The organism is Sphingobium cyanobacteriorum (assembly GCF_030580935.1).
GTDB lineage: Bacteria > Pseudomonadota > Alphaproteobacteria > Sphingomonadales > Sphingomonadaceae > Sphingobium > Sphingobium cyanobacteriorum.
This window is the reverse complement of sequence record NZ_JAUQOM010000013.1, coordinates 1-56,113: the sequence shown is the minus strand read 5'-3', so window position 1 is coordinate 56,113 and position 56,113 is coordinate 1. Positions and strand designations below refer to the sequence as shown.

Here is a 56,113-nt window from a genome sequence, read left to right as displayed (position 1 = left end):
GGCTGACTGAACCGTCCGCGAACATGGTCGTCAGCGACGGTTCAGGCTGTCACCGCCCGCGCAGCGCCGCTTCGGTTTCCAGCATATAGTCTCGGGTGATGGGCAGGCTGCGACGATTGCGGACATATTGGACCTGATAATTGACCATGCCGCCATGTTCGAACACCGTCGCCGCGCCGGCCAGGTAGAAGGTCCAGAGGCGGAAGAAGCGCTCGTCATACAGCGCGACGATATCCGCCTTGTGTGCCATGGTGCGCTTGTACCATTCGCGGATGGTCAGGCCGTAATGCATGCGCAGCACCTCGACATCCGTGACCATCAGGCGCGTGCCCTCGCTGCCCTGGATCATTTCCGACAGCGCCGGGATGTAACCGCCGGGGAAAATATATTTCTGGGTAAAGGCATCGGTCGTGCCCGGCCCCTCGACCCGGCCGATCGTGTGGATCAGCATTACCCCGTCGGGCGTCAGCAGGTCGCGGCACTTGGTGTAGAAGGTGCGATAATGGGCGGTGCCGACATGTTCGAACATGCCGACCGACACGATCCGGTCGAACGGCCCGGCCATGTCGCGATAATCGATCAGTTCGAAGCGGACATGGTCGGCGACGCCAGCGTCCGCCGCCCGCTGGCGCGCGACCTTGAGCTGTTCTTCCGACAAAGTGATGCCGGTCACGTCCACGCCGCAGGTGCGGTGCAGATACAGCGCCATGCCCCCCCAGCCGCAGCCGATGTCCAGCACCTTCATGCCCGGCTTCAGGTGCAGCTTGGCGGCGATATGCGCCTTCTTGTCCTCCTGCGCCTGCTCCAGGCCGATCCCGGCCGCATTGTCGGCATCGGGATAATAAGCGCAGCTATATTGGCGGTCGCGATCGAGGAACAGGGCGTAGAGCGCGCCCGACAGGTCGTAATGATGGGCGACATTGGCCTTCGACCGCGCCTTGTGGTTGATCCGCCAGAGCTTTTGCCGGGCCGATTTGAAGCTGCGACTAAGGATGCCCTTGGCATCGATCGACTTGCCGCTTTCCCATGGATTGTTGGCGCGGATCATCGACAGGAATTCGATGATGCCGCCGCCTTCTATGCCGACGCGGCCATCGATCCACGCTTCCGCCATGCCCAGGCGCGGGTCGCGGATGATGTCGAAGGGCACGCGCCCGTCCTTGAACCGCAACGCCAGGTCGGGGAAGGCGGGGTCGGGCTGGCCGACGGTGAAGCTGCCGCCATTATGATAGTGGATCGTCAGTTGGCCGCGCGTGACCAACCGCTTGATAACACGTTCAAACAGTTTCATGCCGCTACCTTGTCATGTCGGCGTGCGGGCGTCAAATACCTGCATACCAGTCATAATTGGCATGGTCTTCCCAATAGCCGCCCTTGCCCCCGGCGATGTGAGCCAGACTGTCCACCGCCTCGATCCGCATCAGATATTTGGCCTGTTTATAGCCCAGTTGCCGTTCGACCCGCAGCCGCAGCGGCGCGCCATTGGCGACGCCGAGCGGCCGGTCGTTGAGCGCGAAGGCAAGGATGGTCTGGGGATGGAAGGCGTCGAGAAGGTCGATGCTCTCATAATAGGGTTTGCCGCTGCCCATCATATCGGCGCAGTGGAACACGAGATAGCGGGCGGTGCCGCGCAGCCCCGCGCCCTCCAGGATGGTCCGCAGCGGCACGCCGCGCCATTTGCCGATCGCGCTCCAGCCCTCGACACAGTCATGGCGGGTGATCTGTTCGCGATGGGGCAAGGCGCGCAACTGTGACAGCGATAGTGACAGCTCGCGCGTGACCAGTCCGTCGACCCGCAGCCGCCAGTCGGCAAAGCCCCCGCGCCACAGCGCCTTGTAGGCTGGCGTATTGGGATTGGACGTGCCGTTGGCGCGGAAGATCGGGGAAATCTGATCCGGTCGAAATTCCCGCGCCAGCGCGTCGCGCGCCATCAGGCTGCGCTGCGCCCATTGATGAAAATTTTCGGCGGAAAACAGCGCCTCGCGCACGCTGTCGGTGCGCGCCAGCCGGTCGCAGCCCGCCAGCGTCGCGCCCGCGCCCAGCAACAGGTGGCGGCGGGTCAGGATCATGGCCGGTCCTCCGGCACGCGATAGCGGCCGCTGATCATCGAGCGTACCTCGTTCACCGGCCCGGCCAGGATCACCATGATGATGTGGACCAGGAAGAAGGCGGCCAGCGCGAAGGCGGCGATGAAGTGGATCGACCGCGCCGACTGCCGCCCGCCGAACAGGTCGACCAGCCAGGGCCAGGCCGCGTTCATGCCGGGCGACATGGTGAGGCCGGTCAGGATGAGAAGCGGCAACACTATGAAGATGACGCCGATATAGCTCGCTTTCTGGAGCACATTATAGCGCAGCGCGGCTTCGCCGGTGGGAAAGCGCAGCCGGGCATGGTCCTTGATGTCCTGCCAGACATGGCGCGGGGCCAGGTCGCCGCGGCGGAAGGCCAGGTCGCGGGCGACATGGCGGTTGGCCAGGCTCCAGACCATATAGGCCAGCAGCGCGAAGGCGAAGACCGGCGCGGCGGCGAGGTGCCAGTGGCGCGACATCGACAGATTATAGCGGGCGGGCAGCGTGATCCAGCCGGAAAACCGTTCCAGCGTCAGCCAGGCAGGGTCCAGGTTCGCGCCATAATGCCCCCAATAGAGCCGGGGATGGGCGTTGAAAATGCCCAGCCCGCTGGTGAACAGGATGTAGAGCAGCAGGGCGTTCAGCCAATGCCACAGCCGGGTAGAGAGGCGATGGCGCACCACCACGCCTGCATTGTCGCGCCGGCTGTCCATGGCGACGATCCTATCCTATTTTTGTCGCCCGTCCATAGGGGCCATGTCGTTGGCCGCATGGGCGGGGCGCGGGACGATCGGGCACTGGCCCATGTCATGGCAGGCTGTGCCGATGCGCGGGCCGGACAGGGGGATGGTGCCTATTTGCAACACAAGCCCCGAAATTGATTGGAATAACGGCTAAGCCTCTTTGCAAATCAATCTGACGATCCTAGATGGCGGCTGCGTGATCTTGATGCAGATCACGCTCTTCATCTCCTGACAATGGAGGGAAGATTGCAGGAGCCTTTGTGAGAATAAGTTCATAATTGCTTTGCATCGTACATGAACGCCGGATGAATGTCTAAGTTACGGCGTCAAGATAAAAAATGAGGACTATATGAAAACTGTGATTTTCGCAGCCATTGCTGCTGCAACCGCTGTTTCCGCTCCTGCTTTCGCTCAGGACGCTGCGCCCTTCACCGGGCCGCGCGCGGGCGTGACGCTGGGCTATGACAAGATCGGCGGCGAAGAAGGCTTCTCCTACGGCGTCAGCGCCGGTTATGACCTCGCGCTCGCGCCGCAGATCGTTGCTGGCGTGGAAGTCAGCCTGGGCGACAGCACCGTCGACGACAGCGGCCTGGATGTCAGCCGTGACATCGCCGCTTCGCTGCGCGCCGGTTATGTCGTGACCCCGCGCGTTCTGGCCTTCGGCAAGGTCGGCTATGCGTCGACCCGTTTCGAAGTCGCCGGCGACGGCGCGGGCCTGGAAGGCGTGCGTTATGGCGGCGGTCTGGAATTCGCCGCGACCCCGACCACTTATATCTCGGCCGAATATCAGCGCACCGAATATGAGCAGAATATCGGTGGCCGCGATGCCGCTGTGGTCGGCATCGGCTTCCGTTTCTGATCCCTCTCAAAAGATCAGTTCAGGGAAGGGCGGTCCTGCAAAGGGCCGCCCTTTTCTATGCGGGCAATGGCGTCAGGTCGGGTGCGACCCATGTTCGCCGGGCCAGCGGCGCCATCACTGTGGCGCGGGACCAGTAAGTGAACAGCCAGTCCTTGTCGCCCAATGGCGATGCCATCAGCGCGGCATAGGCTGCGGCCGGCGTCACGTCGGCGGGCAATCCCGCGATCAGGTGGCGCGCCATGTGCAGTGACGCCTGGGTGATCGTTTCATGATAGCCGTTCGTGTCGTTGTTCACGCCGCCGACGCTTTCATTATAACGGCGGATCATGCCGGGCATGTCGCGTTCGGGTGTCAGGTCCGGGCGCCTGATTATCAGCCACAATGCCGTCGCGAAATGCGCGCCATGGGTCCAGCATGGCTTGGGCAGCGTGCAGGCGCAAAAGTCCTGTGCCAGCCTGTCGATATCGTCATCGGTCATGCGTCTTTACCCCCTGAAAAGAAAAGCCCCGCCGTTACGGGCGGGGCTTGTCGTCTTGGCGCCATGCGCCGCCTGTCGTCCCGCCATTATCCGAGCGCGGCTTGCTTTTCCTCGGCCAGGCGCTTCATTTCCGCCTTGCTCTTCTTCTCGCTCGCCGACTTGAGCTGCCCGCAGGCCGCCATGATGTCGCGCCCGCGCGGGGTGCGCACCGGCGCGCTGATGCCGCCTTCGAACACGATGGAACTGAACGCACGAATCCGCTCCGGCGTCGAACATTCATAGTCGGTGCCCGGCCAGGGGTTGAACGGGATCAGGTTGACCTTGGCCGGCAGCTTGTATTTGCGGATCAGGCGGACCAGTTCGCGTGCATCCTCGTCGCTGTCATTCTTGTCGCGGATCATCACATATTCAAATGTGATGCGCCGGGCATTGTTCGCCTTGGGATAATCGGCGCAGGCCTGGAGCAGTTCCTCGATCCCATATTTGCGGTTCAAGGGCACCAGTTCGTCGCGCACTTCCTTGGTCACGCCATGGAGCGAGACGGCCAGGTTCACGCCGATCTCCTCGGCCGCGCGGGCCATCATCGGCACCACGCCGGAGGTCGACAGGGTGATGCGCCGCTTCGACAGGGCGAGGCCGTCGCCGTCCATGACCAGCTTCAGCGCGTCGCGGACATGATCGAAATTATAGAGCGGCTCGCCCATGCCCATCATCACGATGTTGGTCAGCATCCGTCCGTCGGCCGTGTAATGCGACGAATCCTCGTCCTCATCGTCATGGGCCGACGCCATGCTCCCCTTGGGCCATTCGCCCAGCGCATCGCGCGCCAGCATCACCTGCCCCACGATCTCGCCCGGTGTCAGGTTGCGCACCAGCCGCATCGTGCCGGTGTGGCAGAAGCTGCAATTGAGCGTGCAGCCGACCTGGCTCGACACGCATAGCGTGCCGCGGTCCGCATCGGGGATGAACACCATCTCATAATCCTGGCCATCGTCCGACCGCAGCAGCCATTTGCGCGTGCCGTCGTTCGATACCTGCGCCTCCACCACCTGCGGCCGACCGACGACGAAGCGGTCCGCCATCCAGCCGCGCATCGGCTTGGCGAGATCGGTCATCGCCTCGAAATCGGTGACGCCGCGATGATAGAGCCAGTGGAATAGCTGCTTGGCGCGCAGCTTTGCCGCCTTCACGTCCAGCCCGGCTTCCTCCAGCACGGCTTTGATCTGCGGACGCGACAGGCCCATCAGGTCGGTGCGCCCGTCTTCACGGGGCGTCACCGCGCGCGGCACGGGCACAGGGTCGATAGGGCCGGGAATCGGCATGAGCGGGCTGGCGGCTGATTGCATGGCCGCGCCCCTAGCCGATTTTTGCGGATTTTTAAAGGCGTGTCGCGTCACCGCAACCGCGCGCATCCCAAGGCTGCCGCGTCGATTGCCGTCGCCGCCCCGCGCAGGGCGTAATTGTCGGCGAAGCCGCGCCCGTCCGCGCCGATGCTGGCGACGCTCATGCTGCTGGCGGATCGCATCGCCGCGATGATCTGCGCGTCGCCACGCGCGTCCGCCGCCCATCCGTCCATCTGCCCCGCGACCAGGGCAAAGCGGCGCTCGCCCACGACCAGCGTGACCGGCGCCTGGGCCGCGCGCGCACGGCTCAGGCGGACATGCACTTGCCCGCGCACCCGCTGGCGCGGCCAGGTGCCGACCGATGCGAAGCCCCTGGGCGCCTGCCCGCGCCGCACCACTGGCTGGGCGATGGCGTAGCAGCGTGGCCCCTTCTGCCCTGCGCCATCCCGGAACGCGCCCCAGCTTTCGAAAATGCCCAGCGAATCGCGGGCCTGCGCGGGCGTCGCGACGACGATCGACAGGATCAGCAGGGCAAAGGTGCGGCGCATCCTGCGGGCAAAGCCCATGCCGTCCCCATTTGCAACCCCGCCCCGTTACGAAAGCGCGACGCGACGCTTGCCCAAGCCGTAACAGCGGTTATGAAGAAGTATCCATCATTGTCGCCGGGATTCGACCGAACCTCCGGCTATCGGCTTAAAAAGAAACGGACAGAACAGGGACATGAAGGCCACCATCGAACGCGCGACGCTGTTGAAGAGCCTGAGCCACGTCCAGTCGGTGGTCGAGCGCAGAAACACGATTCCCATTCTGTCCAATGTGCTGATCGAGGCGTCGGCCGATGGCGCGATCAAGCTGATGGCGACCGACCTTGACCTTCAGGTGGTCGAAAGCGTGGCGGCCCAGGTCGAACAGCCCGGCGCGACCACCATTTCCGCCCACACCCTGTTCGACATCGCCCGCAAGCTGCCGGAAGGCAGTCAGGTGTCTTTGCAGGCGGCCGAAGGCAAGATGCTGATCCAGGCGGGCCGCGCCCGCTTCAACCTGTCGACCCTGCCGCGCGACGATTTCCCGGTGATCGCCGAAGGCGACCTGCCGACCCGGTTCGAACTGCCGGCCGAAACCTTGAAGCAGATCATCGACAAGACCCGCTTCGCCATCTCGACCGAAGAGACGCGCTATTATCTGAACGGCATCTATTTTCACGTCACCGATGACGGCCAGCCGGTGCTCAAGGCGGCGGCGACCGATGGCCACCGCCTCGCCCGCGTCACCGTGCCCCGCCCCGACGGTGCGGAAGGGATGCCCGGCATCATCATTCCGCGCAAATGTATCGGTGAACTGCGCAAGCTGCTCGACGAAGTGGACGGCTCGGTCCAGATCAGCCTGTCCGCCAGCAAGATCCGTTTCGGGCTGGGCAGCGCGATCCTGACCAGCAAGCTGATCGACGGCACTTTCCCCGATTATAGCCGCGTCATCCCGACCGCCAACGACAAGTTGCTCAAGATCGATCCGCGCAGTTTCGAGGATGGCGTGGATCGTGTCGCCACCATCGCCACGGAAAAGACCCGTGCGGTCAAGATGAGCCTGGACAAGGACAAGATCACCCTGTCCGTCACCAGCCCCGAAAACGGCACGGCGGCGGAGGAAGTGTCTGGCGCTTTTCAGGGCGAAGGCTTCGATATCGGCTTCAATGCCCGCTATCTGCTGGACATATTGGGCCAGATCGACAGCGACCTGGTCGAGCTGCATCTGGCCGACGCGGCCGCACCGACTCTGATTCGGGAAAATGACGACAGCCCGGCGCTCTATGTATTGATGCCGATGCGCGTCTGACTGTTGATGGCGCGCGATAGTCGCGCCGTTGCGGACAGGAAGTAATTCTTCGGCAAGGACTATGCATTATGTACGCGGCATGTCCCTGCTGCGCGCATCCCTGTCCGATAATCCTTCCCGTTCGATGACCCTGATGGTCGCACTTGGCTTGTCGGAAAGCGGGACCGAGGTGTCCGCTTCCTGGATTTCGGGCGCTTTCGTCCATATCGCACGCCTCTGGCCACTCATCCTGCTGGCCAAGATCTGCGTCCTGCTGCTCCTGAACCTGCCCATCTTTTCCGGCGACAGTGACAAGGCCGGCCTGCTGGCGGTGATGCTGCTGATTGACGGCATGTTGATGCTGGTTCCGCGCTGGCAACTGTTTCAGCGGCGGTTGCCGCATATACAGAACTGGCTGATGCTGCCGATGGTGTTCCTGTCGGCCCTGACCTTCAGCCTGTGGCTCAGTCATGAACCCAGGGCGGCGACCGATTCGCTGTTTCTGGCCGCCGTGCCGGAACTGGCGGTGGCGTTGCTGGCGGTGTGCATCTTCGGTGATCGGCGCTTGCTGGGGATCAGCTATTTTCTGGGCGCTTTGCTGGTGTCGGTGGCCGAAAAGGCCGGCCTGATGCAGATCGGCCTGATGGTCAGTTGCGTCATCGTCATGTTGATCGCGACATTGCGCCAGGCGACGGCCGATCGCGACCAGGCGATTGCCCGGCACAGCCAGGACCTGCGCGCCCAGCGATCCGACCGGCTGTTGCAGGAACATGAGCGCACCGGCCGCGGCTGGTTCTGGGAAACCGACCGGCAGGGTTGCCTGACCTATATTTCCGATACGCTGGCGCAGTCGCTGAACCTGTCCGCCGACGCGCTGATTGGCCGCATGATAACCGAAATCGTGCGGCAGGGTGACAAGAAGCAGGGCGATGGCGAGCGGACACTGGGTTTTCACCTGTCGGCGCGCACCGGCTTTTCCGACATCGCGGTGTGTGCCGCCCTGGTCAGGGAAGAACGCTGGTGGTCGATTTCCGGCCAGCCGGTGTTCAATGAATATGGCCAGTTTCACGGCTTTCGCGGGTCGGGCACCGACCTGACCGAAATGCGCCGCAGCCAGGCGGAAGTCACCCGCCTGGCCCAGTTCGATTCGCTCACCGGCCTGGCCAACCGCATCCAGATGCTGCGCTCGCTGGAGCAGGCGGTCGCAGACCGTCATGGCAAGCCGGGCGAATGCACGCTGATGATGCTGGATCTGGACCGCTTCAAGACCGTCAACGACACGCTGGGCCATCCCGCCGGAGACGCGCTGCTGCGGCAGGTCAGCCAGCGATTGCAGCGCGTGGTCGGCGAAAAGGGGCTGGTCGGGCGACAAGGCGGCGACGAGTTCAAGATATTGTTGCCCGGCCGGCATGATCAGACCGCGCTCGCCCATCTGGCGCAGGCGATCATCAGCGCGGTGTCGCAGCCCTATACGATCGAGGGTACAGGGGTCGTCATCGGCGTGTCGATCGGCCTGTCCATCTGTCCGCAGGACGGCGTCACCGCCGACGCGCTGATCCGCAACGCCGACCTTGCCCTCTACGCGGCCAAGGGCAATGGCCGGGGCGTCCATCGCTTCTATTCGTCCGACATGCACGCCGATGCGGAGGATCGCCGCCAGTTGGAGGAGGATTTGCGCCGGGCGCTGGCCGCCGATGGGCTGCACCTCGTCTATCAGCCGGTGGTGTCGTCCAACACCGAGCAGATCACAGGCTATGAAGCGCTGCTGCGCTGGAAGCATCCGGTGCGCGGTCCGATTTCGCCGGCGCTGTTCATCCCGATCGCGGAAGATACCGGGCTGATCGGGCAGATCGGCGAATGGGTGTTGCGCACCGCCTGTCGCGATGCGGCGCAATGGCCGGAAGCGATCCGGGTCGCGGTCAATGTCTCGCCGACCCAGTTTGCCAATCCGGGCTTTCCCTCCACCGTCATGAACGCACTGGCCGCCGCCCAGCTCACGCCTGAACGGCTGGAACTGGAGATCACCGAAAGCGTGTTCCTCAACGACAGCGACGGCACGGACATGATGTTCTCGCGGCTCAAGGCGATCGGCGTCCGGCTGGCGCTCGATGATTTCGGCACCGGCTACAGTTCGCTTGGCTATCTGAAGAAAGCGCCGTTCGACAAGATCAAGATCGACCAGAGCTTCGTGCGCGGCGCATCGATCAAGGGCAGCCGCAACAGCGCCATCATCAAGGCGATCGTCAGCCTGGCCGAGGCACTGGGCATGGACACCACTGCGGAAGGGGCGGAGACGCAGGACGAACTGGAACTGATCCGCCAACTGGGGTGCAGCCATATCCAGGGCTATATCTATGGCCGGCCGATGCCGTTCGAGGATGTGATCGTCCGCCACCGCAGCACCGGAACGGCGGCGTCCGCCAATGGCTTCAAGTCCAGCCGGCCGGAACGCAAGACGATGCTGCGCACGATCACCGTCCATCATGACGGCCATGTCTATACCGGGCGTATCCGCAATATTTCGGCGACCGGCGCTCTGGTCGAGGGGTTGTGGAACGTGCCCGAAGGGACATTGTTCGCGATCGAACTGGGCGAGAGCCAGTTCGTCAACGCCACCGCCCGCTGGTCAAAGGACGATCGCATGGGCGTGGAATTCGCCAGTGCGATCGACATGGCCACATTGCGCAGCCCGCCCCGGTCGCTGACGGGCTAAAGGGCGCACGCGGTCGCGCTGCGCCTCCACCGCCTTTGCAAGGGGCTGGGAAGGGGGCCGTCGCTTCTCTGCCGCGGGATGCGTCGATTGACCCACGCCGTCCTTGCGCGCGCAGCGCGGCAAAACTGCGTCATCAAACTCTGGCCCAATATGGGGTGTGGCCGTTTGCCGTCATTATCCCTGCCTTGCAGGCATGAAAAAAGGGAGGCAGTTGCCTGCCTCCCTCTTCTCCCGTCCCCACGGATCACAATCAGGCCGCGATCGCGACCTGTTCCTGCTCAGCCGGCGCCAGACCGCGCCCGACTTCCCGGATCAGCGCGACGAAGCGTTTCGCCTCGCGCACGATCATCGCCTTGTTGAAACAGGCGGCCGCACCCCGGTCCATCGCGTCGGCTGTGATCTGTGCGCCTTCGCGCACCAGGCTGGACAGCATGATGACGGGGCATGGCTCCATGTCCATGATCTCGTCCAGGATCGTCATGCCGTCCTTGCCGGGCATGGCGATGTCCAGCGTCACGACATCGGGCCGTTCCAGCCGGATCATGTCCAGCGCTTCCTCGCCATTGCGGGCGATGCCGACCACCTCGATCCGGCGGTCGCGTTCCAGCAGCGTTTCGATCATCGCGCGGATGGTCAGTGAATCATCGACCACCACGATTCTGACAGGTTTCATCTTCATCTTCCCCAACCGTTACGCAGCTTCATAACGGCCGGGGAACGACAGGCTTTAATGTAGCTAATGCGAATTTAACTACGCGCCCGATTGCCGGGTGTCGGGGGCGTGAAGAGCAGCTTGCGGAAACTGATCGACACGGTGCGGCCCTGTGGGTCGAGATAGCCCGGCTGATAGCGCAACGGCGTCGCGCCGGTGGCGTCGCTCACGTCGCGGCGCTGGTTGAAGATATTGTCGATGCCGACCGAAATCCGCGACCCGCGCAGGAAGGGCATATTCTTCACCAGCCGGGGCATCTGCCCCAGATTGGCGAACAGGCGCAGGTTCGCGGTGGCAAGGCTGCCAAAGTCGAGCCGCGAATTGCCGCCTAGCGCGCCATCGACACGGGTGCCGCTTTCCCAGTCGACGCCCAGCCGCGCACCGATGCCGTTGTTCATATAGCCGACCCGCGCCTCCACCTCATGCCGGGGCTGGCCGCCCGATGATCCGGTGGCGTCGCCATTGAGCAGGTCGAGCGGGGCCACGCCCGGCGCGATCAGGATATTTTCGGTGAAATGCCAGGTGTGATAGAGGCTGAAACTCAGCCGCCCGCCGCCCTGACCGCCGGGACCACCCCCGAAACCGCCGCCCGGACCGCCAAAGCCGCCACCCGGACGGCCGCGGCCGGGACCGGCATGGTCGCCACCGGGGCCGCCTGCCGGTGGAGGACCGCCCGGCGGCGGACCCCCGCCCGGTCGCTGCGGCCGGTTGCGCTGGAAAGCGGCGCGGATATCGTCCAGCTCCCTGGGCCGGTCCTCCGGTTTGGCGCCGGCCGCGCGCCATGCCTCGATCACCTTCTGGATGTGGGATTTGAGGCTGAAGGACAGGTCGAAGCCCCAGCGCAACTGTTCGCTTTGCGATGACAGGAAATTGACCGGCCGGGCGTCGATCTGAATCAGATTGCCGTCCTCGTCACGCAGGAAGCGTTGCGGGAAGGCCGCTTCCAGCGCCGGAGTGGGCGATGGGAAGGCGGCGATCGGGTTGCGCGTCCGGCTGTTGAGATAGGTGGCGGTCAGGGTCAGGTTCTGCTTTTCGAACGGCCTGACCGTCGCGCTCAAACGGAACTGGTCGCGCACGCTTTCCTTGAGGCGTGCATTGCCGCCCGTCAATTGGGTGACGAACACGCTCTGGCCGGCGGCATAGTCGAATATGGACAGGTTGGGCGTGGAAATGAGCGGATCGGTGATCTGCGTGCCGGTCGGGGCGGCACGGTCCTGATTGGCGGAAACGAGGATCTGCACCGCGCTTGCCGGCTGCCAGCGCAGGCCATAGCCCAGGGTCGACAGCGTGCCGAAGTCCGAATAATGCTGTGCGGCGGCGTTCAGGTTGACGCCGATGTCGCCGACCCCGCCCAGCACGCCTCTGGACCGGCTGGTGAGCGGCAGGTCGAGGCTGACCTGGCCGCTGCCGATCTCCCGGCTATAATTTGCGCCGCTTGCCATGCCGGCCCGCAGCGACCGGCTTTCAAAGCCGTTCGCCGATGCGCCCAGCCGGATCGATGTCATCACCTTGCCCGCCGGCAGGTCGAACAGCGCGCCGCTCAGCAACAGGTCGCCCTGCACCGCCCGGCTTTCCGCGCGCGCCCGGTCGATAAAGCGGCTGGACAGCAGGGCGGCGGAAAAATCGCCATAGGGATTGACGCTGCTGTCCCCCGCATCGATCGCGCTCTGGATCGCGCCGCTGTCCACCCCGCGATCGGTGCGGGTGCGGGTGATCGACAGGTCGCCATTGCCGGTGAAGGACCAGAGCCAGCCTTCACCCAGCCGTCCGTTCAGCGTGACGCCGACATGGCCGGTGGTGCCGCGAATGCGCTGCCCCAGCGCGCCGCCCTGCGCCAGATAGCGGTAGAGCGTCACGTCATTGGCGAAGGGCGAGAAGGGGCTGCCGCCGGGCAGGCCCAGCGCCGCCTGCGACAGACCTTGCAGCGAATCGCTGTCGGACAGTTCCAGCCGGCCGTTGATCGTCGCCGACACCCCGCCCAGCGCGCGCGCCAGCGTGGCGTTGACGGCAAAATTCTCGGTCGCCGGGCTGAGCGTGCGATAACGGCTGATGTCGCTGATATCGGCGATGTTCGCACCGGCGGCGAAATCGGCCAGCGTCGGTGCGGTCGTGCGCGCGCTGCCGGGGACGCTGGCGACCGTCACGCTCTGGCCGGCGAGCGCCGACAGCGCCGGGTCGATCTCGCCACCCTGGGTCGCGGCGGTGACGTTGCCGGCGAGCGAATAGGGGCGACTGGCGGCGGTCGAGGTGATGCCGCGCTGGCTTTCGAGCAGGTGCGCGGCGCGGCTATATTCCAGGTTCAGGGTGAAGCGATTATCCCCCCGGATGCGCAGCAGGCTGGCTTCGATCTCGCCATTGTCGCGTCCGCCCTGGGTCGTCGTGCCCAGCTTCGCCTGTCCCGTCTCGGCGCGGAACCGCTCGCGCAGGACGATGTTCATCACCTTCTGCGTCGGCGCATAGCCATAGGAGAGCGCGACCTGTTCGGGCAAAATGTCGACCCGCTGGATCGCCTCGGTCGGGAGGTCCTGAATTTCCGAAAAGCTGGAAATGCGCTTGCCGTTGAGCAGGATGACCGGCGTGCCGTTCGTCTGCGGCGACAATTCACTGACCAGTTCGGCGATGGAGGCGACACCCAGCGCGCGCACATCGGCGGGCGACAATATCTGTTCGGGCTGGATATTGCCCATGACCGATCCGCGCTGCGGCTGGCCGGTGACGATGATTTCCTCGCCCTCGTCCACCTGCTGCGCGCCGGTGGCGGGCTGGGGCTGCACTTGCGCCATCAGCGCGCCGGGCGCTGCGGTCAGGAAAAAAGGCAACAGACAGACGGATGCGGATCGACGCACGAAAATACCCCCACAAATCGGAACCTTGATGGCCGGATTAGCCGCCATATGTCGCAAATATCTGGCAATGACCGGACAATCTTGTCGCAAAATGTAATGGGGCGCCTGAACGCAGGCTGGCCGTGCCTATGTCGCGTCGTGAAATATGATGCCCAGCGTGTAGCGCTCGCCCGACAACAGCCGGCTGACGCCGTGGCGCATCTGTACCCGGTGGACGCCGCGCGCGCCCGTCACCGGCCGGTCGCGCACCGGGAAGATCACGGCGTCGCCCTGGGCCAGCGGCACCACCTCCGCCCGCGACTGCATCCGGGGGCGCTGCTCGGTCAGGACGAAGGCGCCGCCGGTAAAATCGTGCTCCGGCCGCGACAGCAGGATCGCCGCCTGTAACGGGAAGATATGCGGGCCATAGACATCCTGATGCAGGGCATTCCAGTCCCCGGCTTCGTAGCGCAGCAGCAGCGGGGTCGGCTTGTCCTGCCCGCCCAGCGCGCAGCGCGCGAGGAAATCGGCATGGCGGGCCGGGTATATGTCACCCGTCCCCAGCATCTCCATCCAGCGATTGGCGATATCCGCCAGTGCGGGCCAAAGCGTGTCGCGCAGCGCCGCGACGGCATCGGGCAACGGATAGGCGAAATAGCGATAGCGCCCGCTGCCATAGCCATGGCGCGCCATCACCACCTCCTTGCGGAAGGCGGCGGGATCGTCCCACAGCGCGATGATCGCGGCGCACTGGTCGGGGGACAGCAGGGCGGGGAGGCGCGCCGCGCCATGGCGGTCGATGTCGGTCAGGTCCATGGCGGTGAAGATGGCGATCAAGCGCCCCGTCGTCATCCCGTGGCTTGCGGTCAAATCCGTCTCGCTGGCCGCAGGGCGCGGCATGATCGGGCGCGGCATGATCAGGCGCGGCAGGGCATGGGAAAAACGCACATGATGCAGCCCCTCCGGTAGGCGGTGATCCTGCGCCGCCGGACGATGATCGCCTCTTCAAGGCGCTGGTCGAACGCGGCGAGGCTGCTAAAAGAATGGCATGCGCACGCTTTATCCCCCGATCGCCCCCCATGCCTCCGGCCATCTCGATGTTGGCGACGGCCACCATGTCTATTGGGAACGGTCCGGCACGCCCGGCGCCAAGCCGGCGGTGTTCCTGCATGGCGGGCCGGGCGGGGGCATATCGCCCGATCATCGCCGGCTGTTCGATCCGGCGCGCTACGATGTGCTGCTGTTCGACCAGCGCGGCTGCGGCCGGTCGACGCCGCATGCGAATCTGGACGCCAACACGACCTGGGATCTCGTCGCCGATATCGAACGGTTGCGGATGATGATGGGGGTCGACCGATGGCTGGTGTTTGGCGGGAGCTGGGGATCGACGCTGGCGCTGGCCTATGCCCAGACCCATGTGGATCGTGTCAGCGAACTGGTGCTGCGCGGCATCTTCACCATCCGGCAGAGCGAGATCGACTGGTATTATCAGGAGGGTGCCAGCCGCATCTATCCCGACAAATGGGAACGGTTCGTCGCGCCGATCGCGGAGGCCGAGCGGGACGACATGGTCGCTGCCTATCGCCGCATCCTGACTGGCGAGGATCGTGCCGCCAGACAAGCCGCCGCCCGCGCCTGGAGCCTGTGGGAAGGCGAGACGATCCGCCTGCTGCCCGATCCGGCGCTGTCGGCGACCCATGATGCCGATGATTTCGCGCTGGCCTTCGCGCGCATCGAAAATCATTATTTCGTGCATCGTGGCTGGCTGGAGGATGGGCAGTTGATCCGCGACGCCGGCAAGCTCGCGGCCATCCCCGGCGTCATCGTCCAGGGCCGCTACGACATGGCCTGCCCGGCGGAAACCGCCTGGGCGCTGCACCGCGCCTGGCCGCAGGCGCACTTCGAAATGATCGAGGGCGCGGGCCACGCCTATAACGAACCGGGCATATTGGACGCGCTGATCCGCGCGACCGATGGTTTTGCCTAGCGCGTGCCCGGCCCCAGCGCCGGGTCCAGGTCGCGCGGGCGGGTGAAGCTGGCCAGCGTCGCGACATTCTCGCGCGCTTCATCCCAGCGGTCGATCGCCAGGTCGAGCACGGCAAGGCTCGCCGTCGGGAATTTCACTTCCACATCCTCGCGCAGCGGATTGACGCCATCGTCGGGAACAAGGTCCAGGATCAGTTCCTCAAACCCCGGATTATGCCCGGCCATCAGCACATGGTCGGCGCTGTCGGGGAAATCGCGCACCACGTCGAACAGCGTGGGGGAGGAAGCGAGATAGATGCGCCGGTCCCAGCGCGCGTCGAGCGTGTCGCCATAGCCTGTAAAGAAGGTTTCCAGCGTCTGCACGACACGCACGGCGGGGGAGGCGACCAGCAGGTCGAAACGCATCGCGCGCTTGGCGGCATATTCGCCCATCAACAGCGCGGCCTTTTCGCCGCGACGGTTCAGCGGCCGGTCGAAATCGCGCGCGACCGGATCGTCCCAGTCCGACTTGGCGTGGCGCAACAGGGTCAGCCGCTTCATTGTGTCTCCCGGTGGGGCAGGCCCGATTCGATCCCCTGATGCCCCAAAGCGGTCCCTGCGCCAAGACTTTGCTCGCGCGCCTGCACGCTGACCGCGATGATCGCCTCGTCCAGCGTCAGGCGGCGGATCGGGGTTCCGGGCGGAAAGGCGCTCAGCAACCGGCTGGGCATGGCGGCGGACAGGATGACGAATTGCCCCCTGTCCTCCGCCCGCCGGATCAGCCGGCCGAATGCCTGCGCCAGCCGCGCGCGGATCAGCCGGTCGTCATAGGCATTGCCGCCGCCTGCCAGCCGGCGCGCGGCGTGCAGCACGGTGGGCTTGGACCAGGGCACCCCTTCCATCACCACCAGCCGCAGCGAATGGCCGGGCACGTCCACGCCATCCCGTAATGCATCGGTGCCCAGCAGCGATGCGCGTGGATCGTCGCGGAAGATGTCGACCAGCGTGCCGGTATCCATCGGGTCGACATGCTGGGCGTAAAGCGGCAGCCCGCCGCGCGCCAGCCGGTCGGCGATGCGGGCATGGACGGCGCGCAGCCGCCGGATCGCGGTGAACAGCCCCAGCGTCCCGCCGCCCGCCGCCTCGATCAGCCGGGCATAGGCACCCGACAGCGCGGCAATGTCACCGCGCTTGATGTCGGTGACGATCAGCACCTCTGCGCGGCCCGGATAGTCGAACGGGCTGGTCGCTTCGAACCGCTCGGCGCCATGGGGCAGATGGGTCGCGCCGCTGCGCTGTTCCGCATTGTCCCATTCGCCGCCGCCCTTCAGCGTCGCCGACGTGATGAGCACGCCCTGCGCGGGCTTCAGCACGGTTTCGGCCAGTGGCCGTGTCGGGTCGAGCCAGTGGCGATGCAGCCCGATGTCATATTCGCGCCCCTCGACCCGGTCGACCGTCATCCAGTCGACATAGTCGGGGTCCGCCGGTCCGCCGATCCGCGCCAGCAGCGCCAGCCAGGCCGCGATCAGGTCGCGTCGCCAGCCAAGCGAGGCCACCGCGCCCTCGATCCGCGCCCGTGCCGCGCCGTCCAGCCAGTCGGGCGCATCCTCGATCACCGCCTCCAGCCGGCGGGCAAGGCGCACCAGCGGCTTGATGAGGGCGTCGAGCGCGATCGCGGCCTCCTGCGCCGCCTCCACCAGCGCGCCATCGGGTTCGGCCAGTTCGGTTTCCAGGCCATAGCCGGCGTCGGCCTCGCCCGCCGCTTCGGCGCGGGTATAGACGGTGCCGCGCACCGCCGCGAGCAAGGCTTCCAGCGGCCCGAACGGCTCGCCCGCGACCACGCGCTTGAGCCATTCGTCTGCGGGAAGCGCCTGCGCCGCGTCGACCGCCGCCCGGATCGCCTGACCGCCTTCCTCGTCATAGCTGGCAAGGTCGGAGAGCCGCGCCGCCAGCCCCCGTCTGCGCCCGCGCGATCCGCCCTCCGGTCCGATGATCCAGCGGCGCAGCTCGATCGCCTCCTGCCCCGACAGCGCGACGGAAAAGGTCGAATCGGCCGCATCGAACAGGTGATGCCCTTCGTCGAACACGATCCGCTGGGGCCGCTGGCCGGTTTCCCGCCCGCGCGCGGCGTTGATCATCACCAGCGCATGGTTGGCGATGACGATGTCGGCGTCGGCGCTGGCGCGGGCAGACCGCTCGATGAAGCATTTGCGATAATGCGGGCAGCCCGCATAAATGCATTCGCCGCGCCGGTCGGTCAGCGCGGTGGAGCCGTTGCGGCGGAACAGGGTCGGCAGCCAGCCGGGCAGGTCGCCGCCCACCATGTCGCCATCCTTGCTGAACGCCGCCCAGCGCGCGACCAGTTGCGCCAGGATCGCCGCGCGCCCGGCAAAGCCACCTTGTAGCGCATCCTCCAGATTGAGCAGGCAGAGATAATTTTCCCGCCCCTTGCGCACCACCACCCGCTTCGCCGCCACCGCCGGATCGGGGAAGAGGCGCAGCGATTCGCGGTCGAGTTGCCGTTGCAGCGCCTTGGTGTAGGTCGATACCCAGACCGTGCCCTGCGCTTCCCCGGCCCAGAGCGATGCCGGGGCCAGATAGCCCAATGTCTTGCCGATGCCGGTGCCGGCTTCCGCCAGCAGCATGTTGGGCTGGTCGCGATAGCGGCGCGGGGTGAAGGCGGCGGTGGCGGCCGCGGCATAGGCGCGCTGGCCGGGCCGCGCTTCGGCGCCTGCGCCGGTCAGCGCGTCGAGCCGGGCGAGCACCTGATCGTCCTTCAGGCTGATGGTGCGCGGGGCGGGACGGGGCTGCGCCTCCTCCCATTCGGGCAATTTGGTGAAAAGCCAGCGTTCCGCCTCACGCGGGCGGGCGATGCGCGGCGCAACCAGCGGCGACCAGGGCCAGCGCAGCCGGTGCAGCGACTGCGCCGCTGTCCAGCCGCCCTCGCGCTCGGTCCAGTCGGGCGCTTCCAGCCGCGCCAGCAGCAGCGCAGCGCCCTGTTGCAGCAAGGCGGGGATGTCGCCCTCATTGCCCGGCGCGGGCAGGCCCAGCGCCTCCGCCAGCCCCTTGGGCGTGGGCACCAGGAAGCGGGCGGGGTGGAGAAAGGCCCAGAGTTCGAGCAGGTCGAGGCCGTTCAGTTCGGGGTAGCCCAGCCTTTGCCCGGTCAGCGGCGCGTTGAGCAGCAGCACCGGCGTTTCGGCGGCGCGGGCGATCGCCTGTCCCTTGGCCAAAGCCTGGGTGCGGTCGCCTTCGCGCAGCCAGATGCCGCCATGGCTGGCGTGGAGCGCGGGCAGGGTGGCGGGATCGATCACCTGTCCGGCTTAGGCGAACAGGAACAAAAGGAAAACCTGTTTCAGACCTGTTCAGTCGATGCGGCGTCCAAAACCGCCGCCTGCCACCGCCGCGCCAAAGCGTGGATGAAAAGCGGCCGGTGCGCGTTTGGCGGCGCGCGCCAGGTCGAGCCGTTCATAGAGCGGACCATCATTCAGTTCATAGGGGAAGCGAATGCCCATGCGGTCCTCTTCCGACCATTGCACCGTGCCGAAGGTGATATGACCGTCCAGGTCGATCTGGCATTGCGAACGGGCGGGCAGCGAACAGCCCACGACCTGCGCGCCACCTTCGCTCAGGTCGACGATCGTGCCTTCCAGGCTGTCCAGCACCGTCGTCACCACGATGGGAATGTCCACGACAATGCGTTCGCGGCTGCGCTTTATCTGCATATATCGCCTCCAATCCCTGATATTATCGGCGGTCAGGGTTAATCAAATCTTAAATTGAGAACCATTCTTAACGCGCTTTCGCGTCCAAATATCGTTTTCTTTCGGGTCATGCCGGTTTAGGGGCTTGGCCATGACCGTAGCTGACAGCCTCCGCACCGCCGCGACCGCCTCCAAGGCATGGCCCTATGAAGAAGCGCGCAAGCTTCTCAAGCGTTACGCCCATGGTGCGCCAGACAAAGGCCATATCCTGTTCGAAACCGGCTATGGTCCTTCGGGCCTGCCGCATATCGGTACGTTCAACGAAGTGCTGCGCACCACCATGGTCCGCAATGCCTTTCACGCGCTGTCGGACATTCCGACCCGGCTGGTCGCGTTCAGCGACGACATGGACGGGCTGCGCAAGGTGCCGGACAATGTGCCCAATCAGGCGCTGCTGAGCGCGCATCTGGGCAAGCCGTTGACGCAGGTGCCCGACCCGTTCGAAAAGTTCGAAAGCTTCGCGCATCACAACAACGCGATGCTGCGGGATTTCCTCGACCGTTTCGGGTTCGACTATGAATTTGTGTCGGCGACCGAACAATATCGGGCCGGCGCCTTCGATGACGCGCTGCGTCAGGTGCTGCGCTGCTATCAGGCGATCATGGACATCATGCTGCCGACCCTGCGCAAGGAACGGCAGGCGACCTATTCGCCGGTGCTGCCGATTTCCCCGAAAAGCGGCATCGTCTTGCAGGTGCCGGTCGAGGTGATCGATGCGCAAGCGGGCATCGTCCGGTTCGAGGATGACGGCGACATCATCGAACAGTCGATCCTGGGTGGCGGCGCGAAGCTGCAATGGAAGGTCGACTGGGCGATGCGCTGGTATGCGCTGGGCGTCGATTATGAAATGGCGGGCAAGGATCTGATCGATTCGGTGACGCAATCGTCCAAGATCTGCCGCGCGCTGGGCGGTCGCCCGCCCGAAGGCTTCAATTACGAGATGTTCCTCGACGAAAAGGGCGAGAAAATCTCCAAGTCCAAGGGCAATGGCCTCAGCCTCGACCAGTGGTTGACCTATGGCCCGCAGGAAAGCCTGGCCTTCTACGCCTATCGCGAACCGAAGAAGGCGAAGCAGTTGCACATGGGCGTCATCCCGCGCGCCGTCGATGAATATTGGCAGTTCCGCGGCAATTATCCCAGGCAGGCGATCGAGCAGCAACTGGGCAACCCGGTGCATCATATTCATGACGGCAAGCTGCCGCAGGGCGAACTGCCCGTCACGTTCGGCCTGCTGCTCAATCTGGTGGGGGTGATGGGCGATGCCAGCCCCGGACAGGTCTGGGGCTATCTGCAAAATTACGTGCCCGGTGCCAGCGCCGAAACCTATCCCGAACTCGATGCCCTGATCGGCCATGCGCTGGCCTATCATCGCGATTTCGTTGCGCCCACGCTCCAGCGTCGCGCGCCCGACGCCCATGAAGCCGCCGCGCTGCGCCGGCTGGACGCAGAACTGGCGGCGCTGCCAGCGGATGCCAGTGCCGAGGACATTCAGAATATCGTCTATGCCATCGGCAAGGATGAGGCGTTCGGCTTCGCGGAATTGCGCGACTGGTTCAAGGCGCTCTACCAGACGTTGCTGGGCGCCGATCAGGGGCCGCGCATGGGCAGCTTCATCGCGCTGTACGGCATCGCCAACAGTCGCAAGCTGATCGCCGAGGCGCTCGAAAATTGATCTGAATCAAGCGTTGTGCGGGAACAATAGCGCGTGTTGCCCGTTATCGGCAGCGGTCCACCCCCCTTTCGGACTGATGGCGCGCCTTGCGCGCGCCATCGGCCGCGCCCGCCCGGAAACGGGCGGCGCGGCCAAGGGGGAGGGAGACAGGAAAACGGTCCCGCGCTTTGGGCGCGGGACCGTTTTTTCATGCCCTGCTTACCAGAAGAAGCTGCGATAGACGTTCACGACCCGGCCACTGCGGACATCGACCAGCAGCACGTCATTATAGTGGCGAATCCAGCGCTGGTTATAGCCCGGACGGGGCAGGCGATAGCGATAGGGATCGTTGATATAATAGCGCGTCTGATAATAGTCCGGCCGCATCCGGGCGCCTACGCCCCACTGGTTGTAGCGGAAGGGCGCGCGCCAGTTGCCGCCGCGATAAACGTCGCGATGGCTGCGGCGATAATCGCGCCAGTCCTCACGCACTTCGCGGCGCGCATCCTGCACATCGCGCCGTTCCTCGCGAATGTCGTGGCGGCTGCCATAGCGTTGTGCCTCGCGCAATTCACGCTGCTCCTCGCGCAGATGCTGCTGGCTGCGGCGGACTTCATTATAGGATTGGGCCGATGCGACGCCCGGCGCGACGGTGGCGGCCAGCAGGCCCAGGATGATCAGTTTACGCATGTCTTTCTTCTCCCATATTTGGCGGAAGCGCGAACTTCGTCGCCAACGATCAGGGATATGCCTCGGCGCGCCTGAACCATCCGGGAATGGAGTTGTCAGATTCCAGTCATCTTTGTCGCAACATGTATCGGGTGGCGGTCAGCCCCAGGGGCGTTCGCGAAACCATTTGGTGACGACATATTTGGTCCCGCTTTCCACTGGCCGGGCGGCGTGCAGGCTGAAACGGTTGGGCGCGCCGTCCCGCGCCATATTGTTCCAGATCAGGATCATGCCCTCGACCGGCGGCACCATGAATTCGCATTGCGGGAAATGCGTTTCGCCCCCCGCCTCGACCGGCGACAGATAGATCATCGCCGTCCAGGTCCGCTGTCCGCCACTTTTGCGCATCGCCTGCCAGTAATCGGCCGTCACCGGGAAATAGTCGCAATGGACCTTATATTCCTGCCCCACCGTATAGCGTTGCCCCTGGAGCGTTTCGCCATGGCTGGCGGGCAGGCCGGTCAGGGCGCAGATGCGGTGGGTGATCGTCTCCACCAGCGGGCTGAAAGGGCTGAGATTGCCGCTGTGGCTGGTGCGGTAATCGGCGTTGGCGCTGCCGGAAAAGAGCGACGAGGGCCTGGCGCTGGCGTCGATCAGGTCGCGCAGGTCCGCGCATTCCTGCGCGCTCAGGAAATTCTGGCGGCCATAAATGTCCAGATGCGGGCAGTCGATCCGGCTGACCATCGGATTGCGGTCCAGCCGGGCGCGAACAGTGTCGCCAATCAGGGCGCGGGCAGGCGACGCCACGCCGCCATCATCGATCATGTCGGTCATGGGGGCTTCCTGCCACAGGCTGGCCGCGCATGAAAAGACCCCGGATCGTCAGCCGATCCGGGGTCAGTTGATCCTGAAGGCCAGTTCAGGAAGCTCTTCCTTCCGCTTACCAGAAGAAATCGTGGATCACGTCGACCACATAGCCGTCGCGAACATCGACCAGCAGCGCGTCGTCATAATAGCGGACCCAGCGCAGCGTACCGTAGGCCGGCGGCAGGCGATAGGCATAGGGATCGTCCAGCCAGTAATTGTTGGAATAGAGCATGCTGTTCAGCATGATCCCGACCGAAAAGCGCCGATAGCCATAGTCCCAGCCGCGCGGGGCATAATAGCGGCCCATGCGATAGCGGTCGCCATAGCGGTTGCGATAGCTGGACCAGTCGTACCGGCGATCCTGGCGCCAGCCATTGTCCCAGCGGCGCTGGGTGCTCCAGCGGGTGCGATCGTCATAGCGGCGGCCGTTGTTCCAGTTGGTGCCGTTCCAGCCGCGATTGTCGGTCCAGCGGCGATCGTCACGCCGGTCGTCCCGCCAGTCGCGCCGATCATCGCGTCGCTCGTTCCGCCAGTCCTGCCGTTCCTCCCTGCGATCGTTGCGCCAGTCCTGGCGCCGGTCCTGGCGATCGTCGCGGCGGGCATTGCGCCAGTTCTGCTGCTGCGCATGCCGTTCGCGCACCTGATTTTCGATCGCACGATTCTGGGGCAGGTTCGGCTCGCGGAAGCGGGGGTCGGGTCGGGGCGGGGCCATGCCGCCTGCCGGCGGGACGGGTGTGGGCTGCTGCCAGCGCTGTGCGGGGGCCTGCATCGGGGCCTGTGCCGGGGCCTGTGCCTGCGCTGGGCCGCGCGGCCGCTCCATGCGGGGGTCGCGCCCCATGGCCGGGCCGCCGTCGGGCCGGCCGGGGCGTTCGCCGCGCCAGCCACGATCGCCACGGTCGCTGCGTTCACCACGCTGCGCCGGGTCCATCTGGGCATAGGCGGGCGCGATCCCGCCCAGCACCGTCGCGGTCATCAGCCCCGCCAGCATCATCTTCCTGAACATGGTCCTGTCTTTCCTTGGCGGGGACCCATCATCCCCTGATGACCCGTTTCTAGAATGAGGCGGATGACACGATGCTGAACCCGTCAGACAGCGATCAGAAAGAATCGATCATCGCATGGACATCGGCCATATTGCCCGCCAATGTCGATGATCCGCTATCCCATCATGCATAAAAGGGTGGTTTTCGGGACAAAAGCTGATTCAGATCAGTGCACGCGCACTGATCTCGCCCTAGGACGATGACGTGACATTAACCCCCGATGCTGGCGGTATCCGCTACGCCCTGCGTGATGCGACGATGGAATCCCATCGGCGGGTCGATGCCGTCTATGCCGGTTACGCGCTCGATTCGCGCAGCGACTATCGCGCGTTTCTGCGCGCCCATGCCCGTGCGCTGGGCGCGCTGGAAAGTGCCGCAGGCAATGGGGCGTCCCGCCTGCCGCTGCTCGCCGACGATCTTGCCGCGCTGGACGCCGCCTTGCCCGCGCCCCTGCCGCTCGCCGCCGCCGATACGGATGGCTTTCGCTGGGGGCTGCGCTATGCGCTCGAAGGATCGCGGCTGGGCGGGGCGATGCTCTCGCGCCAGGTCGGCGCGGGCCTCCCCAGATCCTATCTCTGCGCCGTCCATGGCAAGGGCGAATGGGTTGCCTTCCAGCGCGCGCTCGACAGCGCCGCGGCGGAAGGCGGCGAAGGCTGGCTGGGCGACGCCGTGCAGGGCGCGCAGGCTGCCTTCGCCCTGTTCGCGCAGGCGGGCGAAGCGGAAAAGGCCGCCGTCCATGGCTGACCGGCAGGACAGCGCCCCCGGATTCGCCGTCGATCTCACCAATTGCGATCGCGAACCGATCCATGTGCCGGGCACGATCCAGCCCTTCGGCTTCCTGATCGCGCTGACCGCCGACTGGCTGGTGTCGCGGGTATCGGCCAACAGCGCGCAGTTCATCGGCCTGTCGCCGCAGGACATGCTGGGCAAGCCGGTCAGCGGCCTGCTGAGCGCCGAGGCGATCCATTCGCTGCGCAACCGCATCACCCTGCTGCGTGGTCCCGATTCGGTCGAGCGCCTCTTTGCGATTGCGCTGGTCGACGGCGGCCCCGCCTTCGATGTCGCGGTCCATTTTTCCGGCCCTCTGGTGGTGATAGAAGCCGAGCCGGCCGCCCATGACGAGATGGAGGCGAGCGGCACCGTCCGTTCGATGGTCGCGCGCCTGGCGCAGGCCGACAGCATGACCGCCTTCCTGCGCGACGGCGCGCGGCAGGTGCGGGCGCTGACCGGATTCGACCGGGTGATGGTCTATCGCTTCGCCGACGCCGGCGATGGCGAAGTGGTGGCCGAAGCCCTGAAACCCGGCGTCGAAAGCTTTTTCGGCCTTCATTATCCCGCGTCCGACATTCCGGTGCAGGCGCGTGCCCTCTACCTGCGCAACATCTTCCGCGTCATTGCGGACATTGGCGCGACCCCGGTGCCGATCGTGCCGCAACTCGACCCCGGCGGGGCCGCGCTCGACATGTCGCTGTGCCTGACCCGCGCGGTGTCGCCGATCCACATCGAATATCTGCACAATATGGGCGTGGGCGCCTCGCTCTCCATCTCGATCATCGTCGAAGGCCGGCTGTGGGGCCTGTTCGCCTGCCACCATTATAGCCCGCGCCTGCCGACCTTCGCCCAGCGCAGCGCCGCCGAACTGTTCGGCCAGATCTTCTCGATGATGCTCGAAAGCCGCGAGCGGGGCGAAACCGCCGCCTATGAAGGCAAGGCGCGGCAGGTGGCCGACCGGCTGCTCGCCGCCGTGGCGCAGGATCACGATCTGCTGTCCAACGCCCGCTGGCTGGGCGACATCATCTTCGACACGATTCCCGCCGATGGCGTGGGCGTCTATATCGACGGACAGATCACCTTTGCGGGCCTGACGCCCGACGAATCCGCCTTCGTCGCGATCGTCGGGATGCTCAACCAGGCCGCCGCCGGACAGGTCTATACGACCGACAGCCTGACCGCCGTGCTGCCAGAAGCAGCCGCCTATGCCGATCGCGTGTCGGGTATCCTGGCCATTCCCCTGTCGCGCCGTCCACGCGACTATGTCATCCTGTTCCGGGCCGAACAGTTGCGTTCGGTGCGCTGGGCGGGCCAGCCCGACAAGGGCATCGAATATGGCCCCAACGGCCCGCGCCTGACCCCGCGCAAGAGTTTCGAGGCGTGGTCGCAACTGGTCAAGGGCACCGCGCTGGCCTTTGCCCCGGCGGAACTGCGCGTCGCCGAAGCGCTGCGCACCGCCTTGCTGGAAGTGATATTGCGCCTGTCCGATTCGGCCGATGCGGAACGGCAGCGCGCGCATGAGAAGCAGGAATTGCTGATCGCGGAACTCAACCACCGCGTACGCAATATCCTCTCGCTGATCCGGGGGCTGTTGTCGCAGACGCGCGACAGCGCGGGGTCGGTGGAGGATTTCATCGGCACGCTGGAAAGCCGCATCCACGCGCTGGCCCGCGCCCATGACCAGATTACCGCCGACCGTTGGAGTCCCGCGCGCTTCTACGATCTGATCGAGGTGGAGGCAGGCGCCTATCTGGGCGAACGGCGCGACCGGGTGCGGCTGACCGGCCCCAATGTGTTGCTGACGCCCGGCTGCTTCACCGTGCTGGCGCTGGTGATCCACGAAATGCTGACCAACGCCGCCAAATATGGCGCATTGTCGGACAATGGCACGGTGGCCATCGACTGGCGGGTGGACGCGGATGGCAGCCTGTTGATCGACTGGACCGAAAGCGGTGGCCCGGCAGTCGTCGCGCCGACACGGCGCGGTTTCGGATCGACCGTGATCGAACGCTCCATCCCCTATGACCTGGATGGCCATGCCGAAATCCATTACCGGCTGGCCGGGATAGAGGCCCATTTCTGCATTCCCTCGCGCCATGTCGTGGCGGTGCTGCCGGACCGCACCGGAACGGATCGCGCGCAGGCTGTCCAGCCGATCGTGCCGGGCCTGCTCAAGGGGCGCACCGTCCTGCTGGTCGAGGATAATATGATCATCGCCATGGATGGCGAGGATGCGTTGCGTGACCTGGGGGCGGATGTGGTCACGGTCGCCAGCGTCGGCCGCGCGCGTGACGCGATAGCGATCCAGCAGATCGATCTGGCGATGCTGGACTTCAACCTGGGCCATGAAACCAGCCTGCCGATCGCCGATATGCTGGCCGAACGCGGCATCCCCTTTCTGTTCGCCACCGGCTATGGCGACGGACTGGAACTGCCGGAACGGTTCAAGGGCATCCTGCTGGTGAAAAAGCCCTATTCCGGCGCGACCCTGGCGCAGGCGCTGGCCCCGATGATCGCGGCGGCGGGCGCATAAGCGGGACAGCGAAGTGTACAGCTATTCGGCGATGGTCCGGCGGCGCCTTTTGATGAAAGCATGCATAGAGCTGTACACTTCGCTGTTCGGTTAAGGGCGCGATGATGCAGAGGCGCGCGACGGACGCGCATCGTCGCTCGCCCTTGCCGCATCGCATCATTTCCTGTAGGGGCGCGCCCGATAGTCCTGGACAGGCGTGGTGCCGGCCGGGAGAACCCGATCCCAAAGGCAGTTTCATGTCCCTGCGTAATATCGCCATCATCGCGCACGTCGATCACGGCAAGACCACCCTCGTCGACCAGCTTTTCCGCCAGTCCGGCACCTTCCGCGACAATCAGCGCGTCGAAGAGCGCGCGATGGACAGCAACGATCTCGAAAAAGAGCGCGGCATCACCATCCTGGCCAAGCCCACCTCGGTCGAATGGACCCCGGAAGGCGGCGAACCCGTCCGCATCAACATCGTCGACACCCCCGGTCACGCCGACTTCGGCGGCGAGGTCGAGCGGATTTTGTCGATGGTCGACGGCGTCGTGCTGCTGGTCGATTCGTCGGAAGGCGCGATGCCGCAGACCAAGTTCGTGACCGGCAAGGCGCTGGCGCTGGGCCTCAAGCCCATCGTCGTCGTCAACAAGGTCGACCGTCCCGACGAGCGCATCCAGGAAGTGCTGGACGAAGTGTTCGACCTGTTCGTGTCGCTCGATGCCACCGACGAACAGCTCGACTTCCCCGTCCTCTATGCGTCGGGCCGCAACGGCTACGCCAATGAAGACCCCACGCTGCGGTCGGGCACGCTGACCCCGCTGTTCCAGAAGATCGTCGATCATGTGCCCGCGCCCGCCGTGGAAGTCGAAGGCGTGCCCTTCACCTTCCTGGTGACGCTGCTCGACCGCGACAACTTCCTGGGCCGCATCCTGACCGGCCGCGTGACCAGCGGTTCGGTGAAGGTCAATCAGGCGATCCATGCGCTCGACATGGACGGCACGGTTATCGAAACGGGTCGTGCGTCGAAGATCATGGCCTTCCACGGCCTTGATCGCGTGCCCGTGGACGAAGCCAAGGCAGGCGACATCATCTCGCTGGCCGGCCTGTCCGTCGCGACCGTCGCGAACACCATTTGCGACACGTCGGTCACTGAACCGATCCAGGCGCAGCCGATTGATCCGCCGACGCTGTCGATGCGCTTTGCCGTCAATGATTCGCCGATGGCGGGCCGCGAAGGCACCAAGGTGACGAGCCGCATGATCCGCGATCGCCTCGCCCGCGAAGCCGAATCGAACGTCGCCGTCAAGGTTACGGAAAGCGCCGACAAGGACAGTTTCGAAGTCGCCGGTCGCGGCGAACTGCAACTGGGCGTGCTCATCGAAACGATGCGCCGCGAAGGGTTCGAACTGTCGATCAGCCGCCCGCGCGTGCTGTTCGGCACCGACGAAAACGGCAACAAGACCGAACCCTATGAAACCGTCATGATCGACGTGGACGATGAATTTTCCGGCACGGTTGTCGAGAAGATGAACCTGCGCAAGGCGGAAATGACCGACATGCGCCCGTCGGGCGGCGGCAAGACCCGGATCACCTTCTCCGCCCCTTCGCGCGGCCTGATCGGCTATCATGGCGAATTCCTGTCCGACACGCGCGGCACCGGCATCATGAACCGCCTGTTCGAGAAATATGGTCCGCACAAGGGGACGATCGAAGGCCGCAAGAATGGCGTGCTGATCTCCAACGGCGCGGGCGAAGCCAATGCCTATGCGCTGGGTCCGCTCGAAGAACGCGGCATCCTGATGGTGGGCGTGGGCGAAGCGCTCTATGAAGGCATGATCATCGGCCAGAACGCCAAGCCCGACGATCTGGAAGTCAACCCGATGAAGAGCAAGGCGCTGACCAACTTCCGCGCGAGCGGCAAGGACGACGCCGTGCGCCTGACCCCGCCCTGGAAGCTGACGCTGGAACAGGCGATCGCCTATATTGACGACGATGAACTGGTCGAAGTCACGCCCAAGACGATCCGCCTGCGCAAGCGCTATCTCGACCCGAACGAGCGCAAGCGCATGAGCCGTTCCAAGGCGGCCTGATATAGGGCATATTCCGTTCCGGCATGGGGCGGGGACCGTGCGCAGCACGGTGGAGGGGCAGGGGCGCGATGCGTCCCCGCCCTTTTCCCATTTCAAAGGATATGCAGATGGCCGATCTCTACCTCAAGGCGCTCACGTCCGAGCGCCGCGCCCTGTGGGCCGAATGCCGCCTGAAAGGGCTGGCCAGGGACACGCCCCAGCGGCTGCGCATCGTCGAGATCGACGCGCTGCTCGCCGCGCACAAGGCCAGGCAGGAGGGCAAGGCGGGGGCCTGATCCGCAGGGGTGTTTTTCGCAAGACACGCACCAAAAGCGTACCTATTCTGGCGCTTCTCACAACGGGGGAAACGCAGATGGAATATATGTTCCTGCCGCTCAGGCGGTACGCCGATTTTTCCGGCCGTTCGCGGCGCAAGGAATATTGGATGTTCGCGCTCTTCTATTTCTTGCTGCTTGGCGCACTGTTTGTCATGTCTGATATAACAGGTGGGGACAGCGGGCGGTTTGGAAGTCCGTTGATTATATTGTTTGGCATCGCCATCCTCGCGCTTTTCATTCCCTCGCTCGCGGTGCAGGTCCGCCGCTTTCACGATCAGGACAAGAGCGGCTGGTTCGTGCTGCTGAACTTCATCCCCTATGTCGGCGGCATCATCGTGCTGGTGTTCATGTGCCTGGAAGGGACGCGGGGCGAGAATCGTTTCGGCCCGGACCCCAAGCAGACGGCCATGGACGTGGGCGATATCTTCAATTGAACCGGCGGATGGGCGGCGAACGCGGCAGCGCAGGTGGCCGCCATCCATCCGCATTGCGTCCCTGCATCCTGTCATGTCACTTTAGGGGCCGGTGCAAACCGAATCGCAACCTTTGAATGGTGGATGAAATGTGGGTGGCTGGGCCTCCCGGCCCGGTCGTTCGTTTGACCGGGCGGTGGTTCATGCAGGAGGAATGATGCAGTGGCGGAAACCCTTCCGGTCTTGAGCGAGGGGGAAAAGCAGTGTCTGCGGCTGGTGGCGCAGGGCTTCAATTCCAAGGAAATCGCGCGGCAGCTCCATGTGTCGGAGCATACGGTCGACCAGCGCGTCCGCACCAGTCTGCGCAAGTTCGGCGTGGCCAATCGCAAGGAAGCGGCCCGCCTGTTCATTTCGGTCGAACAACGGCCGCCCCAAAGTGACACATATCAGCCCTTGATATATCAATCGGAGCCGCTTGCCTCCGATCCCGATCCTGCGTCATCCCCTGATCAGCCGGACAGGCCGGATGGGCAGGGGGAGCACAGGACGCTCCTGCACCGCATCCTCGCCTTCGGCCCGCCGCTAGGGGGATCGACCAATGAACTGAGCATTGATGGCCGCATATTGGCGATGATCCGGGCCGCTGTTCTGACCGGAGTTGGTGTCGTCGCCTTGCTGCTGCTCATTCGCGGGGCCTTTACGGTCCTGGGCTGATCCCTCCGAAATCGCCACGCTGAATAACGCACCGCTCCCTGAAGGGAGTCGTGCGAAGGAGATGACTTGTGCTCAACCTCGATATCGCAAAGACCCAGGCCGTCGCCGATCAGACCCGCCAGGCTTTCGCCGCGCTGGACAATGCGCTGGTCGACGCCGCGCAACTGACCACCGCCTTCCTCAGTGCATCGCAGGGGTCGGGCCTGACCGCGAGCGAAAGTCAGCGTATCCTCAAGCAGATTCACGACAGCGCGACCAAGATCATCGAAGGCCGCAGCGACATGGTGCGCGCCACCGCGCTGCTGACCCGCTGCATCGAACGCAGCCAGCATGACGTGACTGCCTTTGGCTGCCCCATCGGCCTGGAGCTGGAGCAGCGCGAAACCGCGCGCCACCTGCATCTGGTCGCCTGAACGGGGCGAAAGTCGCCGGCATCTGTATGACCATTGCCCTCCCTCTCAATCGGAAATGCAGATGCTGGCGGCTTTCTTCTGGCTTTTGATGCTCATGACCTGCGTTTTCGCCGTCTGTTTCGGCGGACGCGATGGCCGGTTACTGGTCGTCATCTCGATTGCGGCGGCGCTGCTCAGCATCCCGGCGCAACTCGCCGGATCGTGGCACGCCACCCAATATTGGCTGATGCTCGTGGATCTGGGCACCTTTGCCGCGCTGTTGTGGCTGATGTTGCGCAGCGACCGCTACTGGCCGATCTGGGTCGCCGGCTGCCAGTTGATGACGGTGCTGACCCATATCGTGACCCTGTTGCGCCCGGATTTCCCCAGCATGATCTACGCGGGGCTCAGCACGGTATGGGTCATCCCGCTGATGCTTTTCGCCATCATCGGCATCGAACTGGACCGGAAGGCATTGCATGACCGCGCATATCCCGCCTGACCGCGCCCTGCCCAGTCAGGAGGCGGTGGACCTGGTGGTGGCGCTGCAACGCTGCCTGACCAGTTACCATGCGCGCAAGGAAGAGCCGGCGATCCTGGAAAACGGGGGCGAGGATCAACGTGCGGTCATCGCCCGCTATATCGGCGCGCGCCGCGCCCGCACCACCCTGTTCGGCCATGACCTGTTCGCTGATCCGGCCTGGGACATATTGCTGCTGCTGTTCCAGGCGGAGACGGAAGGGCGGGCGATGACGCTGGAACAGTTGAGCGAAACATTGCGGCTTTCCCTGAACCTGATCGTCGGCCAGGTCGGCGTGATGGAGCGGCGCGGCCTGCTGGTCGAACATCGCAGTTCGCCCAGCAGCCGCCGTCGCCGTTCGATCCGCCTGTCGCCGCTGGCGGTGGATGCCATGGCATCCTGGGTATCGCTCGCTTTGTCGGGGGAGGATTAGGGATCGCCGCGCCGGCGGGAGGAGGACAGCCCCCGGCGATCGGCGTTCGGCCAGCAGCAAAGCGCTGGCTTCGCCGCGTCGCGGCCCTTATGGTCGCGCGGTTCGTCCTTTCCCGCGAAAGCGCTTCATGCATCTTATCATCGGCCTTGCCGGCATATTGCTCATCCTTGCCATCGCCTTCGCCCTGTCCTCCGACCGCCGCGCCATCCGGCCGCGGGTCGTGGGGGCGGCCTTCCTGTTGCAGGCCGGCATTGCCCTGCTGGTGCTCTATGTCCCTGCGGGCCGGGCGATCATCGGCGGCATGTCGAAGGGGGTGGCCAATCTGCTCGGCTATGCCCAGGCGGGCACCGATTTCATCTTCGGCCCGCTCGCCAGGCCCGAAATCGGCGGGGCCAGCTTCGCGATCGCTGCACTTCCCGTGATCATCTTCTTCGCCAGCCTGGTGTCGATCCTCTATTATCTGGGCATCATGCAGTTCATCGTCCGTTGGGTCGGCGGCGCGATCGAACAGGTGACGGGCGTGTCGAAGGTGGAAAGCCTGTGCGCGGCCGCCAACATCTTCGTGGGGCAAAGCGAAAGCCCGCTGGTCATCCGCCCCTATCTGGCCGGCCTGACCCCGCCGCAACTCTTCGCCGTCATGACCAGCGGCATGGCGGGCGTGGCGGGCACCATCCTGGCCGCCTATGCCTCCATGGGGATCAAGATCGACTATCTGCTCGCGGCCAGCTTCATGGCGGCGCCCGGCGGTCTGCTGATGGCCAAGATCATGATGCCCGACCCGCGCGTGCCGGTGCAGGGCGAATTGCCGCTGGGCGACCATCCCGACCTGCTTTTGCCCGAAAGCCGGATCAGCGGCGCCGGCCCCGCCGCGCTGCTGCCCGAAGGGACGCCGGGCGAACCCATGCCGCAGGCCAGCCATGACGAGGAAAAACCCGCCAACCTCATCATGGCGGCGGCGCAGGGCGCGCAGACCGGCGTGAAGCTGGCCGTTGCGGTCGGCGCGATGGTGCTGGCCTTCGTTGCGCTGGTGGCGCTCGCCAATGGCATATTGGGCGGCATCGGCGCCTGGTTCGGCTATCCGGCGCTGAGTTTCCAGATGCTGCTGGGCTATGTGTTTCAGCCGGTCATGTATCTGCTCAACATCCCCTGGGCCGAAGCGCAGGTGGCGGGCGGGCTGTTCGGCACGAAGGTCGTGCTCAACGAATTTGTCGCTTACATCAATCTGGGCCAGGTGCAGGGCGCGCTGTCGCCCGCGACCGTCGCCATCATTACCTTCGCGCTGTGCGGCTTTGCCAATTTCAGCTCGATCGCGATCCAGATGGCGGTGACGGGCAACCTGGCCCCCAACCAGCGGCCGATGATCGCGAAGCTGGGGTTGAAGGCGCTGGTCGCCGGCAGCCTCGCCAACCTGATGAGCGCCGCGCTCGCGGGACTGATGCTGAGCCTTTAGGGGAGAGCGCGCGCCCGCGCGGCGGGGGATGGACGGCTGTGTCGTGATCAACACGGCAGCGTAACGGAGACTCTACCGCTGCCCGCGCAAATGGGTTATGGTTAACCCATGGGGGCACAACATTATTTCCTGGTCGCGCTGGCGACCCTGAGCTGGCCGGGCATGGTCGCTGCGCAAGCGCCAAAACCCGGTGCGCTGGAAACCTACAAGGACTGGACCATCGGCTGCGACAATCGCAACCGCTGCGAAGCGGTGTCGTTGCTGCCCGAAGGCGGTGAATGGCCCGACAATCCGGTCATGGTCGGGGTGGTTCGCGACGCCGGGCCTGACGCGGCGGCGGAAGTGTGGGTCAGCCGCGACGCCAAGGGCGGGGGCGATGTCAGCTTCCATATCGACGGCCGCCTGGTCGCCAGCGCGCAGAGTCGCGACGGCGAAGCCACGCTGCGCGGGCCGCAGGCCGCGGCGCTCGCCATCGCCATGGCGCGCGGCGGCACGCTGGAGGTGCGGTCGGGCAACCGCGTCCTGGGCAAGCCGTCGCTCGCCGGATCGGGCGCAGCGCTGCGCTACATGGACGCGCGGCAGGGCCGGGCCGGGACCAGCACCGCGCTGGTCGCCACCGGCGCGCTGGGGCCGCTCGCCGTGCGCGCCGCGCCCGCTGCGCCCGTCATCCGCCGCGCGATCGTGCCGGCAGGGGCCGCGCCTGCCCCCCTGTGGCGGGAGGAACTGACCGCGCTGGGCAAATTTACCGGCTGCGCCGATGAGATGAAGGATATGGAGCCGCCGCAGTCGCAGCGCCTGTCGAAGGCGGAGACGCTGATCCTCGTCCCCTGCGGCAGCGGCGCCTATAATTTCACCGCCATCCCGGTGATCGCCACCGGCACGCCCGGCCGCCGCGCCTTCCGTCTTGCCATGTTCGACGCGAAGCCCGGCTGGAGCGAGGAAGAGGCGCGGCCGATGCTGGTCAATGCCGGCTGGGTGCCCGAAAAGTCGGAACTGTCCAGCTTCGCCAAGGGGCGTGGCATCGGCGATTGCGGCGGCAGCGAAACCTATGTCTGGGACGGCACCCGCTTCCGCCTGACCGAAGCGACCGCCATGGGTGAATGCCGCGGCGCATGGCACTGGATCAGGACATGGTCGGCGCGGGTGGTGGAATAAGGGGGGGCAGCGCCAAAATCCGCAATCGTCCCGCCCGATTTTGCAATGGTATATGCACATAGGGCGGCCATATCGGTGTCATGACCCAGCCGCTGCGCCAATCCGCTCCGTCCTTCAGCCCCGCGACCCTGCCCGACCCGATCCGCGCCGTCATTTTCGACATGGACGGCACGCTGATCGACACGGAGGCGGCGCATCGCCGCGCCTTCGCCCAGGCGGGCGACGCGATCGGCTGGCCGATGGCGGACGATCTGCTGCTCTCGATGGTCGGCATCCATCGCGACGAAAATGAGCGGATGCTGGCCCGCCATCTGGGACCGGACTTCCCGCTGGCGCGCTTCTATGCCAATGGCGACGCGCTGTTCGAGGCGGCGGTCGATGCCGGCATCCCGCTGCGCCCCGGCGCGGACCTGCTGCTCGCGCATCTGGCAAGGGCGAACATCCCGATGGCGCTCGCCACCTCCACCGCCGCGCCTTATGCGCAGGCCCGGCTGGAAAGGAGCGGGCTGCTTGCCTATTTCGATGTCATCGTCACGCGCAGCGACGTGGAACGGCCCAAGCCCCACCCCGAACCCTATCTGCTCGCCGCGCGCCGGCTGGGCGTCGATCCCGCCCATGTCGTCGCGGTGGAGGACAGCCATGCCGGCGTCCGATCGGCCGTGGCGGCGGGCATGGCGACGGTGATGGTGCCAGACCTGCTGCCCCCGACCGAGGAACTCGCCCTCGCCTGCGCGCAGGTGCTGCCCAGCCTCACCGACCTGCGCGACCTGCTGCTGGCGACGGGGTAGGGTGGCAGCGGGCTGGTCATGTTACACCGTCCTTCCGGCGTCGGCGGTGCTCCATCTCCAGCCCTTTCGCCCTGTCGAGCGATCGGGAGATGGGTTCCCGCCTGCGCGGTAATGACGGAATTGGGTGGATTGCGGACAGTCGGGTTACGGGCGCAAATGCTGTAAAGCGGACATAAAATTCAGCGTCACCCCAGCGAACGCTGGGGTCTCAGGCGGCGGCGCGCTGCGGTAGGACATGGCGCAAGGCAGCTACACCTATATCATGACTAACAGAACAAGGGGCGTTCTCTTGCTATCGCTCGTGAGAAGGCCCTCAAAGCCTGGAAGCGCGAATGGAAAATCCGGCTGATAGAGGAGGGTAATCCCGATTGGCGCGATATGTCAGACCTTATCCTCTGACCGCCTGAGACCCCAGCCTGCGCTGGGGTGACGACAGGGGGGGCGCTTCCAGGCACCAACGATGCGACTTCAAATGACAAAAAATAGTCGATCAGCGACAAGGCTGCCTCAACCCGCTTCCGCCAGCACCAGCGTAAACAGCCCCTCGTCATCGGTCCATTCGCGCGTCGGCTGCCATCCGCCCGCGCGCAGCAGCAGGCGTTCGTCGCGCGGGCTATATTTGTGGCTGCTTTCGGTATGGATCGTTTCGCCCGCGTCCATGTCGAAACATTGGCCCGCGACGTGGAAATGGAGCGGGCGCACCGCCTCCAGATGCATTTCGATCCGCGCCTTCTCATCGTTCCAGATGGCGCGATGGGCAAAGCCGTCGAGCGGCAGGTCGCCCTCCAGTTCACGGTTGATCCGTGTCAGCAGGTTGAGGTTGAACGCCGCCGTCACGCCCGCCGCGTCGTCATAGGCGGCGACCAGCCGGCGCGCGTCCTTGATCCGGTCCATGCCAATCAGCAGCATCGCGTCCGGCCCCAGCAGCCGCCGCATCGCCCTCAACAGGTCGACCGCCGCGTCCGGCTCCATATTGCCGATGGTCGATCCGGGGAAGAAGCCCAGGCGTGGCAGCCCGTCGATCGCGGCGGGCAGGCTCAGCGGTCCGTTGAAATCGCCCACCACCGGGATCACCGGCAGGGCTGGAAAGGCGCTTGCCAGCTCCGCGCTGCTCGCGCGCAGGAAGTCACCGCTGATGTCGATGGGCACATAGGCGGCCGGGGCGATCGCGCGCAGCAGGTGCGGCGTCTTGCGCGCGCTGCCCGCGCCGAACTCGACCACCGCGCGCCCGGCGCCCACCGCCGCCGCGAAGTCCGCTCCATGGGCCTTGAGCAGCGCGGTTTCGGTCCGGGTCGGATAATATTCGGGCAGGTCGGTAATATCCTCGAACAGTTCCGACCCGCGCCGGTCGTAGAACCAGAGCGGCGGCGTGGCTCTTGGCCGACGAGTCAGCCCGTCGATGATGTCGCGGCGGAAAGCGGGGTCGATCGTGCGCGCCAGCGCAGGGGCGTCGTCGGTCAGCAGCATCGGGTTACAGATCCTTCGCCAGCCGCAGCCCGGTGAACTGCCAGCGTTGATGGGGGTAGAAGAAATTGCGGTAACTTGCCCGCACATGCCCGCGCGGGGTGGCGCAACTGCCGCCTTTCAGGACGAACTGGCCCGACATGAACTTGCCATTATATTCGCCGACCGCGCCCGGCGCGACACGGAAACCGGGATGGGGGCGATAGGCGCTGCCGGTCCATTCCCACACATCGCCGAACATCTGGCTCAGCCCCGATCCCTCCTCGGCCGGGTGCGGGCGCGGGCAGGCGGGGGCATCCAGCTGGTTGCCGCTGATCGGCGAGACGTTGAGCGCCGCGCTTTCCCATTCCGCCTCGGTCGGCAGGCGCGCGTCCGCCCAACTGGCATAGGCATCCGCTTCATACAGGCTGATATGGGTGACAGGCGCAGCCGGATTGACCGGCTGGCGGCCGTCCAGCCCGAACCGGGTCCAGCCGGTTTCTCCCTGTTTCCAGTAGAGCGGCGCGTCGATCCCTTCGCCCTTCACCCACGCCCAGCCGTCCGACAGCCAGTGCGCGGCGGTGCGGTATCCGCCATCCTCGATGAAGGCGATCCATTCGCCATTGGTCACGGGCCGATGCGCCAGCGCATGGGGGCGCAGCACCGCCTTGTGGCGCGGCCCTTCGCAATCGAAGGCGAAGGCGCTGCGGCCATCCTCGCCCATCTCGACCAGCCCTTCGCGCCCCTCGATCCAGTGGAGCGGGCCGGGCAGGGCCACGGGCGCGGCCGCAGGCGCGGTGAACAGCGCCGGTTCCAGCGGGTTGAGCGAAAACAGGTGGAGCAGGTCGGTCAGCAGCAATTCCTGATGCTGCTGTTCATGCTGGAGGCCGAGCGTCACCAGCGCACGGGCCGATTGCGACAACATGCCGAGCGCACCGATCAGCGCGGCATCGACATGGGCGCGATAGGTACGCACCTCCGCCAGCGACGGCCGGGTCAACATGCCCCGCATCGGCCGGGCGTGACGCGCGCCCTCCGCCTCATAATAGCTATTGAACAGGAAGGCGTAGCGCGGATCGAACGGCCGGTATCCCGCCACATGATCGCGCAGCACGAATGTCTCGAAAAACCAGCTCATATGCGCCAGATGCCATTTGGCGGGCGACGCATCGGGCATCGACTGGACGGTGGCGTCGGCGTCGGACAGGGGCGCGGCCAGTGCCTCGCTCAGCGCCCGCACATCGCGGTAGCGCGCCTCCAGATCGTCCTGCCGGACCTCCATCCAGCTCTTCGCCATGCCTGCCCTTCCCGATACGGTTGCGCCGTTCTCTCAAGGGACAAGAAGCGCATGAACCGGCATGGGGTTCCGCGCTTCCCTTTTGATCACACCGTTGGGGCGTCTGGCTCATGCCTCCTGAAAGATCGGCGCCGCGCGGCAGATGCGGTCGCGGCCGGCCTGCTTTGCGTCATAGAGCGCCTCGTCCGCGCGGCGCAGCGTCTGCTCCAGCGGTTCGCCGTTCCAGCGGCAGATGCCGGCGGAAAAGCTGATCGGCCGGCCATGGGTTTCGCCGATCGGGTCGCTGCGCATCCGCGCGGCGATCCGCGCCAGCGTCCAGCTTGCTTCATCCTCGATGCAATCCTGGAAGAAGATCGCAAATTCCTCCCCGCCCCAGCGGGCGACCAGATCGACCCGCCGCACCAGTGCCGACAGGCGGGTGGCGAAGGCGGCCAGCACCCGGTCGCCCTCCTCATGGCCGCTGAGGTCGTTGACCCGCTTGAAATAGTCGATGTCGATGATCGCGACGCAGCCCCGCCGCCGCTCCGCCGGCAGGGCGTCGAGCGCGCTGAGGAAGCCGCGCCGGTTGGCGATGCCGGTCAGCGGGTCTTCATGCGCGGCCTGGTGCAGATCGTCCATGCGGTCGCGCGCCCGCTGCACCCCGGCATAGAGGGTCTGGATCACGTCGCCCACCTCCGGCAACAGCGGGGCGTCGCCGCGCCCCTGATGCAGCGCATCGGCGAGCGCATGGATGGGGTTGAGCAATGCGCCGATGCCGAACAGGGCGATGCCGGTGCCCACGATGGTGGCCAGCGTCAGCAGCACGAACTCCGCCAGCGCGATGCGCCCGGTGGCCAGCCCCCAGGCGAGATAGCCCAGCAGCGGCATATGGGTGGCAATGAAGCAGAGGGTGAACAGGCGCAGCCGAAGCGAGCGCGGAAAAATGAAGGATGTGGCGAGGTAGAATTGCACGTCTTTCCCCCGGTTGCGGTGCGATGAGCATCGCATCTCCGGTCGGGCGCCTAAACGCGGCCTGAAGAAACAGGGTTAAGCGACCATTACCGGATGGGCCGTGCGGGGGGCGAGTCGAGCCGAGTCAGCGCGACGCGCCCGGCACCCATTTCACATCGGCCGCGCCATGGTCGTTCAACCGCCGCGCGAGGACGAACAGCAGGTCGGACAGGCGGTTGAGATAGGCGAGCGCATGGGGGTTGAGCGCCACTTCGGCCGCTGCGGCGGTTGCGCTGCGCTCGGCCCGGCGGGTGATCGCGCGGGCCAGGTGGACAGCGGCGGCGGCGGGCGACCCGCCCGGCAGGATGAAGCTGTCGAGCGGGGCGAGGTCGGCGTTCATCAGGTCGATCTCCGCCTCCAGCCGGGCGACCTGCCCGGCGATGATCCGCAGCGCCCAGGGTTCGTCCGCGCCGTCGGGGATCGGGGTGGCCAGGTCCGCGCCCAGGTCGAACAGGTCGTTCTGGATCATGGTCAGCCAGCGCGCCTCCGGCCGCGCGCCCATGGCGACGATGGCCAGGCCGATCGCGCTGTTCGCCTCATCCACATCGCCCACCGCCTGCATCCGTGGCGCGTGCTTGGGCAGGCGCGATCCGTCGACCAGTCCGGTGGTGCCATCGTCGCCGGTGCGGGTGTAGATTTTGTTCAGCTTGACCATGACATCTGGCCCTTATGGCAATGCCGCCCGTACCATCCTGCGCCTGCCGGACAGGACGATGCCAGGTCAGCTATGTCCCTTGGCCATCAGCAGGATCGCGACGATGATGACCGCCGCCGCCTGAAAGAAGATGCGGTTCATCATCATCCTGTTCTGTTTCAGGCTGGATGGCCGCACCGCGCCTTCGGGCAGGTTCAGCTCTTCCTTCGTCGTCTGGAGGAAGGCGATGATGCCCCGGATCAGCGCAACCAGCGTTGCGATCATGGCCAGGATCAGGGCGATGACTAGGATCGTGTTCATGGGAGGGATGCTAGGCGTTTGCGAGGCGAATGCCAATGGGAAAGCGCCCTGCCCGAAGGTGTAGCGCCAGCCTGTCGCCCGCCATTCCCTGGGCGCGCAGGTCGGCCAGCGCGATCGACCCGTCCCGCTTGGCCAGTCGCCGGCCATCTGGCCCGACCAGCAAGGGATGATGCAGATAGGCGGGGGAGGGGAGGCCCAGCAGCGCCTGCAACAGGGCATGAATGTCGGTCGCGCCGCGCAGGTCGTCGCCGCGCAGCACATGGGTCACGCCCATCGCGGCATCGTCCAGCGTGCAGGACAGATGATAGCTGGCGGGCGCATCCTTGCGCGCCAGCACGACATCGCCATGGGCAAGGGGGGTGGCGACATGCGACCGCTCTCCTTGCCAATAGTCATCGCCGCGCGGGATTGACGGGGCGGAAAAGGGGATCGCCGTCCACCCGACCGTGCCGACCCGCGCCACCGCCCGTCCCATGTCGATCCGCCAGGCATGGGCCTGCCCCTCCGCGATCCGGCGCGTCCGGTCCGCCGGGTCCAGCCCCCGGCACGTTCCCGGATAGACCGGCCCTTCCGGCCCGTGCGGCGCGGTCAGGCTGGCCTGAATGTCGGCGCGGGTGCAGAAACAGGGATAGAGCAGCCCCATGGCGCGCAGCCGTTCCAGCGCCGCGTCATAGCGCTCCAGCCGCTGCGACTGGAAGATGATCTCGCCATCCCATTCCACCCCCAGCCAGCGCAGGTCCGCAATGATCCCCGCGACATGCTCCGCCCGGCTGCGGGTGCCGTCTATATCCTCGATCCGCAGCCTGAACCGCCCGCTCGCCGCGCGCGCCATGTCATGGGCCAGCAACGCCGACCAGCCATGGCCGACATGCAGCTTCCCGGTCGGGCTGGGGGCGAAGCGCGTCACCATATGCTGTGGTGGGACAGGATGAGTCATACAGGCTCTTGACGGGGGATATTCGTTAATGCTGTCATGCCCTTGTCACCTTGCTGTCGGATCAGCGGCGGGACCAGGGGGAAGAAGGTTTCTATGTACCATCCCGACCTCATACGACATCCGGAAAATTGTCCGGCGCTGGTGCTGAACGCGGATTATACGCCGCTCAGCTATTATCCGCTCAGCCTGTGGCCATGGCAGACCGCGATCAAGGCCGTGTTTCTCGACCGGGTCGACATCGTTTCCAGCTACGAACGGGAAGTCCACAGCCCCAGCCTGGAAATGAAGATCCCGTCGGTGATCGCGCTGAAACAATATGTGAAGCCGTCCGAACATCCCGCCTTCACCCGGTTCAACCTGTTCCTGCGCGACAAATTTTCCTGCCAATATTGCGGCGTCACCAGCGACCTGACGTTCGATCATGTCGTCCCGCGCCGCGCCGGCGGGCGGACGACATGGGAAAATGTCGCCACCGCCTGTTCGCCCTGCAACCTGCGCAAGGGCGGGCGCACACCCAGGGAGGCGGGGATGAAGCTGCATGTCCAGCCGATCCGCCCGACCAGTTGGCAGTTGCAGGAACATGGCCGTGCCTTCCCGCCGGGCTATCTGCATGAAAGCTGGCGCGACTGGCTCTACTGGGATGTCGAACTGCTGGCGTGACGCCTGGGGTTGCGATGCCGGCTGCCACCGGCTTTCTGTCGGAGCGCAAGGCGGGGTAATGGCATCGTTATCGGCCGTAGCCGAACGCCGGAGCCAGGCGGCGGGCAACCAGTCCACAAGGTCGCGTCAGGCGGCCGGCAACCAGTCAAGGTCCATGTCCTTGTGCCGGTTGGTATAATGGCCGATCTCCTCCAGCCGTCCCATTTCCAGCAGCGTGATCCGCCCGTTGGAGCGGCTGATCAGCCCCTCCAGTTCCATCTGCCGGATCATCCGGTTCACATGGACAGAGGTAAGGCCGATCGAATCGCCGATCTCCTCCTGCGTCAGCTTCAGGTCGAAACTGTCGGTCATGCTGTCGTCGGTAACGCGCAGCCGGTCGAACATGTCGAGCAGAAACGACGCGACGCGCGCCTTGGCCGATGTTCGCCCCAGCGCGGCGAGCCGGTCGGTCATCGACACCCGCTCGGCATTGGACAGCAGAAACAGCAGCGCCGCGACGCGGGGATATTCCTCCAGCAGACGGCGCAGGGCGTGCTTGTCGAACGGGCATACGACCGCATCCGACAGGGCGACCAGCGATTCCGGCGCCTTGCTGTAGATCGTGCTGGCCGACCCGATGAAATCGCCGGGGAAGTAAACGCGCAATATCTGCCGGCTGCCGTCGGGCAGGATGACGAAGCTCATCACCCGGCCTTCGCGCAGCACGAACAATTCCGTCACGGTTTCGTTGACGCGCTGGATCATCGCGCCACGCTTCACCTTGCGCGGATTTTCCTCAAGCCTGGCCAACGCTTTCTTTTCCGCGTCGGACAGGGGCACCTGCTTTGCCAGCCTTTCCGCGAAACAGCTCATTGCCACCCAAAACACCTTTTTCCCGTTGTCGTTACGATGGCAAAACGCCTTACGCGCCTTTTGGCTGCATTTTCAGGATGCGCACTAAACTCGATCAAGGTTGGCGGACGCTTTGCAATAATGTTTCAACGCCTTGGCGCACCCGGCGTCCATGGGCCGCAATTGCTTGCGCAGCCGCCTTGCGCGGGGCGCAATAGACGTTATTAACCCTGCCTAATGGACCGTATTCATATCCGCGGCGGCAATGCGCTCAACGGCCGCCTGCCCATCTCCGGCGCCAAGAACGCCGCGCTCACCCTGCTGCCCTGCGCGCTGCTGACGGACGAGCCGGTGACGCTGCGCAACCTGCCGCGCCTGGCCGATGTCGACAGTTTCGGCCACCTGCTGAACCAGTTGGGTGTGTCGACCATGATCGAAGGCGCCCGGCCGGAAGATTTCGGTCGGGTCATGACCATGCGCGCAGGCCGCGTCACGTCGACCGAGGCGCCCTATGACATCGTGCGGAAAATGCGCGCGTCGATCCTGGTTCTGGGGCCGCTGCTCGCCCGCGCGGGCGAAGCGCGCGTGTCCTTGCCTGGCGGCTGCGCCATCGGCAACCGGCCGATCGACCTGCACCTCAAGGCGCTCGAAGCCTTTGGCGCGATGCTGGAGATCAACGCGGGCTATGTCCGCGCCAGCCTGCCGGATGGCGGCCTGCCCGGCGGGATCTACACCTTTCCGGTGGTGTCGGTCGGGGCGACCGAAAATGCGCTGATGGCGGCCGTGCTGGCCAAGGGCACCTGCATTCTGGAAAATGCCGCGCGCGAACCGGAAATCGTCGATCTGTGCAATCTGCTGCTGGCCATGGGCGCGGACATTGAAGGGGTGGGCACCGACAAGCTGATCGTGCATGGCCGTGACCGGCTGCACGGCGCGACCTATCGCGTCATGCCCGACCGGATCGAGGCGGGCAGCTATGCCTGCGCCGTCGCCATCACCGGCGGCTCGCTCGACCTGGCTGGCGCCAATGCCGACGACATGCACGCCATCCTGGTCGCGCTGCGCGACGCGGGCGTTCAGGTGGACCCGCACAAGGACGGCATCCGCGTTTCGTCCGATGGCAAATTGAAGCCGCTCAGCCTTTCGACCGCGCCCTTCCCGGCCTTCCCGACCGACATGCAGGCGCAGTTCATGGCGATGCTGACGCTGGCCGACGGCGCATCGGTGCTGACCGAAACGATCTTTGAAAATCGCTACATGCATGTGCCTGAACTGGCGCGCATGGGCGCGGACATCGCCGTCAACGGTCGCACTGCCATCGTGCGGGGGGTGCCCCGGCTGGTCGGCGCGCCGGTGATGGCGACCGACCTGCGCGCGTCGATGAGCCTGATCCTCGCCGGTCTGGCGGCCGAAGGGGAAACCCAGGTCCAGCGCGTCTATCATCTCGACCGCGGCTATGAACGGCTGGAGGAGAAACTGTCGGCCGTGGGCGCGGATATCGAGCGGGTCGGTGATGGTTGAGATGTGCGGTCTGGATTCCGACCGGACGGCATTGCTGGCGCTCTATGATCTCGACGCCGGCGGTTTCCGTTCGCTGGATGATATCACCGCTTTCGCGGCGCAATTGTGCGACGCGCCGGTCGCGCTGGTCAGCATCGTGGAGGAGGAGCGCCAGCGTTTTCTGGCCCGCACCGGGCTGGACGCGACGGAAACCCCGCGCGACGTTTCCTTCTGCGCCCTCGCCATGCTGGGGGAAGAGATTTTCGTCGTGCCTGACGCGACCCTTGATCCGCGATTCGCCGACAATCCCCTCGTCACCGGGGCGCCGCATATCCGCTTCTACGCCGGCGCGCCATTGACGGCGGCGAACGGCACGCCGCTGGGCGCGCTGTGCGTCATCGACACCGTGCCGCGCGCCGACCTGACGCCGATGCAGCGCCAGGGGCTGGCCCTGATGGCGCGGCAGGTGATGGTGGAACTGGAAGGGCGGCGGCGCGACCGCGACATCATCGCCCGGCAGAGGATGGACGCGGCGGCGATGGCCGACAGCGACCGCATGTTCCGCACGCTGGCCGACACCATGCCGCAGATGGTGTGGTCGACGCTGCCCGATGGCTATCATGATTATTATAACGCCCGCTGGTATGAATATACCGGGATGCCGGTGGGGTCGACCGATGGCGAGGCGTGGAGCGGCATGTTCCATCCCGACGATCAGGAGCGCGCCTGGTCGCGCTGGCGCCACAGCCTGGCCAGCGGCGATCCCTATGAGATCGAATATCGGTTACGGCACCATAGCGGGGATTATCGCTGGACGCTGGGCCGCGCGCTGCCGATCCGCGATGCCGCGGGCAACATCACCCGCTGGATCGGCACCTGCACCGAAATTCACGAACAAAAGCTGATGATGGAAGAGCGCGAGATGATCGCGCATGAACTGTCGCACCGGATCAAGAACATCTTTTCGGTGATCGCCGGCCTGATCGGCCTGTCCGCCCGCCAGCACCCGGAAATCGGCGAGGTCGCCGACGATCTGCGCGACCGCATCCTGGCGCTGGGCCGCGCCCATGATTTCGTTCGCCCGCACAGCGCCGAATCCGCGCCGAAGGTCGGGCAGGGGCAGGGGCATCTGTGGGGCATCCTTACCCAGATTTTCGCGCCCTATCGCGGCACGGAAGGATCACGCATCCTGCTGTCGGGTGACGATGTGCGGATCGATGATCGTTCCGCCACGCCGCTCGCCCTGCTGTTCCACGAACTGGCGACCAACGCGGCCAAATATGGCGCGCTGTCGGTGCCCGAAGGCCGGGTGCATCTCCATGTCGCGGTGGAGGGCAAGGATGTGCGGATCGACTGGCGGGAAGAGGGCGGCCCCGCCGTCGCGCCAGCGGAGCAGGCGGGCTTTGGCAGCCGGCTGATGACGCTCAGCGTGGAACGGCAATTGGGGGGGCGGATCGTGCGCGACTGGCAGGCCGACGGCCTGCGGATCAGCCTCTGGATCCCATCCCGTTCCATGAGCCGGGCGGCGGGAACGGCGTAAAGCCGGAAATATCAACGTCCAGCAGGTCAGGCTCGTCCGTTGCCGCCAGTTTCAGGGCGGCCGCGATGCTGTGCGCACGAAACGGCTTGGTAATGACGCCCAGCGGCGCGATGGACGCCGCACCGATCTGGGAAGGATTTGCGGTCACATAGATGACGCGGATGCCGTGGCGGCTGGCCAGTTCCATCCCGATCTGCGGGCCGGTGGGACCATCGCGCAGGTTGAGGTCGACCAGGGCGATATCACAGTCCTGGGCGCTGGCGAGAGCAGCTTCGCGGTCTGCGGCGATGGCGCTGACATCGAAACCGGAATCCTCGACGATCTGCTCGATTTCCAGCGCGACGAAAATCTCGTCCTCAACGATCAGAACCTTCTTGCTCATGCCTTATCCTGCTAAACCTGGAGCTAGTAAAACCCGTTTTGGCGTCCCGGTTCCGCGAAGGTGCGAAAAATCTTTTGCTGATGTTCCAAGGGACAGGTCAATCCTGATTGGTCCAGAGCGTCTCGAATGTCGTGCCCTGCATCAGCAGGACGGAGGCGGGATAGCCCCCTGCGGCCGCCTGCCGCGCCGTCGCCGTGGCGCTGTCCACCGCCTGCGCCTGGGTGGGGAAGGGGCCATAATATTTATTGTCCAGATTGATCTTCCAGACGCCCTCATGATGCAGAACGATGTAGCGGGCGTGGGGGAGGTTGGGGGGCAGGGACATGGGGTGCACTCTCTCCATATTATGCTGGCGCCAGCGCCATAGGGGCAGCGCGTCAGGGTTGTAACGATAGCATGCGCTGAAAAGAAACGGCTTTTCGGTTGATGCCCGACTGCGCTGCCCTTGCGGTCGCCTTTCGCCGTGCAGCGCGGCGTCAGGCGGCGCTTGCGTCGCCCAGTGGCGGGGCCGATGCCGCCAGCCCGCCATAGCGACGACCGACGCCCTTGCCCGCTTCCTTGGCGGCATAGAGGGCTTCGTCCGCCCGGAGCCGCAGTTCGACGGTGTTCGTCGCATCCTCCGGCAGGCAGGCAAAGCCGATGCTGGCCCCCACCCGTACGATCACGCCATCACCCAGATCATAGGTATAGCGCGAAATCGCCGCGATCAGACGATCGGCCAGTGGACCGATCTGGTGCGTGGCCATGTCCGGCACGACCACCATGAATTCGTCGCCGCCCATCCGGGCCAGCAGGTCGCCGGGCCGCAACTGCGCCTTCAGCCGTTCGGCGACATGCATCAGCAACACGTCGCCCGCGCCATGGCCATGGCGGTCATTGACGGCCTTGAATCCGTCAAGATCGATCGAGATCAGCGCCATGTGCCGGTCGGGCTGGGGCGTGATCTGCCCCAGCGCGTCGTCCATGCCCTGCCGGTTGAGGATGCCGGTGAGCGAATCATGCTGGGCCAGGTGCAGCATCCGGGCATGGGCCTCCAGCGTGGCGAGCAGCGCCTTGTGAAAGGTGACGATGATCTGTGTCGCGCCAAGCAGAAAGGGGGGCGTGATCAGCAGGATGACGAGGAACCATGGCTCCGCCGACACGACCGCCCCTGCAACGAAGGGCAGGTCGACCAGCAGGATCAGCAGGAAGGCAAAGCGCGGAGCGGCATAGTTGCGGGCGCAGATCGGCCCGAACATCGCCATGACGAGGGTTGCAGCCAGCACGCACAGCACCATGTCGTCACCGCGCATGATGGTGAAGGCCAGCACGCCCTGAAGGCTGCACCAGAGCGCCGACAGCAGCACCGCGCCGTCGATCGTCGGCATGATGCAGGGATTGCGTCGCACCCGCGCCTCACGCCTGCGCCAGTCGATCACGCGGCCCGACGCAACGGCCAGTTCCAGCCCGCCGAGCAGGATGAACAGGCCGCTGTCCGTGCGCAGAAAGGCGACAAGGATGATGGTGAGCGCGCAGAAAGACCCCATCAGCGCAGCAGCAGGCGAACGCAGCAATTGCCCCAGCAGGAAGGCGCGTCCGGCCCGGTCCACGTCTCCGACTGGTTCGAACAGCCAGCCCAGCATTGCAGCACCGCGCCCCAGACGGGCGCGAGAGGAGTCATCCACGTCCCGTCTCTCCCGGTTATCGTCTGCCCTTATCGCACGGTCATGATTAGCAAATGGTTAGGAGGGCCCCATGATGTGGATCGGATGCGGCGATCATGCCATCGCTATAGTCCGATGGCCGCACCCTGTTTCGTCCTTGGTGGCGCGGTGACGCAATCCGATGTCAGCCCGCTTCAGGCAGCGCATATAGGGTGAACGCCCCCTTCAATCCCCCGACGCTCGATTGCCCGACCCACAGGTCGAACGCGCCCGGCTCGGCGATGCGCTGGCTCTTCGCGCCAACAAATTCCAGGTCCCTGCGGGAGAGGGAGAAGCGTATCGTCCTGCTTTCGCCCGGCGCCAGAGTCACGCGGGCCATGCGTTTCAGTTCGCGGATCGGACGGGTGCGGCTGGCGACGCGGTCGCGGGTGTAGAGCTGGACGACTTCGCTGCCCTTGCGCTTGCCCTTGTTGGTGATGCGCGCGGTCACTTCGATCGCGGCGTCCCAGCGCAGCGCGGTGTCGGACAATGTGAGCCGGTCGAGCACGAAGTCGGTATAGGTCAGGCCGTGGCCGAAGGGAAAACGGGCGCTGTTGTCGGTGGTGGCGTAGCGCGCCTTATATTCGGTGCGGTCGTCCACCACCGGGCGGCCGGTTGATTTGCGGTCATAATAGAAAGGCTCCTGCCCGCTTTCCCAGGGGAAGCTGACGGGCAATTTGCCGGACGGGTCGACCCGGCCCAGCAGGATGTCGGCGATGGCGTGGCCCGCCTGGCTCCCCAGGAACCAGGTGGCGAGGATCGCCTGCGCATTGGCGACGCCACCATGCAGGGCGAGCGCGCGGCCGTGGCGCAGCAGGACGGCGACCGGCTTGCCGGTGGCGGCGACGGCATCGGCCAGCGCCTGTTGCGCGGGCGGGATTTCGATGACGGTGCGGGACTGGGCTTCGCCCGACATGGCCTGCGATTCGCCGATGGCGAGCAGGACGATGTCCGCCGCCTTCGCTGCCGCGACCGCCTGCGCGATGCCGCCGTCGATCGGCGCGTTGACGGCGCTGCCGTGCGTGACCGTCAGCGTCGCCCCGTCGGGCAGAGCGGCGCGCAGGCCGGTGGCGATGTCGACGCCCTTGCCCGGATCGCCGTAAAAGGCCCAGGGACCATAGAGATTGGCGGTGTCATCGGCGAAGGGGCCGATCAGGGCGATCTTTTGCCCTCTGGCCGGGTCGATTGGCAGCAGGCCGTCATTTTTCAGCAGCACGACCGACCGGGCGGCGGCTTCGCGGGCGAGGGCGCGGTGGGCGGGCGTGAAGATGCGGGTCTTTTCCGCTGCCTCGTCCAGCGATCGGTAAGGATTGTCGAACAGGCCGATGGCGGCCTTCACATAAAGGATGCGGCGTACGGCGACATCGACCGTGGCCATCGGCACCGCGCCACTCTTTACGAGGTCCGGCAGGTAGCGAATGTAGAGGCCGCTCTGCATCGACATGTCGACCCCGGCCAGCACGGCAAGGCGGGCGGCGTCGCGGTCATCCTGCGCGAAGCCATGGGCGACCAGTTCTTCATCGGCGGTGTAATCGGAAAAGACGAAGCCGCGAAACTGCATCTCGCCGCGCAATATGTCGGTCAGCAGCTCGCGGTCGGCGGTGGCGGGGACGCCGTTGATTTCGTTGAAGGCGGCCATGGTGGTGAGCGCGCCGGCGGCGAATGCCTGGCCAAAGGGTGGCAGATGGGTTTCGCGCAGCGTTTCGTCGCTGATGTCGACATTGCCATATTCGAGGCCCGCGGCGACCGCGCCATAGGCGGCGAAATGCTTGGGGCAGGCGAGCAGGCTGTCGTCGCGGCGCAGATCGCGGCCCTGAAAGCCGCGGATGCGCGCGGCGGAAAGGAGGCCGGTGAGGGTCACGTCCTCCCCTGCGCCTTCGACCACCCGGCCCCAGCGCTGGTCGCGGGCGACATCGACCATCGGGGCGAAGGTGAGGTGCAGGCCGGCGGCGGTGGCTTCGACCGCCATCGCGCGGGCGGTGCGCTGGCACAGGTCGGGATCGAAGCTGGAGGCTTCGGCGAGGGGCACGGGAAAGATGGTCTTGAGGCCGTGGATTACGTCTCCGGCGAACAGAAGCGGGATGCCGAGCCGGCTGTCCCTGACCGCGATCTCCTGCGCCCGGCGCGCGCCGGCGACGCCGATGCCGTTGAACAGGCAGCCGACCCGGCCCTTGCGCACTTCGTCGGCCAGGCGCCTGGCGTCCTGGATGCCGACCTGCGGATTGGGCGGGTTGAAGGGGCGGAAACTGTCGGCCAGGCAGGTCATCTGCCCGGCCTTCTCCTCGATCGTCATCTTCGCGATCAGGGCATCGACGCGCTCGACATCGGTTTGCGCCAGAACGCCGCGCGGCAGGCCGATGGCGAGAACGCCGCCCAGCGTGCGGATCAGGAGGTCGCGACGGTCAAGGATCATGCAGGGGAAAGCGTAGCCGGGAAAGGATGAATGCAACTTGTCCAGCCAACGTCCCGGTCCTGATTTTGTTGCCCCCACGCAGTCCGTCGCGCGGTCAAGACCGGCAGGGGGTGCTGCCTCCAGCCTGCGGTCAGGCCGATGCGAACAGCTTGGTGCCCATGACGCCGACCACGATCATCGCCATGAAGGCGATCTGCGCCGGATTGACCCGGTCGCCAAAGAAGAGGATGCCGCCGATGATGACCCCCACCGCGCCCAGGCCCGTCCAGACCGCATAGGCGGTGCCCGCCGGGATACCCCGCATCGCCAGCGCGAGCAGGCCCATGTTGAGGAAGCTCAAGGCAATGGGCACGGCGGACGCCTGCCAACTGCCAAGCGTCGCGGCCCATTTCAGGCTCAAGGCCCAGCAGATTTCGGTGAACACGGCCACGCCGAGAATGAGCCACGCCATCGGACGCTTCCCTTTCGTCTTGCAACGGGCTCGTCAGGAAAGGCGCGCCAGCCGGAAACCCGAAAAGAGGCCGCGCGCCTGATGGCCGGAAGGCTATGGTGGACGCACTTGGGCTCGAACCAAGGACCCGCTGATTAAGAGCCATGATCAGAGGGTCCTAGCGCGTCCGCATGGGTCCAAAAATGGCGGAAATCTGCGATTCGTAGTCCGCATTGTTCTTGAAATGTTCGCCAGTATCCACTACAAAAAGCTACCTAAGGTAGCAGGTACATATGGCGAACAAAGTAGGTTTGACGGATGCGAAGATCGCAGGGCTGAAGGCGCCGACAGCGGGTCAGATTGAGCTCGCCGATGGTATCGTACCCGGACTTAGGCTCCGCATGGGTGCCAGTGGTATCAAGACGTACATTCTGCGCAAGCGGGTTCAGGGCAAATGGTTGAATGTGACAATCGGACGCCATGGGCCAAGCTTTACGCTGGCCCATGCCCGAAAGAAGGCGCGCGATCTGCTTGTCGATGTCGAGCAGGGCAAGAGCATCGCCAGAAAAGCGGGGGCAAAGAGAAAGGGATCAAAAGGCGTCGGGACAGTCGCGGAGCTCTACGAGACGTACCTTGCTCAGCAGATCGAGGGCAAAAAGCGGAGCGCGAGGGAGTTCGATCGAGTGTTCCGAAAATACATCGAGCCCGAGATTGGAGACCGGCTCGCGGACTCCATAACCCGAAGTGACGTGAGCCGCTTCGTTGAGAAAATTGCGTTCGAGCGGGGCAAGGAAACCCTGACGATGGCGCGGATCGTGTATCGCCACCTTTCAACTTTCTACACTTGGGCGCTCACCAGATTGGAGCATATGCCCGCCAATCCTTGCCGGGATGCATGGCGGCCGAAGCGGAATGAGCCTCGCGACCGTGTACTCAGCGACCGTGAGCTTGCTGCGCTGTGGCAATCTGCGGTCGAGGATGGCTATCCGTTCGGTCATCTCGTGCAGATGCTTATTCTTACGGCTCAACGCAGAGGTGAAGTGCTTGATGCGGCGTGCGATGAGTTCGACTTCAAGGCGAAAGTCTGGACAGTTCCGGGCGACCGAGCGAAAAACGGCAAAGCGAATGTGGTGCCGCTATCCGCCCAGGCCCTGGCAGTCATCACCGAGATATTCATGGCGGCTGGCATCGACCCTGACGAGGCCCACAAGCAATCCCAGATCCTGTTGGCATCGAAGGTCACCAATACGAACAGCGTCAGCGGACTATCGAAGGCCTGGAAGCGCATCAGGGCAAGCGTGGACGAAAAGCTCGGCTATGAGGCCGGTCACTTCACAATGCATGATATTCGACGGACGGTGGCAACTGGTCTCCAGCGTCTTGGCATACCCTTGGTGGTTTCTGAGGCGGTGCTCAATCACCAGTCAGGATCAGCTATGGCTGGCGTCGCTGGCGTCTATCACCGTCACCAGTATACCAACGAGAAACGGGAGGCGTTGGCGCTGTGGGGTAAGGAGGTAATGCAGATTGCAGCCAAGTATCCAGTCGAAGTCAAAGTCGGCTAATCTCACAGGGGTTCGCAACCGCTACGAGTCCGCCCAGCTAAAAACCGCAGGATGATGGGCCGTGCTATGGCCATCGTGGGTCGATCTTTAGAAACGCCATTGTCGAAGGACCTCTTGGACATATCCGGGCGTCTCGCCATTCCGGGGAATGCCGCCTGCGCGTTCCACTGCGCCGGGACCCGCATTGTAGGCAGCCACCGCGAGGTGAACCACGCCGAACCTGTCGAGCATCTGCCGCAGATACCGCGCCGCGCCGAAGATGTTGGCCATAGGATCGAAGCGATTGAAGACCCCGAGTTCTTTTGCCGTGGCTGGCATCAGCTGTCCAAGACCTGCTGCGCCTGCAGGGCTGACGGCGAAGGGGTTATATCGAGATTCTGTCCATACGAGCGCATCGAGCAGGCCCGCGGGCAATGAGTACTTCGCTTCCGCCGCATAGATGTGGGGAAGGTAGCTTGCTCGCCTGAAGTCGGAGGGGCCAGGTTTGGCCTTGGGTTCGTATCTGTATGGCAGGTTCACCCGGCCATTTTGTGGTACAATGAGACCCGATGCCGGGCCGGCCTGACGGGATGACCACAGCCCATGCTCGACCAGCTGGAAGCCGTTCGATGTTTCAGCAATCCGGATGCCTTCGGAGTGACTCGCGGGGGCTTCGATTGTGGCTGGCGCGGACAAATCCTGGGCTCTGGCGGAGGTAGCAGAGGTGATCGCGAAGCCTGCGACCAAGATAGCTTTCATTGTCATTTCTCGATCCTTCTATAGCCGAATCGAGTAAGAACATATATAGAACAAGTGGCGTAGGAAATTGGTTTGGCGCGAGTGCAGAGTGGAGGCTGCACGGGGAGGGCACCTCAACCGGAGAAGGTCGATGCCCCCGTTAGACAAACCTCATCAACTCGAACGCCGCGCCCGCGCGATCGTCGAAAGCCTTCAGGGTACATGGAGTCGGGGCAAAGGCATGTGCTGCTGCCCGGCGCATGATGACCGAACTCCTTCACTAAGCGTGACGCTGGGAAGAAAGGCGATCTTGTTTCATTGCTTCGCGGGATGCCTGAATGAGGACGTCATTGCGGCGTTGGATCGCCAAGGTTTTCGCAGCCGCGACCTGTTCAATGGCTCAGACGTCAGGTCCATCGAACGGCAAACTCATGGTGACTTCAGTCCCAATGCGCGGCGCTTGTGGCAATCGGGGACGGCGATCTCCGACGGCCCTGCCGCACAATACCTTGCGCAGCGCGGTCTTCTGCCCGCATCCGATCAACTCCGATACCTGGCGCGGACGCCGCTCGGGCCGCGCGGCGCTGTCCAATTTCTGCCCGCGATGCTGGCCGCAGTAACGTCCGACATTGGCATAATCGCGGTACACCGAACGTTTCTCAACGTGGAGAGCGGCAAGCTTGCCGCTTTCGACCGGCCCAAGCGTGCGCTTGGCTCCCTTGGTTTTGGTTCCGTCAGGCTGGCGCCGCCGGTGCAAGGGCGTCTTGGACTTGCCGAAGGGATCGAGAGCGCACTTTCAGCAATGCAGTTGTTCGGGATTTCTTGCTGGGCAACGCTCGGGAACGAGCGCTTCGGACTTGTTGCGATCCCGGAGGGCGTGCGCGAGCTCCATCTGTTCATCGACAATGATGCCGGTGGCGCTCTCGCCGAGAAGCGAGCTTTGAAGGCTTACGCTGCGCCTCATCGTGTCATCCACTCACGAGCACCGGCCTCGTCCGGTTTTGACTGGAACGATGAGCTGAAGTCCCGGCTTGCCGGTAAGCCTGATCCGTTGACCAGAGGGGAGGGGGCCTTTGGCTGATTGAGGCCTGCCCGCTGCAGGACCTCGTCAGGAGGTTTCCCATGTCCAATTCGTCCCTCGCTTTCGCATTCGATCCACCATCTCCGCCGCTTGTCGTGACGGCAGCCAAAGCAATGGCGGTACAACTGGCAGCAGGCGGCGCGCTTTCGCGCAGCGACATCAACCGCATCATGACGGACCACTTCGGCGGAACCGATGCACTCGGGGCATGGTCAGTCCGTGATGCTCACGCTGCGCTCGAGCTGGCGCAGGTTCAACATCTGCAAGCATCAGATCAAGTCCAGCCCACGAGCCCGATCGACGAGGCGGAACAGTTCTTCTGCGGTCTCGATGCCCGAGTTCCGACCCAAACCAATCGCAGCGACGAGCAGATCGAATGGCAGCAGTTTGCAACGCCGCCGCGGTTGGCCTGGCTTGCCGCACGGGCCTGCGGACTGATGCTCAACGAGCTCGTGCTCGAGCCCTCGGCCGGAACGGGGATGCTTGCGGTCTGGGCCGCCAAAGCCGGAGCCCGCCTAGTCCTGAACGAAATTTCACCGCTGCGCCGCGACTGCCTGACTGCGGTATTCCCGGATGCCCGCGTGACTGGACATGATGCCGAGCTGATCGACGAATTGCTCGATCCGGCCATCAGCCCCAGCGTCGTGCTGATGAACCCGCCCTATTCTCACGGGATCGAGCGGGGCCACGATGGCCGCACTGGGGCGAGGCATCTGCGATCGGCCTGGAACCGTCTGGCGTCCGGGGGGCGGCTTGTCGCGATCATGCCTGAATGGTTCGACTGCGTGCGGTTTTTGGCCGGGGCGAAAGGGCCAGTTTCGCTGAGGCTCAATGCCGCCGTCGAACGCGCGTTCGTCAGGCAGGGCACCGGCATTACCACGCGGCTGTTGGTCTTCGACAAGGTGGAAGACTCCAATGAGCCTGTCGCCATCCGCACAAACGACTTTCGCCAGCTGGTCGATATTGTCGATGCCTTGCCGGATCGCGCCATCTTGGATGCCGTTCCCGAGCAATCGAGCCTCCCGGCTCGTGCGCCGTTTCGCCTGGTGGCGGTGCCGCGCAGGCCGCTGCCGACACCAGCCAGGATCACGCCCCCAGCCTCCGCCATCGGGTCGCTCACCTATCAGTCGCTCGAAACCCCTGCGCGGCTTGCCCCTCAGGTTGGCCACTATCTGCCCTACCGCCCGAGCAGGATCGTCATCGATGGCGCGGCCGAGCATCCGACGCCCCTCGTTGAGTCAGTCGCAATGGGGTCGATCGCTGCACCCAAGCCGGACGCGGTGCCGCAGCTGCCTGGCGGACTTATCGCCAAAGGGTTGCTATCGAATGCCCAGGCAGAGACCCTGATCTACGCCGCCAGCGCTCACGGCCGCGATCTTCCCGGCCGGTTCGAGCCCGAGGAGAAGGGCTGTTCGCTCAAGGCTTCGGCGGAAGGACATACCTACCGGCAGGGCTATTTCCTTGGGGATGGCACCGGCGCTGGTAAAGGCCGCCAGGTCGCAAGCGTCATTCTCGATCGCTGGGTGCACGGCGAACGCCGCCATATCTGGATTTCGAAGAACGAGGCGTTGCTCGAAGATGCCCGGCGCGACTGGGCTGCGCTTGGCGGCCTCCCGATCGACATCCAACCTCTGGCGTCCTGGAAACTCGGCACCTCCATCGCGATGCGCGAGGGGATCCTCTTCGTGACCTATCCGACCTTGCGTTCGGGTCGAAACGACGCAACGCGCCTTGACCAGATCCTCGCCTGGGCCGGTGAGGATTTCGACGGCGTGATCGTGTTCGACGAAGCGCACGCCATGGCCAACGCTGCCGGCGGTGAAGGATCGCGCGGCAAGGTCAAGGGATCTGAGCAAGGCATTGCCGGGGTGCGTCTGCAGAACCTCCTGCCCCGGGCGCGCGTGCTGTACGCCTCGGCAACCGGTGCGTCCGACGTCAACAACCTGGCCTATGCGACGCGCCTCGGGCTCTGGGGTCCGGAGACCGCCTTCGCCAATCGCGAGGCTTTCGTTGCCGACATTCGCGACGGCGGCATCGCCGCGATGGAACTGGTTGCGCGGGACCTCAAGTCGCTCGGACTCTACACAGCCCGGGCCCTTTCATTCGCCGGTGTCGAGTACGAGATCCTCGAGCATTGCCTGACCGAGGATCAGATTGCGGTCTACGATGCCTATGCTGAGGCCTGGGCGATCATCCACGCCAACCTGCGCGACGCGCTGGAAGCCACGCGGATCGTCGACAGCGAGACCGGGGGAACGCTCAACTCCGGTGCCAAGTCCGCAGCGCTGTCGATCTTCGAGGGAACCAAGCAGCGCTTCTTCGCGCAGCTGCTTCTGTCGATGAAGCTCCCCAGCCTGCTGCCCGCGATCGATACGGCCATTGCCGAAGGGCAGGCTATTGTCGTCCAGCTGGTGTCGACCGCAGAAGCCATGCTCGACCGCCGGCTTGCTGACCTGTCTGACGAGGAGCGCGAAGCTCTCGAGATCGACCTCTCCCCGCGGGAATATGTGTAATGTGGAGCTCCACATTACACATATTCTTTGCAGTCGCAGTTTATGTCGAGCGTGCCGGCGAGAGACGCAGGTTTCCTTCGGTTTTCCATGATTTCACTCCAGATAATTA

The 56,113-nt window shown here is 65.1% G+C and carries 51 protein-coding genes and 1 pseudogene; 24 read left to right on the top strand and 28 right to left on the bottom strand.

Features of this window, described 5'->3' with window-relative positions; all coding sequences use genetic code 11:
* Positions 1-49 precede the first annotated feature (49 nt).
* From Q4610_RS18055 to Q4610_RS18045, 3 genes are read right to left on the bottom strand one after another with little or no spacing between them, the layout of a single operon-like run.
* On the bottom strand, positions 50-1,291 hold the full coding sequence (locus Q4610_RS18055; protein ID WP_304537334.1) for an SAM-dependent methyltransferase: 1,242 nt from the start codon (positions 1,289-1,291) through the stop codon (positions 50-52).
* 31 nt (positions 1,292-1,322) lie between these two features.
* Entirely contained in the window at positions 1,323-2,069 is a 747-nt protein-coding gene (locus Q4610_RS18050) for a molybdopterin-binding protein (protein WP_304537333.1), read from the bottom strand.
* Positions 2,066-2,782: a cytochrome b/b6 domain-containing protein gene (locus Q4610_RS18045; protein WP_304537332.1), complete on the bottom strand. Its 717-nt coding sequence runs from the start codon at positions 2,780-2,782 to the stop codon at positions 2,066-2,068. Before Q4610_RS18045 ends, Q4610_RS18050 begins: the two co-directional genes overlap by 4 nt.
* Positions 2,783-3,161: 379 nt before the next feature.
* Between Q4610_RS18045 and Q4610_RS18040 the strand changes: the two genes are divergently transcribed.
* Entirely contained in the window at positions 3,162-3,671 is a 510-nt protein-coding gene (locus tag Q4610_RS18040) for an outer membrane protein (RefSeq protein ID WP_304537331.1), read from the top strand.
* A 55-nt stretch (positions 3,672-3,726) separates the two neighbouring features.
* Here the strand turns inward: Q4610_RS18040 and Q4610_RS18035 are convergent, their stop codons facing one another.
* The 3 genes from Q4610_RS18035 to Q4610_RS18025 form a co-directional block, all read right to left on the bottom strand.
* Positions 3,727-4,149 carry a hypothetical protein gene (locus Q4610_RS18035; protein WP_304537330.1) on the bottom strand — a complete coding sequence of 141 codons (423 nt, stop codon included), beginning with the start codon at positions 4,147-4,149 and terminating at the stop codon, positions 3,727-3,729.
* 86 nt (positions 4,150-4,235) lie between these two features.
* Positions 4,236-5,495 carry a dual-specificity RNA methyltransferase RlmN gene (rlmN, locus tag Q4610_RS18030; RefSeq protein WP_304537329.1) on the bottom strand — a complete coding sequence of 420 codons (1,260 nt, stop codon included), beginning with the start codon at positions 5,493-5,495 and terminating at the stop codon, positions 4,236-4,238.
* A 47-nt stretch (positions 5,496-5,542) separates the two neighbouring features.
* A complete protein-coding gene (locus Q4610_RS18025; protein WP_304537354.1) occupies positions 5,543-6,040 on the bottom strand; it encodes an invasion associated locus B family protein in 498 nt (165 codons plus the stop codon).
* Positions 6,041-6,212: 172 nt separating this feature from the next.
* Here Q4610_RS18025 and dnaN point away from each other — a divergent pair, with 172 nt between their 5' ends.
* Together dnaN and Q4610_RS18015 are read left to right on the top strand one after the other, a co-directional pair.
* Entirely contained in the window at positions 6,213-7,325 is a 1,113-nt protein-coding gene (gene dnaN / locus Q4610_RS18020) for a DNA polymerase III subunit beta (protein ID WP_304537328.1), read from the top strand.
* A gap of 79 nt (positions 7,326-7,404) precedes the next feature.
* Positions 7,405-10,017 carry an EAL domain-containing protein gene (locus Q4610_RS18015; RefSeq protein WP_304537353.1) on the top strand — a complete coding sequence of 871 codons (2,613 nt, stop codon included), beginning with the start codon at positions 7,405-7,407 and terminating at the stop codon, positions 10,015-10,017.
* 250 nt (positions 10,018-10,267) lie between these two features.
* On the opposite strand, the gene Q4610_RS18010 is transcribed toward Q4610_RS18015, so the two are convergent.
* The 3 genes from Q4610_RS18010 to Q4610_RS18000 all read right to left on the bottom strand — a co-directional run bounded on the left by Q4610_RS18010 (position 10,268) and on the right by Q4610_RS18000 (position 14,406).
* Positions 10,268-10,690: a response regulator gene (locus Q4610_RS18010; protein ID WP_304537327.1), complete on the bottom strand. Its 423-nt coding sequence runs from the start codon at positions 10,688-10,690 to the stop codon at positions 10,268-10,270.
* Positions 10,691-10,764: 74 nt separating this feature from the next.
* Positions 10,765-13,575 (bottom strand): TonB-dependent receptor, encoded by a 2,811-nt coding sequence (locus tag Q4610_RS18005; RefSeq protein ID WP_304537326.1) that lies wholly within the window; start codon positions 13,573-13,575, stop codon positions 10,765-10,767.
* 126 nt (positions 13,576-13,701) lie between these two features.
* Positions 13,702-14,406, bottom strand: a complete 705-nt coding sequence (locus Q4610_RS18000) for a 2OG-Fe(II) oxygenase (protein WP_304537352.1) — start codon at positions 14,404-14,406, stop codon at positions 13,702-13,704.
* 196 nt (positions 14,407-14,602) lie between these two features.
* Between Q4610_RS18000 and pip the strand changes: the two genes are divergently transcribed.
* Entirely contained in the window at positions 14,603-15,541 is a 939-nt protein-coding gene (gene pip, locus Q4610_RS17995; RefSeq protein WP_304537325.1) for a prolyl aminopeptidase, read from the top strand.
* On the opposite strand, the gene Q4610_RS17990 is transcribed toward pip, so the two are convergent.
* From Q4610_RS17990 to Q4610_RS17980, 3 genes are read right to left on the bottom strand one after another with little or no spacing between them, the layout of a single operon-like run.
* Complete coding sequence (locus Q4610_RS17990; protein ID WP_304537324.1) at positions 15,538-16,080, bottom strand: SixA phosphatase family protein; 543 nt, start codon at positions 16,078-16,080, stop codon at positions 15,538-15,540. The two genes, pip and Q4610_RS17990, sit on opposite strands and share 4 nt — an antisense overlap.
* The gene (locus Q4610_RS17985; RefSeq protein ID WP_304537323.1) at positions 16,077-18,830 is read right to left on the bottom strand and encodes an ATP-dependent DNA helicase; all 2,754 of its coding nucleotides are present in this window, start codon (positions 18,828-18,830) and stop codon (positions 16,077-16,079) included. Before Q4610_RS17985 ends, Q4610_RS17990 begins: the two co-directional genes overlap by 4 nt.
* A 51-nt stretch (positions 18,831-18,881) precedes the next feature.
* Positions 18,882-19,241, bottom strand: a complete 360-nt coding sequence (locus Q4610_RS17980) for a PilZ domain-containing protein (RefSeq protein WP_304537322.1) — start codon at positions 19,239-19,241, stop codon at positions 18,882-18,884.
* A gap of 130 nt (positions 19,242-19,371) precedes the next feature.
* On the opposite strand from Q4610_RS17980, the gene Q4610_RS17975 reads away from it, so the two are divergent.
* On the top strand, positions 19,372-20,952 hold the full coding sequence (locus Q4610_RS17975) for a lysine--tRNA ligase (RefSeq protein WP_304537321.1): 1,581 nt from the start codon (positions 19,372-19,374) through the stop codon (positions 20,950-20,952).
* Between the two features lie 198 nt (positions 20,953-21,150).
* On the opposite strand, the gene Q4610_RS17970 is transcribed toward Q4610_RS17975, so the two are convergent.
* From Q4610_RS17970 to Q4610_RS17960, 3 genes are all read right to left on the bottom strand, one after another.
* Complete coding sequence (locus Q4610_RS17970; protein ID WP_304537320.1) at positions 21,151-21,621, bottom strand: RcnB family protein; 471 nt, start codon at positions 21,619-21,621, stop codon at positions 21,151-21,153.
* 138 nt (positions 21,622-21,759) lie between these two features.
* Complete coding sequence (locus Q4610_RS17965) at positions 21,760-22,434, bottom strand: prolyl hydroxylase family protein (RefSeq protein ID WP_304537319.1); 675 nt, start codon at positions 22,432-22,434, stop codon at positions 21,760-21,762.
* Between the two features lie 106 nt (positions 22,435-22,540).
* Positions 22,541-23,470, bottom strand: a complete 930-nt coding sequence (locus Q4610_RS17960) for an RcnB family protein (RefSeq protein ID WP_304537318.1) — start codon at positions 23,468-23,470, stop codon at positions 22,541-22,543.
* A gap of 298 nt (positions 23,471-23,768) precedes the next feature.
* Here Q4610_RS17960 and Q4610_RS17955 point away from each other — a divergent pair, with 298 nt between their 5' ends.
* The 13 genes and pseudogenes from Q4610_RS17955 to Q4610_RS21855 form a co-directional block, all read left to right on the top strand.
* Complete coding sequence (locus tag Q4610_RS17955; RefSeq protein WP_304537351.1) at positions 23,769-24,254, top strand: heme oxygenase-like domain-containing protein; 486 nt, start codon at positions 23,769-23,771, stop codon at positions 24,252-24,254.
* Entirely contained in the window at positions 24,247-26,814 is a 2,568-nt protein-coding gene (locus Q4610_RS17950; protein WP_304537317.1) for an HWE histidine kinase domain-containing protein, read from the top strand. Before Q4610_RS17955 ends, Q4610_RS17950 begins: the two co-directional genes overlap by 8 nt.
* A gap of 236 nt (positions 26,815-27,050) precedes the next feature.
* Positions 27,051-28,886 carry a translational GTPase TypA gene (gene typA / locus Q4610_RS17945; protein ID WP_304537316.1) on the top strand — a complete coding sequence of 612 codons (1,836 nt, stop codon included), beginning with the start codon at positions 27,051-27,053 and terminating at the stop codon, positions 28,884-28,886.
* 107 nt (positions 28,887-28,993) lie between these two features.
* Positions 28,994-29,161, top strand: a complete 168-nt coding sequence (locus tag Q4610_RS17940; protein WP_304537315.1) for a hypothetical protein — start codon at positions 28,994-28,996, stop codon at positions 29,159-29,161.
* 77 nt (positions 29,162-29,238) lie between these two features.
* Complete coding sequence (locus Q4610_RS17935; RefSeq protein ID WP_304537314.1) at positions 29,239-29,637, top strand: DUF805 domain-containing protein; 399 nt, start codon at positions 29,239-29,241, stop codon at positions 29,635-29,637.
* Positions 29,638-29,838: 201 nt separating this feature from the next.
* Positions 29,839-30,330: a helix-turn-helix domain-containing protein gene (locus Q4610_RS17930; RefSeq protein ID WP_304537313.1), complete on the top strand. Its 492-nt coding sequence runs from the start codon at positions 29,839-29,841 to the stop codon at positions 30,328-30,330.
* A gap of 68 nt (positions 30,331-30,398) precedes the next feature.
* A complete protein-coding gene (locus tag Q4610_RS17925; protein ID WP_304537312.1) occupies positions 30,399-30,743 on the top strand; it encodes a hypothetical protein in 345 nt (114 codons plus the stop codon).
* Between the two features lie 61 nt (positions 30,744-30,804).
* A complete protein-coding gene (locus Q4610_RS17920; protein ID WP_304537311.1) occupies positions 30,805-31,224 on the top strand; it encodes a hypothetical protein in 420 nt (139 codons plus the stop codon).
* Positions 31,202-31,675: an ArsR family transcriptional regulator gene (locus Q4610_RS17915; RefSeq protein WP_304537310.1), complete on the top strand. Its 474-nt coding sequence runs from the start codon at positions 31,202-31,204 to the stop codon at positions 31,673-31,675. Before Q4610_RS17920 ends, Q4610_RS17915 begins: the two co-directional genes overlap by 23 nt.
* 127 nt (positions 31,676-31,802) lie before the next feature.
* Positions 31,803-33,125 carry a NupC/NupG family nucleoside CNT transporter gene (locus Q4610_RS17910; RefSeq protein WP_304537309.1) on the top strand — a complete coding sequence of 441 codons (1,323 nt, stop codon included), beginning with the start codon at positions 31,803-31,805 and terminating at the stop codon, positions 33,123-33,125.
* A 108-nt stretch (positions 33,126-33,233) separates the two neighbouring features.
* On the top strand, positions 33,234-34,280 hold the full coding sequence (locus Q4610_RS17905; RefSeq protein WP_304537308.1) for a DUF1176 domain-containing protein: 1,047 nt from the start codon (positions 33,234-33,236) through the stop codon (positions 34,278-34,280).
* An 80-nt stretch (positions 34,281-34,360) separates the two neighbouring features.
* Positions 34,361-35,068 carry an HAD family hydrolase gene (locus Q4610_RS17900; RefSeq protein ID WP_304537307.1) on the top strand — a complete coding sequence of 236 codons (708 nt, stop codon included), beginning with the start codon at positions 34,361-34,363 and terminating at the stop codon, positions 35,066-35,068.
* A 291-nt stretch (positions 35,069-35,359) separates the two neighbouring features.
* A pseudogene (locus tag Q4610_RS21855) lies at positions 35,360-35,467 on the top strand (GIY-YIG nuclease family protein); the annotation flags it as partial.
* 108 nt (positions 35,468-35,575) lie between these two features.
* On the opposite strand, the gene egtD reads toward Q4610_RS21855, so the two are convergent.
* The 6 genes from egtD to gluQRS all read right to left on the bottom strand — a co-directional run bounded on the left by egtD (position 35,576) and on the right by gluQRS (position 40,690).
* Positions 35,576-36,535: an L-histidine N(alpha)-methyltransferase gene (gene egtD, locus Q4610_RS17895; RefSeq protein ID WP_304537306.1), complete on the bottom strand. Its 960-nt coding sequence runs from the start codon at positions 36,533-36,535 to the stop codon at positions 35,576-35,578.
* Between the two features lie 4 nt (positions 36,536-36,539).
* Entirely contained in the window at positions 36,540-37,808 is a 1,269-nt protein-coding gene (gene egtB, locus Q4610_RS17890; protein ID WP_304537305.1) for an ergothioneine biosynthesis protein EgtB, read from the bottom strand.
* A 108-nt stretch (positions 37,809-37,916) separates the two neighbouring features.
* Positions 37,917-38,759 carry a GGDEF domain-containing protein gene (locus Q4610_RS17885; protein WP_304537304.1) on the bottom strand — a complete coding sequence of 281 codons (843 nt, stop codon included), beginning with the start codon at positions 38,757-38,759 and terminating at the stop codon, positions 37,917-37,919.
* 124 nt (positions 38,760-38,883) lie between these two features.
* Positions 38,884-39,453, bottom strand: a complete 570-nt coding sequence (locus tag Q4610_RS17880) for a cob(I)yrinic acid a,c-diamide adenosyltransferase (RefSeq protein WP_304537303.1) — start codon at positions 39,451-39,453, stop codon at positions 38,884-38,886.
* Positions 39,454-39,519: 66 nt separating this feature from the next.
* Positions 39,520-39,753, bottom strand: coding sequence for a twin transmembrane helix small protein (locus Q4610_RS17875; RefSeq protein ID WP_304537302.1), 234 nt, complete (start codon positions 39,751-39,753; stop codon positions 39,520-39,522).
* A 10-nt stretch (positions 39,754-39,763) separates the two neighbouring features.
* Positions 39,764-40,690, bottom strand: coding sequence for a tRNA glutamyl-Q(34) synthetase GluQRS (gene gluQRS / locus Q4610_RS17870; RefSeq protein ID WP_304537301.1), 927 nt, complete (start codon positions 40,688-40,690; stop codon positions 39,764-39,766).
* 93 nt (positions 40,691-40,783) lie between these two features.
* Here gluQRS and Q4610_RS17865 point away from each other — a divergent pair, with 93 nt between their 5' ends.
* A complete protein-coding gene (locus Q4610_RS17865) occupies positions 40,784-41,350 on the top strand; it encodes an HNH endonuclease (RefSeq protein ID WP_304537300.1) in 567 nt (188 codons plus the stop codon).
* Positions 41,351-41,476: 126 nt separating this feature from the next.
* Here the strand turns inward: Q4610_RS17865 and Q4610_RS17860 are convergent, their stop codons facing one another.
* Positions 41,477-42,202, bottom strand: a complete 726-nt coding sequence (locus Q4610_RS17860; protein ID WP_304537299.1) for a Crp/Fnr family transcriptional regulator — start codon at positions 42,200-42,202, stop codon at positions 41,477-41,479.
* 216 nt (positions 42,203-42,418) lie between these two features.
* Between Q4610_RS17860 and murA the strand changes: the two genes are divergently transcribed.
* Together murA and Q4610_RS17850 are read left to right on the top strand one after the other, a co-directional pair.
* Positions 42,419-43,702 (top strand): UDP-N-acetylglucosamine 1-carboxyvinyltransferase, encoded by a 1,284-nt coding sequence (murA, locus tag Q4610_RS17855; RefSeq protein WP_304537298.1) that lies wholly within the window; start codon positions 42,419-42,421, stop codon positions 43,700-43,702.
* The gene (locus Q4610_RS17850; protein ID WP_304537297.1) at positions 43,695-45,221 is read left to right on the top strand and encodes a PAS domain-containing protein; all 1,527 of its coding nucleotides are present in this window, start codon (positions 43,695-43,697) and stop codon (positions 45,219-45,221) included. The genes murA and Q4610_RS17850 overlap by 8 nt, the downstream gene beginning before the upstream one ends.
* On the opposite strand, the gene Q4610_RS17845 is transcribed toward Q4610_RS17850, so the two are convergent.
* The 5 genes from Q4610_RS17845 to Q4610_RS17825 all read right to left on the bottom strand — a co-directional run bounded on the left by Q4610_RS17845 (position 45,169) and on the right by Q4610_RS17825 (position 50,149).
* Positions 45,169-45,603, bottom strand: coding sequence for a response regulator (locus Q4610_RS17845; RefSeq protein ID WP_304537296.1), 435 nt, complete (start codon positions 45,601-45,603; stop codon positions 45,169-45,171). The genes Q4610_RS17850 and Q4610_RS17845 overlap by 53 nt on opposite strands.
* A gap of 97 nt (positions 45,604-45,700) precedes the next feature.
* Positions 45,701-45,928 carry a DUF2188 domain-containing protein gene (locus Q4610_RS17840; protein WP_425262587.1) on the bottom strand — a complete coding sequence of 76 codons (228 nt, stop codon included), beginning with the start codon at positions 45,926-45,928 and terminating at the stop codon, positions 45,701-45,703.
* 151 nt (positions 45,929-46,079) lie between these two features.
* Positions 46,080-47,267: a GGDEF domain-containing protein gene (locus Q4610_RS17835; RefSeq protein ID WP_304537295.1), complete on the bottom strand. Its 1,188-nt coding sequence runs from the start codon at positions 47,265-47,267 to the stop codon at positions 46,080-46,082.
* A gap of 163 nt (positions 47,268-47,430) precedes the next feature.
* Positions 47,431-49,698 carry a glycoside hydrolase family 3 N-terminal domain-containing protein gene (locus tag Q4610_RS17830; RefSeq protein ID WP_304537294.1) on the bottom strand — a complete coding sequence of 756 codons (2,268 nt, stop codon included), beginning with the start codon at positions 49,696-49,698 and terminating at the stop codon, positions 47,431-47,433.
* Between the two features lie 130 nt (positions 49,699-49,828).
* Entirely contained in the window at positions 49,829-50,149 is a 321-nt protein-coding gene (locus Q4610_RS17825; RefSeq protein ID WP_304537293.1) for a DMT family transporter, read from the bottom strand.
* Between the two features lie 272 nt (positions 50,150-50,421).
* Here Q4610_RS17825 and Q4610_RS17820 point away from each other — a divergent pair, with 272 nt between their 5' ends.
* Complete coding sequence (locus Q4610_RS17820; protein ID WP_304537292.1) at positions 50,422-51,693, top strand: tyrosine-type recombinase/integrase; 1,272 nt, start codon at positions 50,422-50,424, stop codon at positions 51,691-51,693.
* 87 nt (positions 51,694-51,780) lie between these two features.
* On the opposite strand, the gene Q4610_RS17815 is transcribed toward Q4610_RS17820, so the two are convergent.
* Positions 51,781-52,437, bottom strand: coding sequence for a lytic transglycosylase domain-containing protein (locus tag Q4610_RS17815; RefSeq protein ID WP_101794850.1), 657 nt, complete (start codon positions 52,435-52,437; stop codon positions 51,781-51,783).
* A 124-nt stretch (positions 52,438-52,561) separates the two neighbouring features.
* Here Q4610_RS17815 and Q4610_RS17810 point away from each other — a divergent pair, with 124 nt between their 5' ends.
* Together Q4610_RS17810 and Q4610_RS17805 are read left to right on the top strand one after the other, a co-directional pair.
* Positions 52,562-53,491, top strand: coding sequence for a DUF7146 domain-containing protein (locus tag Q4610_RS17810; RefSeq protein ID WP_304537291.1), 930 nt, complete (start codon positions 52,562-52,564; stop codon positions 53,489-53,491).
* Between the two features lie 41 nt (positions 53,492-53,532).
* Positions 53,533-56,004 (top strand): strawberry notch-like NTP hydrolase domain-containing protein, encoded by a 2,472-nt coding sequence (locus tag Q4610_RS17805; protein ID WP_304537290.1) that lies wholly within the window; start codon positions 53,533-53,535, stop codon positions 56,002-56,004.
* Positions 56,005-56,113: the final 109 nt, after the last annotated feature.

Excerpts from the sequence above, each read along its gene's own strand:
- Q4610_RS18055 (WP_304537334.1), bottom strand. The coding sequence starts at position 1,291 with ATGAAACTGTTTGAACGTGTTATCAAGCGGTTGGTCACGCGCGGCCAA.
- Q4610_RS18050 (WP_304537333.1), bottom strand. The coding sequence starts at position 2,069 with ATGATCCTGACCCGCCGCCACCTGTTGCTGGGCGCGGGCGCGACGCTG.
- Q4610_RS18045 (WP_304537332.1), bottom strand. The coding sequence starts at position 2,782 with ATGGACAGCCGGCGCGACAATGCAGGCGTGGTGGTGCGCCATCGCCTC.
- Q4610_RS18040 (WP_304537331.1), top strand. The coding sequence starts at position 3,162 with ATGAAAACTGTGATTTTCGCAGCCATTGCTGCTGCAACCGCTGTTTCC.
- Q4610_RS18035 (WP_304537330.1), bottom strand. The coding sequence starts at position 4,149 with ATGACCGATGACGATATCGACAGGCTGGCACAGGACTTTTGCGCCTGC.
- rlmN (WP_304537329.1), bottom strand. The coding sequence starts at position 5,495 with ATGCAATCAGCCGCCAGCCCGCTCATGCCGATTCCCGGCCCTATCGAC.
- Q4610_RS18025 (WP_304537354.1), bottom strand. The coding sequence starts at position 6,040 with ATGCGCCGCACCTTTGCCCTGCTGATCCTGTCGATCGTCGTCGCGACG.
- dnaN (WP_304537328.1), top strand. The coding sequence starts at position 6,213 with ATGAAGGCCACCATCGAACGCGCGACGCTGTTGAAGAGCCTGAGCCAC.
- Q4610_RS18015 (WP_304537353.1), top strand. The coding sequence starts at position 7,405 with ATGTCCCTGCTGCGCGCATCCCTGTCCGATAATCCTTCCCGTTCGATG.
- Q4610_RS18010 (WP_304537327.1), bottom strand. The coding sequence starts at position 10,690 with ATGAAACCTGTCAGAATCGTGGTGGTCGATGATTCACTGACCATCCGC.
- Q4610_RS18000 (WP_304537352.1), bottom strand. The coding sequence starts at position 14,406 with ATGACGACGGGGCGCTTGATCGCCATCTTCACCGCCATGGACCTGACC.
- pip (WP_304537325.1), top strand. The coding sequence starts at position 14,603 with ATGCGCACGCTTTATCCCCCGATCGCCCCCCATGCCTCCGGCCATCTC.
- Q4610_RS17990 (WP_304537324.1), bottom strand. The coding sequence starts at position 16,080 with ATGAAGCGGCTGACCCTGTTGCGCCACGCCAAGTCGGACTGGGACGAT.
- Q4610_RS17980 (WP_304537322.1), bottom strand. The coding sequence starts at position 19,241 with ATGCAGATAAAGCGCAGCCGCGAACGCATTGTCGTGGACATTCCCATC.
- Q4610_RS17975 (WP_304537321.1), top strand. The coding sequence starts at position 19,372 with ATGACCGTAGCTGACAGCCTCCGCACCGCCGCGACCGCCTCCAAGGCA.
- Q4610_RS17970 (WP_304537320.1), bottom strand. The coding sequence starts at position 21,621 with ATGCGTAAACTGATCATCCTGGGCCTGCTGGCCGCCACCGTCGCGCCG.
- Q4610_RS17965 (WP_304537319.1), bottom strand. The coding sequence starts at position 22,434 with ATGACCGACATGATCGATGATGGCGGCGTGGCGTCGCCTGCCCGCGCC.
- Q4610_RS17960 (WP_304537318.1), bottom strand. The coding sequence starts at position 23,470 with ATGTTCAGGAAGATGATGCTGGCGGGGCTGATGACCGCGACGGTGCTG.
- Q4610_RS17955 (WP_304537351.1), top strand. The coding sequence starts at position 23,769 with ATGGAATCCCATCGGCGGGTCGATGCCGTCTATGCCGGTTACGCGCTC.
- Q4610_RS17950 (WP_304537317.1), top strand. The coding sequence starts at position 24,247 with ATGGCTGACCGGCAGGACAGCGCCCCCGGATTCGCCGTCGATCTCACC.
- typA (WP_304537316.1), top strand. The coding sequence starts at position 27,051 with ATGTCCCTGCGTAATATCGCCATCATCGCGCACGTCGATCACGGCAAG.
- Q4610_RS17940 (WP_304537315.1), top strand. The coding sequence starts at position 28,994 with ATGGCCGATCTCTACCTCAAGGCGCTCACGTCCGAGCGCCGCGCCCTG.
- Q4610_RS17935 (WP_304537314.1), top strand. The coding sequence starts at position 29,239 with ATGGAATATATGTTCCTGCCGCTCAGGCGGTACGCCGATTTTTCCGGC.
- Q4610_RS17920 (WP_304537311.1), top strand. The coding sequence starts at position 30,805 with ATGCTGGCGGCTTTCTTCTGGCTTTTGATGCTCATGACCTGCGTTTTC.
- Q4610_RS17915 (WP_304537310.1), top strand. The coding sequence starts at position 31,202 with ATGACCGCGCATATCCCGCCTGACCGCGCCCTGCCCAGTCAGGAGGCG.
- Q4610_RS17910 (WP_304537309.1), top strand. The coding sequence starts at position 31,803 with ATGCATCTTATCATCGGCCTTGCCGGCATATTGCTCATCCTTGCCATC.
- Q4610_RS17905 (WP_304537308.1), top strand. The coding sequence starts at position 33,234 with ATGGGGGCACAACATTATTTCCTGGTCGCGCTGGCGACCCTGAGCTGG.
- Q4610_RS17900 (WP_304537307.1), top strand. The coding sequence starts at position 34,361 with ATGACCCAGCCGCTGCGCCAATCCGCTCCGTCCTTCAGCCCCGCGACC.
- egtD (WP_304537306.1), bottom strand. The coding sequence starts at position 36,535 with ATGCTGCTGACCGACGACGCCCCTGCGCTGGCGCGCACGATCGACCCC.
- egtB (WP_304537305.1), bottom strand. The coding sequence starts at position 37,808 with ATGGCGAAGAGCTGGATGGAGGTCCGGCAGGACGATCTGGAGGCGCGC.
- Q4610_RS17880 (WP_304537303.1), bottom strand. The coding sequence starts at position 39,453 with ATGGTCAAGCTGAACAAAATCTACACCCGCACCGGCGACGATGGCACC.
- Q4610_RS17875 (WP_304537302.1), bottom strand. The coding sequence starts at position 39,753 with ATGAACACGATCCTAGTCATCGCCCTGATCCTGGCCATGATCGCAACG.
- gluQRS (WP_304537301.1), bottom strand. The coding sequence starts at position 40,690 with ATGACTCATCCTGTCCCACCACAGCATATGGTGACGCGCTTCGCCCCC.
- Q4610_RS17865 (WP_304537300.1), top strand. The coding sequence starts at position 40,784 with ATGTACCATCCCGACCTCATACGACATCCGGAAAATTGTCCGGCGCTG.
- Q4610_RS17860 (WP_304537299.1), bottom strand. The coding sequence starts at position 42,202 with ATGAGCTGTTTCGCGGAAAGGCTGGCAAAGCAGGTGCCCCTGTCCGAC.
- murA (WP_304537298.1), top strand. The coding sequence starts at position 42,419 with ATGGACCGTATTCATATCCGCGGCGGCAATGCGCTCAACGGCCGCCTG.
- Q4610_RS17850 (WP_304537297.1), top strand. The coding sequence starts at position 43,695 with ATGGTTGAGATGTGCGGTCTGGATTCCGACCGGACGGCATTGCTGGCG.
- Q4610_RS17845 (WP_304537296.1), bottom strand. The coding sequence starts at position 45,603 with ATGAGCAAGAAGGTTCTGATCGTTGAGGACGAGATTTTCGTCGCGCTG.
- Q4610_RS17840 (WP_425262587.1), bottom strand. The coding sequence starts at position 45,928 with ATGTCCCTGCCCCCCAACCTCCCCCACGCCCGCTACATCGTTCTGCAT.
- Q4610_RS17830 (WP_304537294.1), bottom strand. The coding sequence starts at position 49,698 with ATGATCCTTGACCGTCGCGACCTCCTGATCCGCACGCTGGGCGGCGTT.
- Q4610_RS17825 (WP_304537293.1), bottom strand. The coding sequence starts at position 50,149 with ATGGCGTGGCTCATTCTCGGCGTGGCCGTGTTCACCGAAATCTGCTGG.
- Q4610_RS17820 (WP_304537292.1), top strand. The coding sequence starts at position 50,422 with ATGGCGAACAAAGTAGGTTTGACGGATGCGAAGATCGCAGGGCTGAAG.
- Q4610_RS17815 (WP_101794850.1), bottom strand. The coding sequence starts at position 52,437 with ATGACAATGAAAGCTATCTTGGTCGCAGGCTTCGCGATCACCTCTGCT.
- Q4610_RS17810 (WP_304537291.1), top strand. The coding sequence starts at position 52,562 with ATGCCCCCGTTAGACAAACCTCATCAACTCGAACGCCGCGCCCGCGCG.
- Q4610_RS17805 (WP_304537290.1), top strand. The coding sequence starts at position 53,533 with ATGTCCAATTCGTCCCTCGCTTTCGCATTCGATCCACCATCTCCGCCG.